Genomic DNA, 57671 nt, shown 5'->3' with positions numbered 1-57671 from the left:
AGCAGGTCATTCACGCTCACCGGGCCGCCGGTTTTTGGCCGGGCCTCGGCGATCTGGAAGATCTGCCGCTCAGCTTCGTCGAGAATCTCTTCAGCCGTGCGGCCTTCCGGGTTGAAAGCACTGTCAGCAATTTCGGTGGCGATGCCGATCAACTGCCGCAACGTCGCCCGTGCACGAACGATTTGCGCATAGGCCTTGATGTTGGCGACGGACGGCGTGTTTTTCGCCAGCTCACCCAGGTAACCGAGGCCACCGACTTGCGAGGTCTGACCTTCCTTGTCCAATTGCTCGGCAAGGGTCACGACGTCGATCGGGGAGTTCTGATCGGCCAGTTTGGCGATCGCACGGAAGATCAAACGGTGGTCATGACGATAGAAATCGCCGTCCGAGACCTGATCGAGCACACGTTCCCAGGCATTGTTGTCCAGCATCAGACCACCGAGCACGGCCTGTTCGGCCTCGATGGAATGCGGCGGCACCTTCAGGGCAGCGGTTTGCAGATCGTATTGCTCGGGAGCGGAGATATCGTTCATGGCCACTTGGAATTGGGAGTTTCAGAAAGACAAAGGGCACGACCTGTAAACAGGATCGTGCCCGATGTTACCGGCAAGCACCCGAGGGTGCCAGCCGACAAGTGCTGCTTAAGCTGCTACCACGACAACGCGTACGGTGGCTTCAACTTCGGCGTGCAGGTGCACGGCTACGTCGAATTCGCCTACGTTGCGGATGGTGCCGTTCGGCAGACGAACTTCGCTTTTTGCAACTTCAACGCCAGAGGCGGTCAGTGCATCAGCGATGTCGTGGGTGCCGATCGAACCGAACAGCTTGCCTTCGTCACCAGCGGTGGCAGTGATAGTCACTTCCAGCTCAGCCAGTTGGGCGGCACGGCTTTCAGCCGAAGTTTTACGGTCTGCTGCGGCTTTTTCCAGCTCAGCGCGACGCTCTTCGAACGCAGCCAGGTTGGCAGCGGTCGCAGCGGTAGCTTTGCCGTAAGGCAGCAGGTAGTTACGACCGTAACCAGCCTTAACGTTCACTTTGTCACCCAGGTTGCCCAGGTTGGTGACTTTTTCCAGAAGGATCAGTTGCATGTGAAAATCCTCTTAACTTTTAACCTTCACCGTTCGCGTTATCGGCATCTTTCGGTGCCGAACGACCGCGAAAATCAATCAGGCTGTCGACGATGGCCAAGACCACCAGCAACGGATAGATCAGCTGCATGAACAGCAACAGCGTGACGTACAACCCCACCAGCCAGAATTTGGCCAGTCGCTTTTGCGCCACCAGCCCGTGAATCAGGGCCAGCCCGGCGAACACCAGCGGTACGCTGCACAACGGTGTCAACATGGCCATCTGCGAGCCTAAGTTAGGCCCCAGAAGCATCAACACCAGCAGCAACATCGCCGGTAAAAGCGGGATTCGGATGGCGCGAAACTCGCGACCAAAACCACCCGGGTTGTACAACAACGCCTGCCAGTAGCGCCCGACAATCAGGCTCAGCACACTGACGATTTGCAACAAGGCCGCAATCAGGCCGGTCAGGACCGGTGCAATCAGGGACGCGAAACGCGCTTGCTCGTCTACCGACAATTGCTGGTAGACATCACCGAGTAGCGACGGCATGACTTTTATCAAAGCCTGCGCCAGCATCTCGATCTGGGGCGCAAAAGCCGCCCCCAGCACCACTGAAAACACCAATCCCATCGCTATGCTGACCAGCAGCACGCGGTTCCAGGACTCGCTTGCGCGCAAAACCAACGCAAGGCTCGAAGACCCCAGCAGCACCAGAAGTGCCCGTGGGTCGTCGGAGTAAAGCCACCAGATCAACGCCGGTAGCAGTCCCAGAGCAAGAACGCCCAAGGCGTCCCTCAATCCGCGCCGCAGGAGCACAAGGCACCCAGCGGCAGCACCCAACCAATACAACAACGGCAATGTTGCGCATCCGGCCACTACCAGAGTGGCCTGCATACGGCCGCGCATGATGAACTCAGCTAAGGCGCGCATGCATTCAATCCTTTGCTACGTGTCGACTGCCCGGTCTCAGCGGCCGTGGCTGTCGGTGTAGGCCAGCAGGGCCAGGAAGCGGGCGCGCTTGATAGCGGTGGCCAGCTGACGCTGATAACGAGCTTTGGTACCGGTGATGCGGCTTGGAACGATTTTGCCGGTCTCGGATACGTAAGCTTTCAGAGTGTTGAGATCTTTGTAATCGATCTCTTTCACGTCTTCAGCGGTGAAGCGGCAGAATTTACGACGACGGAAGAAACGTGCCATGTAATAGGCTCCTCAAAAGGTCCGTGGATTACTCGTCAGCGTTATCGCTGGCGTCGCTGTCATCACCATCAACGCTATCAGCGTCGGAGTGCTCAGGACGGTCGCGACGCTCACGGCGCTCACTGCGGTTTTCTTCAGCCTTGAGCATCTCGGATTGGCCGGTAACGGCTTCTTCGCGACGGATGACCAGGTTACGGATCACTGCATCGTTGTAGCGGAAGTTGTCTTCCAGCTCGGCCAGGGCCTTGCCAGTGCACTCAACGTTCAGCATCACGTAGTGAGCCTTGTGAACATTGTTGATTGCGTAGGCCAGTTGACGACGGCCCCAATCTTCCAGACGGTGGATTTTGCCGCCGTCTTCTTCGATCAGCTTGGTGTAACGCTCAACCATGCCGCCGACTTGCTCGCTTTGATCCGGGTGGACCAAAAAGATGATTTCGTAATGACGCATGAATGCTCCTTACGGGTTGTAGCCTGCCGCTCAAAAGCGGTCAGACAAGGAGTGAATGACACTAATGGACTTGCTTGCGATAGACACATGCGTGCCTGCCGTCACAGCAAGGGGCGCAATTGTAGAGAAGGGACAGAAGAGGCGCAAGGCAATTGGTGATTATTTGAACAACCCCAATCTTCGCCCAGACACAAAGCCACTGTGGGAGCGAGCCTGCTCGCGATGGGGTGCACCATTCAACATTTATGCTGAATGTAACTCCGCTATCGCGAGCAGGCTCGCTCCCACAGGGATTACAACCGGATCAGGACTTCTTGGCGGTCCCGGCAGCTTTGACACCGCGCTGGCGCAAGGCCTCGAACAGGCAAACGCCTGTCGCTACCGAAACGTTGAGACTGCTGACACTGCCCGCCATTGGCAGACGCACCAGGTAGTCGCAAAGATCGCGAGTCAGGCGGCGCATTCCGCTGCCTTCCGCGCCCATGATCAGGATGGTCGGGCCGGTCAGGTCTTGCTGATACAGCTCCTGTTCAGCCTCGCCCGCCGTACCGACGACCCACAAGCCACGCTGCTTGAGTTTTTCCAGGGTGCGCGCCAGGTTGGTCACCGCCACCAACGGAATCACTTCCGCCGCGCCGCAGGCGACTTTACGCACCGTCGGGGTCAGGGTGGCTGACTTGTCCTTTGGCACGATCACCGCCAGCGCACCGGCCGCATCGGCCGAACGCAGGCAAGCGCCGAGGTTGTGCGGATCGGTCACGCCGTCGAGCACCAGCAACAGCGGCGCGCCTTCGGTACGATCGAGCAATTCGTCGAGCATCGCTTCGCCCCAGACCTGACTCGGACTAACGTCCGCGACCACGCCCTGGTGCACACCTTCTACCCACGCATCCAGCTCACGACGCTCAGCCTGACCGACCGCTACGCGATTTTCGGCAGCGAGTGCGATCAGCGTCTGCACCCGCGGATCACTGCGGCCTTCAGCCAGCCAGATCTGCTTGACGCGTTTTGGGTGGTGACGCAGCAACGCTTCTACAGCGTGCACGCCATAGATCTTTTCCAACTGACTCATGACTTGGCCTTAGGTTTACGCGCCCCGCCGCTTCTGGCGGCTGGAGCGGAACCCGCTTTTGGCGGGCCTTTACGGTGCTTGCTCGGTTTTGCTGGCTTGCCGCCGGAGGCCTTCTCAGGCGCCGACCGCCCGGTCTTTCCCCCAGACGCCGCTTTACCGCCGCTTTTCGCTTCAGACAGCAACGCCTGTTTCAGTTCACGACTTTTGCGCAACTCGGCATTTTTTGCCGCGGCATCGCTCGGGCGATAGGCTTCGACAGCCTTTTCCTTGGCAGGACGACGGCCGGTTTTCGCCGGCGCCGGTTCTGCGACGGATTTGGCAGCAGGCGCAGTAGTTTCAGCCCCACGCTTCTTGCGGCCGATCGGCGCGCTGATGGTTTTTTCAGCCATCTCAAAGTCGATCTTGCGCTCGTCGAGGTCGACGCGCATGACGCGCACTTCAACCGTGTCGCCAAGGCGGAAGCTGCGACCGGTACGCTCACCGGCGAGGCGGTGGTGTACAGGATCGAAGTGGTAGTAATCACCCGGCAGCGCGGTGACGTGCACCAGGCCTTCGACGTAAATGTCGGTCAGTTCGACGAACAGCCCGAAACCGGTCACGGCGGTGATCACACCCGGGAACGATTCGCCCACGCGGTCTTTCATGAACTCGCACTTGAGCCAGTTCACTACGTCGCGGGTCGCTTCGTCGGCACGGCGCTCGCTCATCGAGCACTGCTCGCCGAGCTGCTCCAGGATCGCTTCGTCGTACGGATAGATGCGCGCTTTCGGAATGATCATCGCGCCGGCACGGCGAACGTGCGGGGTGTCCATTTTCGAATGGATGACGCTGCGAATCGCCCGGTGCGTGAGCAAGTCCGGGTAGCGGCGAATCGGCGAAGTGAAGTGGGTATAGGCTTCGTAATTCAGGCCGAAGTGGCCCTGGTTATCAGCGCTGTACACCGCTTGGCTCAACGAACGCAGCATGACGGTCTGGATCAGGTGGAAATCCGGACGGTCCTTGATGCTGGCCAGCAAAGCCTGGTAATCCTTCGGCGACGGACCATCCTTGCCTTTGTGCAGGGACAGGCCGAGCTCGCCAAGGAAGGCGCGCAGTTTTTCCAGACGCTCCGGTGGCGGGCCGTCATGGACACGATACAACGCTGGGATTTCGTGCTTTTTCAGGAATTCGGCAGTGGCCACGTTGGCCGCCAGCATGCATTCCTCGATCAGCTTGTGGGCGTCGTTGCGAACGGTCGGGCGGATTTCGGCAATCTTGCGCTCGGAACCGAAGATGATCCGGGTTTCCTGCGTTTCGAAATCGATCGCGCCGCGCACGTGACGGGCCGCCAGCAGAACCTTGTACAGCGCGTACAGCTGCTTGAGGTGCGGCAGGACGTCGGTGTATTCACCACGAAGCTGACGCGCTTCGGTAGCTTTCGGCGTCTCCAGCATGGCGCTGACCTTGTTATAGGTCAGGCGGGCATGGGAGTGGATCACCGCTTCGTAGAAGCAGTAGTCGGTCATCTCGCCGGATTTGGAGATGGTCATCTCGCAGACCATGGCCAGGCGATCGACGTGCGGGTTCAGCGAGCACAGACCGTTGGACAGCTGCTCAGGCAGCATCGGCACGACGCGCTCGGGGAAGTACACCGAGTTGCCACGAACCTGGGATTCGTTATCCAGTGCCGAACCGATTTTCACGTAGCTGGAAACGTCGGCAATCGCCACGTACAACTTCCAGCCACCGGAGAACAGGCGCAGCTTGCCCGGTTTGGCTTCGCAGTAGACCGCGTCATCGAAGTCGCGCGCATCTTCACCGTCGATGGTCACGAACGGCAGATGGCGCAGGTCGATGCGCTTCTCTTTGTCTTTCTCTTCGACTTCCGGCTTGAGCTTGGCGGCTTCTTTGAGCACCGCTTCAGGCCAGACATGAGGAATATCGTAGGTGCGCAGGGCGACATCGATTTCCATGCCCGGCGCCATGTAGTTACCCACGACTTCGACCACGTCGCCTTGCGGCTGGAAGCGTGGCGTCGGCCAGTGGGTGATCTTCACTTCGACGAACTGACCGATCTGGGCGTTGGCGTTGCGGCCCGGCGTCACCAGCACTTCTTGCTGGATCTTCGGATTGTCCGCGACGACAAAACCGATACCGCCCTCTTCGAAGTAACGACCGACGATAGTCTCGTGGGCACGGGACACCACTTCAACGATCATGCCTTCGCGGCGACCGCGACGGTCGAGGCCGGAAACACGGGCCAGGGCACGGTCGCCATCGAACACCAGGCGCATTTGCCCCGGGCTCATGAACAGGTCGTCACTGCCGTCGTCCGGGACCAGGAAGCCGAAGCCGTCACGGTGACCGCTGATGCGGCCCAGGATCAGGTCGAGCTTGTCCACCGGCGCATAAGTGCCGCGACGGGTATAGATGAGTTGAGCGTCGCGCTCCATGGCGCGCAGGCGGCGACGCAGGGCTTCGATCTGGTCTTCTGTGGTCAGACCAAACTCTTCGACCAGCTGCTCGCGGTTAGCAGGCGAACCTCGATCAGCAAGGTGCTGAAGGATCAGTTCGCGGCTAGGAATAGGGTTTTCATATTTTTCCGCTTCACGAGCGGCCTCGGGATCGAGGGACTGCCAATCGGCCATTAGAGAGTTTTCACCTTGTCTATATGCGGGTTAGTTTGGCATAGGCGTAATGAAACGGGAAATTTCAGGCTATGACAGCCCATCTAAAGCCCTTTATCGACATCGCAAAGCTGATTTGAATACCACTGGAGAAATTTTCCAGGTTTTTTCTATTCCGGGGGTTTACAGTTAAAAAGACGCTCCGTATAGTGCGCGCCATCGACGACGCACACGCGCTGCCGATACTGCCCAGATGGTGAAATTGGTAGACACGCCAGCTTCAGGTGCTGGTGACCGCAAGGTCGTGGAAGTTCGAGTCTTCTTCTGGGCACCAATTTCGAGCTTGAGATTAGAACAATTTCAAGGCTCACACAAAAACCCGCGAAAGCGGGTTTTTGCATTTTAAGCTTCCGGTTTATTAAAACTAAATCAGGGGTTTACAGATCAAAATGCTCTCCGTATAGTGCGCCACATCAACAGCGGCAACGCTGAAGATTATGCCCAGATGGTGAAATTGGTAGACACGCCAGCTTCAGGTGCTGGTGACCGCAAGGTCGTGGAAGTTCGAGTCTTCTTCTGGGCACCAATTCAAATTCAAGGTCACGATCTTGAATTTCACAGAAACCCGCGAAAGCGGGTTTTTGCGTTTCTGGCTTTCGAAAACCCCCACGAACATGTCAGTACGGCCTCTGTAGGAGCTGCCGAAGGCTGCGATCTTTTGATCTTCAGCGATTCAGCTGCGCCAACAATCAAGATCAAAAGATCGCAGCCTTCGGCAGCTCCTACGGGAGATCATTAAGCCTGCCCACCCCCTCTAGCAAACACTCCTCAGACCCGCAAGACGCACATGAGAAACAATATCGTTTATCATTGTTACAAGTTTTTGCAATGCGACAGTGAGGAACCCTGCGAATGATGTTTCGAAATACCCTGCGCCGCGGCCTGACCATTACCCTGCTCGGCCTGACACTCGCCACTCCCCTCACCCAAGCCGCCGATCCGGTTTCCCTGACACTCTACAACGGCCAACACAAGGAAGTCGGCGACGCCGTCGCCAAAGCCTTCGAAGCCAAGACCGGGACTCACGTCAATGTGCGCAAGGGCAGCAGCAACCAGCTCGCCAGCCAGATCGCCGAAGAAGGCGATCGCTCCCCCGCCGACGTGATCTACACCGAAGAATCCCCACCACTGAACAAACTCGGCGAACAAGGCCTGCTGGCGAAAACCGACGCTACTACCCTCGCCGTTCTGCCCAAGGACTACGTTGCCGGCAACGGCACCTGGATCGGTATCACTGCGCGAGTCCGCGTGGTTGCGTTCAATCCCAAGTTGATCGATGAAAAAGACCTGCCCAAGTCAGTAATGGAGTTCTCTGATCCGAAATGGCAAGGCAAGGTCGGCTTCGTGCCCACCAGCGGCGCATTCCAGGAACAGGCTGTAGCAATCATCAAAGTGCACGGCATGGATGCGGCCGAAGAATGGCTGACCGGCCTGCGCGCTTTCGGCAAGACCTACAGCAACAACATGGTCGCGCTGAAGGCTGTGGAAAACGGCGAAGTCGCCACCGTACTGGTGAACAATTACTACTGGTTCGCCTTGCAGCGTGAAAAAGGCCAGCTCGATTCGAAACTGCATTACTTCACCGGCGGCGACGTCGGCGGGTTGATCACCGTTTCCAGCGCTGCGGTACTGAAATCCAGCAAACATCCAAAAGAGGCCCAGCAATTCCTCGCCTACATGGCCAGCGAAGAAGGTCAGCGCGTGATCACCCAGACCACCGCCGAATACCCGCTGCACAAAGGCATGGAATCGGATCGTGGCCTCAAGCCGTTCAACGAACTGCAAGCGCCGAAAGTCACGCCAGCCGATCTCGGCAACGCCGAAGAAGCCCTGGACCTGGAACGTGACGTTGGCTTGAACTGATGAGCGCATCGTTATCTGCCCCCGCCTTGCGCGGGGGCTACGTGCCACGGCGCAAGCGGCCGTCGATCTGGTTGTTGTTGCCGGTTTTGCTGTTGGTGGTGCTCAGTCTATTGCCACTGGCTTATGTCGGCCTCAAGACGTGGCAAGCCGGCTGGGCCGAGGCGCTGCATCTGTTGTGGCGGCCCTACGTGTTTGGCCTGCTGCGCAATACGCTGGCGCTGATGATCGGCGTCACGCTGGCCTGCGGCGTGATTGGCTTGTCGCTCGCCTGGTTGTTGGAACGCAGTAATCTGCCGGGGCGACGGCTGTGGGGCGTGATCCTGTGTCTGCCGTTCGCGGTGCCAGCGTTTGTCAGCAGCTTCACCTGGGTCTCCCTGAGCGCTCACTTCGAAGGGCTAGGCGGCGCGATCCTGGTGATGACCCTGTCCAAATACCCGCTGATTTTTCTGCCAGTGGCGGCAACCCTGCGCAATCTCGATCCGTCCCTGGAGGAGTCCGCACGAACCCTGGGGCAGAATCGCTGGGGCGTGTTCTTTAAAATCACCCTGCCTTTGCTCTGGCCGTCACTGCTGGCCGGTTCGCTGCTGATTGCGCTGCACATGCTGGTGGAGTTCGGCGCGCTATCGATCATCGGCCTGCAGACATTCACGACAGCGATCTACCAACAGTTCGAGCTGGAGTTCAGCAACGCTAACGCAGCGATGCTTTCGGCGGTGCTGCTGGTGCTGTGTCTGGTGCTGCTATGGCTGGAGCTACGCGTGCGCGGCAAGGGCCGACATGTGCGCACCGGTCAGGGCGCGGCGCGACATGCGCAGCAGGTTCACCTAGGACATTGGTCTGGTGCCGGACAACTTTATTGCCTGGCACTGGCAATCATCGGCAGCGGTATTCCGTTGGGGATGCTTGCGTATTGGCTGGCGGTTGGCTCATCGGCAGCATTCCCGGTGGCGGCTATCAGCGAGGCGCTGTTGTCTTCCTTGGCGCTGTCGCTTGGTGGCGCGGCGCTGTGCCTGGTGCTGGCGGTGCCGGTGGGGCTGCTGGTAGTGCGTCATAAAGGCCGACTGGCAATCTGGGCCGAGCGCCTGCCGTATCTGCTGCATGCACTGCCGGGATTGGTGATTGCGCTGACCCTGGTGTATTTCGCCCTGCATTATGTGCCGGTGCTGTACCAGACCTCGGCGCTGCTGCTGATTGCTTATGCGCTGTTGTTTCTGCCGCTGGCTCAAGCGCCGATTCGCACCGCGCTGAACAAGGCAGCGCCGCAACTGGAAGAGGCCGCACGCACGCTGGGAGCGTCGTCCTTCAGCGCGTTTTGTCGGGTGACGTTGCCGATAATCTTCCCTGCCTTGGGGGCAGCGTTTGCATTGGTGTTTCTGGATGCGATGAAGGAACTGACGGCAACGCTGCTGCTGAGTCCGACCGGGCTCAATACGCTGGCGACGGAAGTCTGGGCGCATACCGCAAATGTGGAGTTTGCGGCGGCGGCGCCTTATGCGGCATTGTTGATTGTGGTGTCGGGGCTGCCGGTCTATCTCCTAACGACTCGGATGTATTTGAGCCGCTGAGATCGCTATCGCGGGCAAGCCCGCTCCCACAGTGTCTTCTGTTACACACAAAATTGTGAGCTCACAGAAGTACCTGTGGGAGCGGGCTTGCCCGCGATGGCGTCCGCACAAACAATACAAAACTTAAGCCCTGAACTGCCCCAGACTCGCCTTCAACTGCGCCGCCAAGCCATCCAGCACCTTGCCACTCGCCGTGGTCTCCACCACCGCCTGAGCAGCCTTCTCAGCCTGCACATGAATGGTCTCAACCCGCCCCCGCACTGCCTGCGCACCTTGCGCTTGATGCGCCGCGGCCTGGGTCGCCAGACCGATCGCCGCATGCACCTGCTCGACCGACGCCTGCACCGACTGCTGCAACCGCGCACTGTCGCGCAACACCAGCAAACCTTCGCTGGCCTGACGTCCGGCCTGACCAATCGCTGCAACAGCCTCGCGCGCACCCTGCTGCAACGCAACGATGTGAGCCTGAATGTCGCCAGTTGAGCTCTGAGTCTTGCTCGCCAGTGCCCGTACCTCATCCGCCACGACAGCAAACCCGCGACCGGTCTCGCCGGCACGTGCCGCCTCAATGGCCGCGTTCAATGCCAGCAAGTTGGTTTGCTCGGCGATCCCGTGAATCACCGTCAGCACCACTTCAATCTGCTCACTCTGCTGCGCCAGACGCTCGATGACTTTCGCGCCGGTGTCGACTTGTCCGGCCAACGCTTCGATCAGGCTGCCGACTTTCGCCGAGGTCCGAGTGTTTTCATCCGTGGCCTGACGAATGTCCACCACTTGCTTCAAAGCGGCCTGCATGGCGTGGCTTTCAGACTGAGCTTCGTCAGCCATTTGCGACAACGCGCGCAAGCTTTCGGCCACTTCATCGCGCTGCATGCCCGCCGCGGCATCGGCACCCGCATTGCGCAAAGTCATGGCACCAATTTCCACGCCGGTACGCTGAGCCACATCGCCCGCCTCCCGCACGATCGGCTGCAACTTATCCACAAAGCGATTGACCGCCGAGGCCATGTCGCCGATCTCATCCTGGCTGTTGATCTGCACACGCTTGGTCAGATCGCCCTCACCTGCCGCCAGGTCATCCATGGCGGCGATCAGCAGCTTCAAGCGGTTGACCACGCGACGACCGAGCACCACCGCCAGCAACAGCAGCACACCAAAACCCACTAGCGACAAGCCCATGCCAATGCGCCAGCGCAAAGTCCCCGCAGCTTCCTGCACGGCAGTGGTGGTATTGGCTTTCATTTCAGTGGCGGTGGACTGCGCCGATTGCAGACGCCCGCGCATCGCCGTTGCGCTGTCAGCCGCTGCGCCTTTGAGGCTGTCGCCCACCAATTGATCGCTGCTGGCGATCAGCGCCGAGAAGCGCTTGTCCAGTGCCGCCAGATCGGTTTCCACGGAGGCGGTCGAGACGCCCATCAAAACTTTGCCGATCTCCACCCCATTGGGGTTGATCGAGGCTTCAAGGTAGTAGACCGACGGATCGTTCTTCGCCGCATCCAGGACCTTGTCCAACGCCCGCTCGCCCTGGCCTTTTTCCAGAAGCGCCTTGTTGATCGGGTTCTCCCGGTTGAGGTAGCGCGTCAGGTGCTGGCCCGTGGCGTCGTCGTAGACCACGAACAACACATTGGGATTACGCTGGGCACGGCGAGCGAATTCGGAGAGGGTGGGAATGTCGCTGTCCCACATGGCGCGGGGTGCGACCGAGGCCAGAAGCTGCGCCATATCGTTGGCCGAATCCTTCAGGTCCTTCTCCAGCGTCGTACGCAACTGCGCCTGCTCGTCCTTCAGACGCGAAGACAGCCCGGAGGTCAAGCGCTGACGAGTACTGGTCGACAGGCTATCCAGGCTCGACGTGACTTCACGTCCTGCCTGCTCAAGCTCACCAGAGAGCTTTTGGCTGTCGGCGTCCAGCCGCATACCCAAATCAGCTTCCAGCGCAGTCACTGTGCTCCGGGTCAGAGCGACAGCCACCAGCACCTGCACCAAAAGGGCGATACCAAGGGTAACGAACACGGGCCGCAAGAGACGGCTTTGTAACAGTGAGAGAACGGCCGACACTGAAAATCCCTCTGCTTTGACGCCATCAAATTGATAGCACGTCAGAAACGATGCTTTTTCAATGTTCCCAGCAAAGGTCATGCCGTTCGACAGGCATAAACGACAAAGGCCCCAATTAAGGGGCCTTCGTGTTTTACATCAACGACTTATTAAGCGAACGGGTGACGCAGAACGATGGTTTCGTTGCGGTCCGGGCCCGTCGAAATAATGTCGATCGGCGCACCGATCAGCTCTTCAACGCGCTTGATGTAAGCACGGGCGTTAGCTGGCAGCTCTTCCAGAGTTTTGGCACCCACGGTCGACTCTGTCCAACCCAGCACTTCTTCGTACACCGGCTGCAGACCCATGTAGCTGTCAGCGTCAGTCGGGGCAACGTCCTTACCTTCTGCATCTTTGTAGCCGACGCAGATGTTGATGGTTTCCAGACCGTCGAGTACATCCAGCTTGGTCAGGCAGATGCCCGAGATGCTGTTCACATCGATAGCGCGACGCAGGATAACGGCGTCAAACCAGCCACAACGACGAGCACGGCCGGTAGTCGCGCCGAACTCGTGACCTTGTTTAGCCAGGTGCGCACCGACTTCATCGAACAGCTCAGTCGGGAATGGACCCGAACCTACACGTGTGGTGTAAGCCTTGGTGATACCCAGGATGTAGTCCAGGAACATGGGACCAACGCCCGAACCGGTAGCAACGCCGCCAGCGGTGGTGTTAGAGCTGGTCACGTACGGGTAGGTACCGTGGTCGATGTCCAGCAACGAACCTTGGGCGCCTTCGAACATGATGTCTTTGCCAGCACGACGCAGGTCGTGCAGCTCGGCAGTCACGTCCAGCATCAGCGGCTTGAGCAGTTCAGCGTATTCTTTGCACTCGGCCAGGGTCTTGTCGAAGTCAATGGCTGGTTCTTTGTAGAAACCGACCAACATGAAGTTGTGGTATTCCACCAGTTCACGCAGCTTGGCTTCAAAGCGCGGCATGTTGAGCAGATCACCTACGCGCAGACCGCGACGGGCAACCTTGTCTTCGTAAGCCGGGCCGATGCCGCGACCGGTAGTACCGATCTTCAGCTCGCCACGAGCCTTTTCACGGGCCTGGTCCAGCGCTACGTGGTAGGACAGGATCAGCGGGCAGGACGGGCTGATACGCAGGCGCTCGCGCACCGGTACGCCTTTCTCTTCCAGCTTGATGATTTCCCGCAGCAGAGCGTCGGGTGCAACCACCACGCCGTTACCGATCAGGCACTGCACGCCTTCGCGCAGCACGCCCGAGGGGATCAGGTGCAAGACGGTTTTTTCGCCGTCGATCACCAGGGTGTGGCCAGCGTTGTGGCCACCTTGGTAGCGCACTACGGCGGCAGCATGTTCGGTCAGCAGATCAACGATCTTGCCTTTGCCCTCATCACCCCATTGGGTGCCCAGGACTACGACATTCTTACCCATAACACTTGTCCTCATTCGCGCAAACTTGGTGCCGGCGGCGGCCGGCAGGAAAACTCAAGAAGCCAGCGGCAATACTTGCCAAAGCCCGTTCTGCTGAATCAATTGCCGGTCGCAGTCCGCTTCACGGGCGGCGGCCAAAAATTGCCCAGGCAATGCCTGAACGACACGCTGACCCTCACTGCGCAACTGGCAAACCTGCTGCCAGAGAGCTGCATCCGTACTGTCAGGCATCCAGATACCGCCAGACGGTAGCTCGATTTCAGCACGCCCCAGGGTCACCAGGGTTTTCAAATCGGTAGAGAAACCAGTTGCCGGACGGGCACGACCGAAGTCGGCACCGATGTCGTCGTAACGACCGCCCTGGGCAATGGACTGGCCAACACCCGGTACGAACACGGCGAACACTACACCGGTGTGGTAGTGGTAACCGCGCAACTCGCCCAGGTCGAAATACAGCGGTAATTCCGGGAAACGCGTGGACAGACGCTCGGCAATCGCCAGCAAATCGTCCAGGGCCGCCAGCACGGGTGCCGGCGCATTGGCCAGACGCTCACGCGCTGCGCTCAACACTTCACGACCACCACACAGGTCGACCAGCGCTCGCAGCATGCCCGACAGATCGGCAGGCAGGCCTTCGGTCAAGGTAATGACCTCGTCGATGGCTTTACGTTGCAACGCATCGAACAACTGTTGCTCGACTTCGCCGGACAAACCGGCGGCGCGGGCCAGGCCGCGATAGATGCCGACATGGCCGAGGTCCATGTGCACATCCGGCACATCGGCCAGTTGCAGCATGGCCAGCATCAGGCTGATGACTTCCACGTCGCTGCTCGGGCTGGCATCGCCGTACAACTCGGCACCCAGTTGAATCGGGCTGCGCGAGGACGACAAGGCACGCGGCTGAGCATGCAGCACACTACCGGCATAGCACAGACGACTTGGACCTTCGCGACGCAGGGTGTGCGCATCGATGCGCGCCACTTGCGGCGTGATGTCGGCACGGAAACCCATCTGCCGGCCCGACTGCGGGTCGATGACCTTGAAGGTACGCAGATCAAGATCCGAACCCGCGCCGGTCAGCAGGGATTCCAGGTACTCGATATGGGGAGTCACGACAAACTCGTAACCCCAGCTCTGGAACAGATCCAACACCTGGCGACGCGCTACTTCGATGCGCGCAGCTTCTGGTGGCAGTACTTCTTCGATGCCATCTGGCAGCAGCCAGCGGTCTACCGTTGCCATTACGCCATTCCCCTATGATCCGGGCGACAAGCCTTTGGGCGAGCCTTGAGTGAAGCAGAAAATGATCGGCTCATGTGCAAACCACGCGCATGAACAACGGGGCGAAAAGCCTGAAATCGGCTTCGCCAACCATTTTCCTCGAAAAACCTGTCGAGTCATTCAACTCGGGCGCCTGCATAAAAACAGCAATCAAACGTGCAGACGCAAAAAAGCCGGGAATTTCCCGGCTGCCGCATCATACACACGTTTTCCCAAAGGATCACCCCGCCCGAGGCTTTAGCCGCCAGGCGGGGGATGATTCAGGTCAACGCCGCATCAAGGCTTGGCTTTTTCCAGGTAACGGAAGAAGTCGCTGCCCGGGTCCAGGACCATGACGTCGGATTTGTTCGCGAAGCTTTCACGGTAGGCACGCAGGCTACGGTAGAACGCGTAGAACTCCTGATCCTGGCCGTATGCCTTGGAGTAGATCGCAGCAGCCTGGGCGTCGCCGTCACCGCGAACCTCTTCGGACTCACGATAGGCTTCAGCCAGCAGCACGCGGCGCTGACGGTCGGCGTCGGCACGGATGCCTTCAGCCAGCTCGTTACCCTTGGCGCGGTGCTCGCGAGCTTCACGCTCACGCTCGGTGCTCATACGTTCGAACACGCTGCGGTTCACTTCCTTCGGCAGGTCGATGGTTTTGACCCGGACATCGACAACTTCAATGCCCAGCTCTTTTTCCGCCATCTTGTTCAGCGAATTGGTGATGTCAGCCATCAGCGCATCACGCTCACCGGACACCACTTCGTGCAGGGTGCGCTTACCGAACTGGTCACGCAGGCCCGACTCCAGACGACGGGAAAGACGCTCGTCGGCAATCTGCTTGAGGCCGGAAGTCGCGGTGTAGAAGCGCTCGGCATCTTTCACGCGCCACTTGGCGTAGGCATCGACCATTACTGCTTTCTTTTCCAGCGTCAGAAAGCGCTGTGTCGGTGCATCCAGTGTCATCAGGCGCGCGTCGAATTTGCGCACCTTGTTCACGTAAGGCACTTTCACATGCAGGCCCGGCTGAACATCGGCCTGGACCACGCGACCGAACTGCAGCATCACCGCGCGCTCGGTCTGAGCCACGATGTAGAAGCAGTTCCAGGCAACGATCGCCACGACGACGCCGATAATAAGGGCGATCAGCGATTTATTGCTCATCAGCGACTCTCCCTGGTACGTGCTTGCTGTTGCTGCAGATCAGCTGCCGCACGCGCATTCACTTCATTGCTGCTGGCTGCTGCGCCGGTCACCGGAGCACCGGGGCTGCGGCCACTGTCGATCATCTTGTCCAGCGGCAAGTACAGCAGATTGTTCTGGCCATCCTTGTTGCCGGTCACGAGAACCTTGCTGGTGTTGCTGAAGATTTCCTGCATGGTGTCCAGGTACAGACGCTGGCGGGTGACTTCAGGGGCCTTGCGATACTCGGCTACCAGCTTGGTGAAGCGATCGGCCTCACCCTTGGCGCGGGAGACAGTCTCGTCGCGGTAACCGTTGGCATCCTCGAGGATGCGCTGGGCCTGACCACGGGCTTCCGGCACAACACCGTTGGCGTAGGTTTCAGCCTGGTTGCGCGAACGCTGCTCGTCTTCACGGGCGCGGATCACGTCATCGAAGGCTTCCTGAACTTCACGCGGTGCAGCTGCGCTCTGTACGTTGACCTGGGTGACGGTGATACCGGTGCGATAGGTATCGAGGAAGCGTTGCAGACGCTCCTTGATTTCGCTGGCCATCAATTCACGACCTTCGGTCAGCACCTGATCCATGGCGGTAGAACCCACCACGTGACGCAAGGCACTGTCGGTCGCATGTTGCAGGCTGATTTCCGGCTGATCGACGTTCAGCACGAAGTCCTGCAGGTTGCTGATCTTGTACTGCACGGTCAGCGGCACTTCGACGATGTTTTCGTCTTCAGTCAGCATTTGACCCTGCTTGGTATAGGCACGCTCACGCGTGACGTTTTCCATGTACTTTCGATCGATCGGCGGGAAATAGATGTTCAGGCCCGGGCCGACGGTTTCATAGTATTTGCCGAAGCGCAGCACTACGGCTTGCTCCTGCTCGTCGACCACGTAGACAGCGCTGTACAGCCACACAGCCGCCAGCACGACCAGGCCGATGCCGAGCAGGCCGCCGAAGCCGCCACTCTTGCCCGAACCACCGCCCTCGTCACCGCGTTTTTTACCACCACCGAACAACCCGTTCAGGCTTTCCTGCAGCTTTCGGAAGGCCTCGTCGAGATCCGGTGGTCCCTTGCGGTCGCCGTTATTGCGGCGCTTGCCACCCCAAGGATCCTGATTATTCGAGTTGCCACCCGGCTCATTCCAAGCCATAGCGCTCTCCATCTGATAAAGCAAAGACGCACCCACGGCGCGCCGACCAATGCTACAGAATGCCTGTCACCACGGCACAACCGCTTTCTCAGGCTTTTATTGCAAAGTGTGTTGCTCGATGAATTCCATCGGTTGCAGACCTTCGCGGCTCACGAGTCGATTCAGTTCGATCCGTGGCAAGCGAACGGCCAGCAAGCTGATGCCTTCTTCGTCGTGTTCTTCTTTTTGCACCGCACCGAGTTCGAAAAACTGCGCACGCAGTCGAGCAAAACGTTGCGGCAAGCGCAAGGTGCCAACAAACAAATCACTGCCTAACAGTTCGGCCACAGCCTGCTTGAGCAGGTCCAGGCCGCTACCGTCCTTGGCCGACAACCAGACCCGCTGCGGTTTGCCATCGGCATCGCGCTGGATCTGCGGCTCAACACCCTCGAGCAAATCGAGTTTGTTGTATACCTCAAGGATCGGCAAGTCTTGTGCCCCGATCTCCCCGAGCACCACCATGACCTGTTCGATCTGGGCCATACGCTCAGGCTCATGCGCATCGATCACGTGCAGCAGCAGGTCGGAGTTGCTCGACTCTTCGAGAGTAGCCCGAAATGCCTCGACCAGTTTGTGCGGCAAATGGCGAATGAAGCCCACGGTGTCGGCCAGCACGATCGGCCCGAGGTCGTCGAGTTCGAGTCGGCGCAAGGTCGGGTCGAGGGTAGCGAATAACTGGTCGGCGGCGAAGACGTCGGAATCGGTGACCGAGTTGAACAGCGTCGATTTGCCGGCGTTGGTATAACCCACCAGTGAAACCGTCGGGATGTCAGCACGTTTGCGCCCGCGACGAGACTGCTCGCGCTGGCTGCGGACCTTTTCCAGGCGCCCCTTGATCTGCCGCAGGCGAACCCGCAACAGGCGCCGGTCGGTTTCCAGCTGGGTTTCACCCGGGCCGCGCAGACCGATACCGCCCTTCTGCCGCTCAAGGTGAGTCCAGCCACGAACCAGCCGCGTACTCATGTGTTCAAGCTGGGCCAGTTCAACCTGGAGCTTGCCTTCATGGGTGCGGGCGCGTTGGGCGAAGATATCGAGAATCAAACCCGTGCGGTCAATCACGCGACACTCGAAAATACGTTCGAGGTTACGTTCCTGACTGGGCGTGAGGATGTGATTGAAAATCACCAGATCGACCTGTTCGGTGCTGACCAGGTCGCGTAATTCTTCGACCTTGCCACTGCTGATCAGGGTTTTGGCGGTTGGCCGATGACGCGGCACGTTAAAAAACGCGACGGTCTCGGCGCCAGCCGAAATTGCCAACTCCTGAAACTCCTGCGGATCTTCGCGCGCCTCAGGGTCCTGACCATCCAAGTGAACGAGAATTGCCCGTTCACCACCACCGTGGCGCTCAAAGAACAAAGGAGACTCCTATCAGGCGTTACCTGGCTCAGCGTCACCTGCTTCGGATTCGGTTGCGCTAGGCAGACGAATTGGACGAACCGGCACCACTGTAGAGATAGCGTGTTTGTAAACCATTTGGCTAACGGTGTTTTTCAGCAGGATAACGAACTGGTCGAAAGACTCGATCGTGCCTTGCAGTTTGATCCCGTTGACCAGGTAGATGGAAACCCCCACTTTCTCTTTACGTAAAGTATTCAAGTAAGGGTCTTGTAGCGAATGCCCTTTTGACATGTGCCGCACTCCTTTAAGGATTCAATATAAAAAATAGGTAAACAGATGGCTTGGGGCCGTCACACCCCCAAGGATAGACGGCAATTGCAAGGACTCAGCTCAATATGGAGATGGTCCCGAGGTATTTCAAGGCGCGCGGCAGATTGTCGCAATCGAGGCTGTCCAACCAGTGTAAATCAGCCCAACTGCGCAGCCAGGTGAACTGGCGCTTTGCCAATTGGCGCGTGGCAATGATTCCACGCTCCTGCATCTCGGCTTGCGTCAGCTTGCCATCCAGGTAATCCCAGACTTGTCGATAGCCTACAGCACGTATAGACGGCATCCCCGAATGCAGGTCACCTCTATCTCGCAGGGCTACGACCTCGTCGATGAATCCCTGTTCCAACATATTTGTGAATCTTTGTTTAATGCGCTCGTGCAGTACCTGGCGATTTGCCGGAGCGATGGCCAAGTTCGCGACAGTATAGGGCAATTGTTGCAGTCCCGAAGCGGCTGCTTCAGTACTTTGCGCAGATTGTCGCAAGCGTAGCTCAGTCATGCTCTGACCACTGACGCGAAAAACTTCCAGTGCACGACTGAGACGCTGTGGATCGTTCGGATGAATTCGCGCTGCGGATTGCGGATCGATGACTGCCAATTGATCGTGCAGGGCTTGCCAGCCAAGGCGTGCAGCCTCTTCTTCGATTTGCGCGCGCACGTCCGGATCAGCCGCCGGCATGTCGGCCAGACCTTCGAGCAAAGCCTTGTAGTAGAGCATTGTGCCGCCTACCAGCAGCGGAATTTTGCCCCGCGCGGTGATCTCGGCCATGGCCTCAAGCGCATCGCGACGAAAATCCGCAGCGGAATAACTCTCGGCCGGGTCGAGAATATCGATCAAGCGATGCGGGAATTCGGCCAGAATTTCTTTGGAAGGCTTGGCGGTGCCAATGTCCATGCCACGGTAAACCAGTGCCGAATCGACGCTGATCAGCTCGCAGGGCAGAACCTTGGTGAGTTCGATGGCCAGGTCGGTCTTGCCGGCAGCCGTCGGCCCCATCAGGAAAATCGCAGGAGGGAGCTGGCTCATCAACGACCGCGCAAAAACAGTTTGTCCAGATCGTCCAGGCCCAATTGGGTCCAGGTCGGTCGGCCATGGTTGCATTGACCGCTGCGTTCGGTGTTTTCCATGTCCCGCAGCAGACCGTTCATTTCCGGCAAGGCCAGACGTCGATTCGCGCGAATCGCGCCGTGGCAGGCCATGGTGCCGAGCAGTTCGTTCAGGTGCGCCTGAATCCGGTCGCTGGTGCCGTATTCCATCAAATCCGCCAGAACGTCGCTGACCAATCGGTTGGCTTCAGCCTGTTTCAGCAGCGCGGGGATTTGCCGGATCGCCAGCGACTCCGGGCCAAGACGCTGCAACTCAAAGCCCAGCCGCTGGAACCACGCGACATGTTCTTCGGCGCAATCGGCTTCGCGCTGACTGACCGCCAGGGACTCCGGCACCAACAGCGGCTGACCACTCAGGCCTTCGCTGGCCATCGCGACTTTCAGGCGCTCATACATGATCCGCTCATGGGCGGCATGCATGTCCACCAGCACCAGGCCTTGGGCGTTTTCCGAAAGAATATAGATGCCCTTGAGCTGCGCCAATGCGTAACCCAGCGGCGGAATGTCGTCCTGGCCGGCCGGGAGCGCTACCGCATTGGCTTCGGGCAACGGCGCGAAGAACTCACGGTAGGCCGCCTGTGCTTCGGCAACGGGTACGCCGGACTGAGGTCGCGGCGTGTACTGATACTGATAACCGGCACCAGCGCCGGAGCCCGCCGTCGTATTAAAGGAAGGTTGGGCCTGAGGCTGTTCCAGAAGCGCATTGGCCGCCAGACGCATTTCGCCCTGCGGACCGAACTCACCGGCGTCGAGGCCGGTGGGCCGGACAATGGCCGTCGCGACAGGCGCGGCCAGATGATCTTCCGGCCGCACATCGCCGAGAGCGCGGTGCAAGGTGCCATAGAGGAAATCGTGAACCATGCGCCCGTCACGGAAGCGCACTTCGTGCTTGGTCGGGTGCACGTTGACGTCGACACCCGCCGGATCGACTTCGAAAAACAGCACGAACGTCGGGTGCCGACCGTTGAACAGCACATCGCGATAAGCCTGGCGCACTGCGTGGGCCACCAGCTTGTCGCGCACCGCACGGCCATTCACAAAGAAATATTGCAAGTCTGCCTGGCTGCGGTTGAAGGTCGGCAACCCGACCCAACCCCACAAGTGCAGGCCGTTGCGCTCGATTTCGATCGGCAGCGCCTGCTCCAGAAAGCCCGCCCCGCAGATCGCCGCCACACGCCGGGCGCGGGCCGCGTCATCGTGGGCTTCGTGCAGGCTGAGGATGGTTTTGCCGTTGTGGCGCAGATGGAACGCCACATCGAACCGCGCCAGCGCCAGACGCTTGATCACTTCTTGCAGGTGATCGAATTCGGTTTTTTCGGTCTTGAGGAATTTGCGGCGCGCCGGGGTGTTGAAGAACAAATCGCGCACTTCCACCGAAGTCCCCACCGGATGGGCCGCTGGTTGCACGCGAGGCGCCATGTCCCGACCTTCGGTTTCCACCTGCCAGGCCTGATCGGCATCGCGAGTGCGGGACGTCAGGGTCAGACGCGCCACGGAGCTGATGGAGGCCAGCGCCTCACCGCGAAAGCCCAGGCTCATGACCTGTTCGAGATCTTCCAGATTGCGAATCTTGCTGGTGGCGTGACGAGCCAGGGCCAGGGGCAGGTCATCGGCAGAAATGCCGCTGCCATCGTCGCGTACCCGCAGCAGCTTGACGCCGCCCTGCTCCACATCGACATCGATGCGTTTGGCGCCGGAGTCGAGGCTGTTTTCCAGCAACTCCTTGATCACCGAGGCCGGGCGCTCAACCACTTCACCGGCGGCAATCTGGTTCGCCAGCCGCGGGCTGAGCAGCTCGATGCGCGCAGTGTTGGTCAGCACCTGGTTCATTCTTTGGCCGCCAGTTCTGTGCCGGGAATGGTCAATGTCTGACCAATCTTCAGCTCGTCGCTCTTGAGGTTGTTGGCGTTGCGCAAGGTGGCCGGAGACACTTGGTAACGCACGGCGATCATCGCCAACGTCTCACCCGGGCTCACCCGATGGTCACGTGGACCTTGAGCGATTTTGCCGGAATCGCGCAGCCAGGCAATGTAGGTGCCCGGCGGTGGATTCTGCTGGAAGAACTGCCGCACACCGCTGCTGATAGAACGCGCCAGCGCCTGCTGGTGGTTCGCTGCGGCAAGCTTGGAAGCTTCGTTGGCGTTGGAGATAAAACCGGTTTCCACCAGAATCGACGGGATGTCAGGCGACTTCAGCACCATGAACCCGGCTTGCTCCACGCGCTGCTTGTGCAGCGGCGTGACGCGACCGATGTTGCTCAAGACTTTCTGGCCAACGTTCAGGCTGGATGTCAGGGAAGCGGTCATCGATAAATCGAGCAGCACGCCGGCCAGCATGCGGTCCTTGTCATCGAGGCTGACGTTGCCGGCACCACCGATCAGGTCGGAACGGTTTTCGCTGTCGGCCAGCCAACGGGCGGTCTCCGACGTAGCGCCACGGTCAGACAAAGCGAACACCGACGCACCGAACGCGGCAGCCGATGGTGCAGCGTCGGCGTGGATCGAAACGAATAGATCAGCGCCCTTCTTGCGGGCGATTTCGGTACGGCCGCGCAACGGAATGAAGTAGTCGCCGGTACGCGTCAGTTCGGCGCGGAAGCCTTTCATACCGTTGACCTGACGCTGCAGCTCACGGGCGATCGCCAGCACCACGTCTTTTTCACGCTGACCGCGAGAGCCCGAGGCACCCGGGTCTTCGCCACCGTGGCCGGCATCGATCACCACAATGATGTCGCGCTTGCCGGCCGGCGCGGGCGGCAGCTTGACCGGCGGATCTACCGGAGTGACCGGCACCGGAGCCACGGTCACGACGTTAGTTGGTACAGGAATTGGTGCGGCATCGGCGGCGTTATCGAACAGGTCGACCACCAAGCGGTTACCGTATTGGGCGTTGGGCGCCAAGGTAAAACTTTTCGGCGTGACGGCCTTTTTCAGGTCGATGACCACTCGCAGGTCGGTCGGCGTACGTTGAGCCGAGCGCATTGCGGTGATCGGAGTATTCGAGGTATTGACGTTCAGCGGCGACCCCAAAGATGCGCCATTGATGTCGATCACCAGCCGGTCCGGGGAGGACAGGGTAAAGACACTGTGCTGGACGGGCCCTGTCAGGTCGAACACCAGTCGCGTGTTGTCCGGCGCCCGCCACAGGCGAACACTGTTGACCTTCGTCTCGGCCATAGCGTCGACGGTCACCGCCAAAAACAACAATCCTACGGCAGCAACCAACGCGCGAAAGCGCATACCTAACCCCATCATTTAATTGGATTCCAATGCCAAAGCGGCACACCACAACTCGCCACGCGAGCCCTGGGGCAAAATTTTCAGCGAACGCCCGCTGTCTTGCGGGCTAATGGTAATGGTCAGGTCGGGCTTTGGCAAAAAGCCTGCACCGTTCCGGGGCCATTCAATCAGGCACAGTGCATCGTCTTCGAAATAGTCGCGGATGCCGAGGTACTCCAGCTCCTCCGGATCGACCAGTCGATACAGGTCGAAATGGAAGGCGCGGACCTCCCCAATCTCGTAAGGCTCGACCAGGGTGAAGGTCGGACTTTTTACCGCGCCTGTATGCCCCAAGCCCCGGATGATGCCCCGGGACAGCGTGGTTTTCCCCGCTCCCAGATCTCCCTCGAGAAAAATCAGACCGTGCCCTTCAGTGGTTTGTGCGATGCGCGCACCAAACGCGGTCATCGCCTCTTCATCAGCCAGGTACAGGGTTACTTCAGACACGGTGCTTGCTCCTCCAACAACTGACGAATGGCTGGAATCAGATCACTGGCCGCCAGCCCACGGCCGAATTCACCTTGTTGCGCGCCGGCATTGGCGTGCAGCCAGACCGCCAGGCACGCCGCGTCGTACGCGTCCATGCCCTGGGCGAGCAAGGCACCGACCAGACCGGCCAGCACATCGCCCAAACCGGCAGATGCCATGGCCGGATGGCCCTGATGACACAACGCCAGACGCCCGTCGGGGCTGGCGATCAAACTGCCAGCGCCCTTGAGGATCACCACCGCTGTATATTTTTTGCTCAATGCATGGGCAGCGGCTGGACGATCGGCCTGAACTTCGGCCGTTGATACCCCCAGTAATCGCGCCGCCTCGCCAGGGTGCGGCGTGATAACACAACCTGCGGGCAAACTCACGCCACCTTCGGCCAACAGGTTCAACGCATCGGCGTCCCAGACTTGCGGCAGCGGCGCATTGGCCGCGGCCGACAACAGACTGCGCCCCCAGGCGGCCTTCCCCAGCCCCGGGCCGACGACCAGCACCGTGACCTTCTCAAGCAGCCCCATCAATTGATTGGCCGACGAAGTGCCGAGCACCATCGCTTCTGGCAAACGGGCCAAGGCGGCTGGAACATGTTCGTTTCGGGTAGCCACAGACACCATGCCGGCGCCGCTGCGCAAAGCACTTTGTGCACCGAGCAGGATGGCGCCGCCAAAACCGCGATCACCGCCGATCAGCAATACGTGGCCAAATTTGCCTTTGTGGGACGTTGGAGCGCGACCGGTCAGACGCGGCACATTACCGGCCGTCAGGCGACGAGCGCTGACCGTGGCCCCGATAAACGTCTCAGGGGCGGCTAGCAGATCATTGAATACCAAATCGCCAACCACATCCGCAGCGTCACCGGTGAACAGACCCAGCTTCAAACCGATGAACGTCACCGTCAGGTCGGCTCGAACCGCAACGCCAAGTATGCGGCCCGTATCGGCGCACAGCCCCGAAGGGATATCCACCGCTGCAACCGGTAGCCCACTGGCGTTGATCGCGGCAATGACACTGGCGTATGGCTCGCGCACTTCACCGGTCAGGCCGGTGCCGAGCAAGGCATCCAGCACAATGCCGCGTAATTCGCAGTGCGCGCTCCAGTCTTGAATGGCGACGCCTTCGGCTACTGCCTCGGCATGGGCCGATGCGGCATCGCCCTGCAAACGCCCGGGATCACCGGCGGCCAGCACCCGCACGTGCCAGCCGGCACGTCGGGCCAGCACGGCCACCAGGTAACCGTCGCCTGCGTTATTGCCGTGGCCGGCTACCACGCTCAATTCGTGCGCCTTCGGCCAATGACGGACCAGCGCGCGCCAGGTCGCCCGCGCCGCACGCTGCATCAATTCGAAGCCCGGTGTACCGGCCGCAATCAGGCTCGCATCGAGCCCTCGGACTTGCGCGGCGCTATACAGCGCGTCGGGTAATTCATCTTTAGTGTGCGGCATGCGTCTTCAGGCTCCGATGTCTGGCAGAATTATACGCACCTCAGCTCCGGTTTCTCTCGCCTCATGCCCGCTATTACTACAGACCTGCCCGCCCTCGCCCAATCCATCAAGGACTGGGGCCGCGAGCTGGGCTTTCAGCAAGTCGGCATCAGCGGCCTCGACCTGGCCGAGCATGAGCAGCACCTGGAGCGCTGGCTCGAAGCCGGCTACCACGGCGAAATGGAATACATGGGCGCCCATGGCAGCAAACGTTCGCACCCGGAAGAGCTGGTGCCCGGCACGCTTCGCGTCGTTTCCCTGCGCATGGACTACCTGCCGGGCGACACCGAAATGGCCAAACGCCTGGCCGAACCGGAAAAAGCCTACGTCTCGCGTTATGCCTTGGGCCGCGATTACCACAAATTGATCCGTAAACGCGTGCAACAACTGGCGGAAAAAATTCAGGCAGTGATCGGTCCGTTCGGCTACCGCGCCTTTGTCGACAGCGCCCCGGTGCTGGAAAAAGCCATCGCGGAACAGGCTGGCCTTGGCTGGATCGGCAAAAACACCCTGGTCTTGAATCGCAAGGCCGGCAGCTACTTCTTCCTCAGCGAACTGTTCGTCGACCTGCCACTGCCGGTCGACCCGCCCCACGCCACCGAACACTGCGGTCGCTGCACCGCCTGTCTGGACATCTGCCCGACCAACGCCTTCGTCGGTCCGTATGTACTCGACGCCCGACGCTGCATTTCGTACCTGACCATCGAACTGAAAAGTGCGATTCCTGAAGATTTGCGGCCATTGATCGGTAACCGGGTGTTCGGTTGCGATGACTGCCAGATCGTCTGCCCGTGGAACCGCTTCGCCCGGCCTTCCGGCGAAAGCGATTTCAAACCCCGGCATAACCTGGACAACGCCGAACTGGCCGAACTGTTCATGTGGGACGAAGAGAAGTTCCTCAGCAGTACCGAAGGCTCACCGCTCAGACGCGCGGGTTACGAGCGTTGGTTGCGCAATCTGGCAGTGGGCTTGGGCAATGCACCGTCGAGCATTCCGGTGCTGGAAGCGCTGAAGGCACGGCGGGACTATCCGTCGGAGCTGGTGCGCGAGCATGTCGAGTGGGCCTTGAAACAACACGGCCTCCTGTAGCAGCTGCCGAAGGCTGCGTTCGGCTGCGCAGCAGTCGTCATTCCGCAAAGCGAGTCCTGCGGCCTCGAACGCAGCCTTCGGCAGCTGCTACAGGGACCGTGTCAAGCTTCGTCGTTATAAACGAACTTGGGCATTTCCCAGTGAAAACGGATCGCCAGCAGGCGCAGCAGGAAACCGCCAAACAGGGTGATCAGGATCGCCTGTTCACCGGGTAATTGCAGGTAGATGCAAAGCAGATAACACCACGCTGCGGCAAACGAGACGCTGGCGTAGAGCTCGCGGCGGAAGATCAGCGGAATGTCGTTGCAGAAGATGTCCCGCAAAATACCGCCAAACACGCCGGTGATCACGCCGCTGACCGAGGCCACCAGCATGCCATGGCCCATTTCCAGGGCAGTCATGCAGCCGATCAGGGTGAACGCCACCAAGCCCACGGCATCAAGCACCAAAAACAGCGAACGCAGGTGGCGCATCCAGCGAGCGATGAAGATCGTCAGCATCGCCGCGACGGAGGTCAGCACCAGGTATTCCGGGTGTTTGACCCAGGTCAGCGGGTAGTGGCCCAGCAGCACGTCACGCACCGAACCGCCGCCCAGCGCGGTGACGCACGCAATCAGCACCACGCCAAACCAGTCCATGCCGCGACGGCCCGCAGACAGGGCGCCAGTCATGGCTTCGGCAGTAATGGCGATCAGGTAGAGCATCAGCAACATGGTGGCGGTCCTTACAAGAAGGCGCGCAGTCTACTCACTTCACCGAAGCACCAAAAGAGGGCGCCGAAGCATTCGCGCAGATCTGTGGCGAGGGGGCTTGCCCCCGTTGGGTCGCGTAGCGGCCCCAAAACCAGACACCATGTTTTGTCAGGCATACCGCGACCGACCGGTTTGCGACTGCTGCGCAGCCGAACGGGGCGGTGCGGCGTTCCGACAAGCCCCCTCGCCACAATGGCCCGCGACCACCCAATCAGAACTTGATGAAATTCTTGCGGTAGTGCTGCAGCTCGGCGATCGATTCGCGGATGTCGTCCAGGGCCAGGTGGGTGCTGCCCTTTTTGAAGCTGTCGCGTACATCCGGTGCCCAGCGCGCGGCCAGCTCTTTAAGGGTCGACACGTCGAGGTTGCGGTAGTGGAAGTAGCTTTCCAGCGACTTCATGTGGGTATAAAGGAAGCGACGGTCCTGGCAGATGCTATTGCCACAGATCGGCGACTTGCCCTTTGGCACCCATTTTTCCAGGAAGGCGATGGTCTCGGCTTCTGCTTCGGCCATGCTGATACGGCTGTCGCGAACCCGTTGGGTCAGCCCGGAGCCGCCGTGCTGACGGGTATTCCACTCGTCCATGCCAGCGAGGATCTCGTCGCTGTGGTGGATGGCGATCACCGGACCTTCGGCCAAGGTGTTCAAATTACTGTCGGTGACGATAGTGGCCATCTCGATGATGACGTCGGTATCAGGGTTCAGACCGGTCATTTCCAGGTCGATCCAGATCAGGTTCAGCGGGTTTTGCATGAGTCGGCTCCTCGGCGTAGGTGCGCAGTTTAGCCTAGGGAGGCCACCGGGCGTGCTAAACTCGCGGCCGTTTTACCTAATCGCTGCATTCTCGATACGGAACACCCATGGCCAAACGCCAACTCAATCGTCGTCAAAACTGGCGCATCGAAAAGATTCAGGGCGAGCGCGCTGCCCGCGCCGCCAAACGCGAGTCCTCGGCTGTCGAGGCACTCGAAGGCGGCGACCTGGGTCCGGAACAGACGGGCCTGGTGATCGCGCACTTCGGTGTGCAGGTCGAAGTCGAGGCGCTCGATGGCGAATTGGCCGGCCAGGTGTTCCGCTGCCATTTGCGCGCCAACCTGCCAGCGCTGGTAACCGGCGATCAGGTTGTGTGGCGTGCCGGCAACCAGGGCATCGGCGTGATCGTGGCGCAACTGCCACGCAAGACCGAGCTCTGCCGTCCCGACAGCCGGGGCCAGCTCAAGCCGGTGGCGGCTAACGTCGACCTGATCGTTATCGTCTTCGCGCCGCTGCCCGAGCCTCACGCCAACCTCATCGACCGTTATCTGGTCGCTGCGGAACATGCCGGTATTCGGCCGTTGCTGCTGCTGAACAAATTCGACCTGATCGACGAGCAGAACGCCCCGGCGCTGAATGCCTTGCTGGCGGTTTACCGCACGCTGGGTTACCCGGTGCTGGAAGTGTCGGCCCACCACGGCAATGGCATGGAGCAGTTGCAGAAGCAGCTGGACGGGCACATCAGCGTATTCGTCGGTCAGTCCGGTGTCGGCAAGTCGTCGCTGGTCAACAGCCTGCTGCCGGAAGTCGACACCCGCGTCGGCCCGCTGTCCGAGCTGTCGGGCCAGGGCACCCATACCACCACCACTGCGCGGTTGTTCCACTTCCCCGGTGGCGGTGAGCTGATCGACTCCCCGGGTATTCGGGAATTCGGCCTGGGTCACGTCAGCCGTGCCGACGTCGAAGCCGGCTTCATCGAGTTCAACGACCTGATCGGCACCTGTCGCTTCCGCGATTGCAAGCACGACCGCGAGCCGGGTTGCGCCCTGCTCAAGGCCCTGGAAGAGGGTCGCGTGCAACAGCAACGGATGAACAGCTACCGCTCGATCATCGCCAGTTTGCCTGAAAGCAGCTATTAAACAGACGTGCCAACCGCCCCTGACTATTACGGGGCGGTAGGTCGTTCGTGGTGTCCTACAAAAACTCCCTCAATTAAACGTCAGACCTCTCTGTAAGGCTTCTTCGCGCCTGCCTGAAGGACGCGTCTCTTTAACCGCCAAAGCCTTGTTGCGGCCACTCAAGTGCATACATTCGAGCCCTCATCGCATTTCAGGCGATACCGAGGGACAGCCATGCAAACCTATCATTTGTTCATCAGTCACTCGTGGAACTACTCAGACGCCCACGACAATCTGGTTCGCCTGCTCAACGCGAAGCCCGACTTCACGTTCAAGAATTTTTCGGTGCCACCGGACAATCCGATCATCGGCGCGAAAACCGACAAACAACTTGAAGAAGCCATCGAAAACAAGATTCGGCTCTGCTCGGCAGTGCTGATCATGGCGGGGATGTATTCGACCTACAGCAAGTGGATCAACAAGGAAATCGAGATCGCCAAACGCATGAACAAGGTGATTATCGCGGTCAAGCCGTTTGGTGCGGAGCGGATTTCCACGGTGGTACGCCGGGCGGCGCACGCGGAGTGTGCGTGGAACACCAACAGCATCATCAGTGCCATTCGCACTCACGCGGCGGGCTGAAGCATGCGCAAGGGACTGTTCATCGGCATTAATAACTACAGCCATGTTTCGCAATTGAGTGGTTGCAACAACGACGCGATGGCCATGGCTTCGGTGCTGAAAACCGACGCCAATGGCGATCCGAACTTCAAGAACCTGGTCCTGACCTCCGCCGAAGATTATCTGAACCGCGAAAAGCTCGAAGGGCATATCCAGGAATTGTTTTCAGGCGATTGCAGCGTTGCACTGCTGTACTTCGCCGGTCACGGCAACTTCGACGTTGATACGGACGAAGGCATGCTGATACCCCAGGACTACAAATCCGCCAAGGATGGAATTCGCATCAGCGACATCCTGAATTGGGCGACCAAAGCCGTAAAAATCAAAAACAAAGTAATTATTCTCGACTGCTGCCAGGCGGGCTCGGCGGGCGAAGTGCGGGCGCTACGCAGCGAAAGCAGCATGGTGTGCGAAGGCATGACCATCCTCACCGCGTGCAAAAAGGAAGAGCCTGCGATGGAAGGCGCCAACCACGGCGTCTTCACGGGGCTGTTGCTGCAAGCCCTGCACGGCGGCACCGCAAACATATTGGGAAAGATTACCCCCGGCAGCCTCTATTCATTCGTCGACAACGCTCTCGACGCGTGGGAACAGCGCCCGGTGTTCAAGACCAATGTGTCGCAGTTCATTTCATTGCGAGAAGTCTCGCCACTGATCCCCAAAGAGATTCTGCGCAAACTGCCCGACTGGTTCGAAGAGGCGGAATCAATGTTCGCCCTCGACCCCAGCTACGAACCTACCGAAGCCACGTTCGACCCGGAGCACGGCGAAGTCTTCGCCCAACTGCAAAAGTGCAATCGCCATAGCCTGATCGAACCGGTGGACGCCGAACACATGTACTACGCCGCCCTCCATTCCACCGGTTGCCGCCTCACCGCCCTCGGCGCCTATTACCGCGAACTCGCGATCAAGGGACATTTCTGATGCCTGTGTTTATCAGCTACCGCCATAGCGATCGGCCCCACGCCATCGCCATCAACTCCCGTCTTATTCAGGCCAACATCAAGACGTACTTCGACGTGCTGGATCCGGAATCACAGACCACTGACGACATCACCGGGGTCATCACCCGCAACATCACCGCGTGCACGCACTTGCTCGCCGTGATTTCGGAGAACACCGCACAATCCTGGTGGGTGCCGTTCGAAATCGGAGAAGCAACCATCAGCAATCGCCGCATCTGCTCGTACCAGATTGGCCCCAGCGCTTTACCGTTGTACCTCGACAAATGGCCGAAACTGAGCGGCGATACAGACATCAATTTTTTCATTGATGCTTATCGTGAGGAGGTGATAACCAAACGCTCGATAGGACTGGAATCGATCAGTGAGTCGGTTCGCGGCATCTACAAAGGAAATGCAGACCTGTTCCACGACCAACTCAAGAACCGCATCCGACGCGGTTTCTGACAGACGCAAAAAAGCCGCGATGATCGCGGCTTTTTCATAGATCACTGCTTGGGCGGATCACCCGGTTTCGGCGCAGGAGCATCAAACAGATTCAAACGCTCCCGAAGTTCATGAGCCGGCAGCGGTTCCTTATCCGCCGGCAATGCGTTCGGATCGGCTGGCGGTGCGGGCACTTCGCCCGGGCCACCCTGCCCTTGCGTCGGCGCTGGCGCCGGTTCGGCCCCTTGCGAACCTTCAATGGCCTTTTGGGCTTTTTTGGTCAGCACCACGATGTCGATGCGGCGGTTGACCGGGTTGAACGGGTTCTCCCGATCGAACAATGCCGACGAAGCGTAACCGACGACCCGCGCAACCTGAGCGTCCGGATAACTGCCGGCGACCAGTGCACGGCGAGCCGCGTTGGCGCGGTTGGCCGAAAGTTCCCAGTTGCCGAAGTCGCCGGTGCCCGAGTACGGCTTGGCATCGGTGTGGCCGCTGATACTGATCTTGTTCGGCACCGCCTTGATGGTGTCGGCCATGGCCAGCAGGATGTCTTCGAAATACGGCTTCAGACGCGCACTGCCGGAGTCGAACATCGGGCGGTTCTCGGCGTCCACGATCTGGATGCGCAAACCGTCCTGAGTGATCTCGAAGAGAATCTGGTCCTTGAACTTCTGCAACTGCGGGTTTTCTTCGACCTTGTTCTGCAACTCTTGCAGCAGCAATTCCAGGCGTTCCTTCTCGACCTGCTCGGCCATGCCTTCGACCTGTTCGGAGTCGATAGTCACCTTGTCTGGCTGAGGCTGGGATTTCACCTCGGGGTTGAGGGTGTTCTCCGGTGCCAGGGTCGGCGAGCCGCCCAGATCGATGATGTACGGCGTACCGCTTTCGGAAAAACCGACCGGGTCCTTGAAGTAACCGGCAATGGCGATCTTCTGTTCTGGCGTTGCCGTGGACAACAGCCAGAGCACCAGGAAGAACGCCATCATCGCCGTTGCAAAGTCCGCGAAGGCGATTTTCCAGGAGCCCCCGTGATGCCCGCCCGCGTACTTTTTGACGCGCTTGATGATTATCGGCTGGTTATTTTCCATGACTTAGCGACCGCGAACCGCTTGTTCCAGCTCAGCGAAGCTAGGACGGTGCGCCGGGTACAGAACCTTGCGACCGAATTCCACTGCCAGCGATGGCGGCATGCCAGAAGCCGAAGCCACCAGCGAGGCCTTGATGGCTTCGTACACGTTCAGTTCTTCCTTGGCGTCGTGGGCCAGGGCATGGGCCAGCGGACCAAAGAAGCCGTAGGCGGCGAGAATACCGAAGAAGGTACCTACCAGTGCGGCACCTACGTGCAAGCCAATCATTTTCTGGTCGCTTTCACCCAGGGAAGCCATGGTCACCACGATACCCAATACCGCCGCAACGATACCGAAACCCGGCATGGCATCGGCGATGCCGTTGACTGCGTGGGAGGGGTGGTCCAGGTCTTCCTTGAGGCTGGTCAGTTCCATGTCGAACAAGCCTTCGAGCTCATGGGGAGCCATGTTGCCGGAGGACATGATGCGCAGGTAATCGCAGATGTACGCAGTCATGCGGTCATCTTTCAGGACTGCCGGATACTTGGCGAAGATCGGGCTCGCAGCGGCATCTTCGATGTCGCCTTCGATCGCCATCATGCCTTCTCGGCGGCTCTTGTTAAGAATCTCGTAAATCAGCCCCAGCACTTCCAGGTAGAAGGTGTGGTTGAAACGCGAACTGAACATGCCCAAGGACTTCTTGAGCACGTGCATCGTCATATGACCGGGGTTGGCCTGCAGGAATGCACCAAGGGCCGCGCCACCGATAATCATCACCTCGAAAGGCTGGATGAGGGCGGCAATCTTGCCGTGGGAAAGCACGTATCCGCCGAGCACGCTCGCGAATACGACGATGATGCCGATAATTTTAGCCATAGGTAGGAGAGCACTTACTGAGTCGGGTTCAAGGTCATATTCGGAAGTTAAAAAATCTCTTCTTCTCCTTATCGGCAAAACTGCGCCAGACTATAGCCAGTTCAATCGAAAAGCTAAATTAGCCCGCTCCGGGCACAGGTAATGCAGACAATGATCGCGTCCAGCCATGGCTAACGAAACGAACGTCCCAACACCAAAACCAACCACGCTCGAAGGCTGGGTCAAGCTTCTGGATGGCGTACGCCTGCCGGTTCCGCAAGCCAGTCATGACCAAGTCTGTAAAGCCATCCGCGATAACCGCAGCTCGCTGCGAGACATCGCCGAACTGATGCAGGACAGCCCGGCTCTTGCCTTGAGCGTAATTCGCGAAGCTAATCGCCATACCCATGGCAGCATGAGTACGCCGGCTGAAAACCTTGAGGTGGCGATCAATCGCCTTGGTTTGAAACGCACTGAAGAATTGCTCGATCGTTTGCCTGCCGAACCTCAATCGCAGATTCCTGTTGCCCTGCGCCAGCTTCAGTTGATCAGCCAGCACGCCACCCAACAGGCCAATGGTTTTTTTGCCGGTCGCCTGGCGCGGTTGTGGCAGGACATCCACTGGGGCAGCCTGCTGTTTCTTTCGCCACTGTGGCCCATGGCGTTGACCCATCCGCAGTTGCTAGAAGAATGGGAGCTGCGGGTCATCCATAAAGGTGAGTCGGCGCGCAAAGTAGAAAAGCAATTATTCGGCGTGCGCTTGCTGGAAATCTGTCTGGCGTTGGTGGATGTCTGGCGTTTGCCAATCTGGGTGCAGCAGGGTTATCGGCTGCTGCGGAGCGAACAACGCGAGCTGGTGAAAGTCCTGCGCATCGCGCGTGACAGCGATCACCCGCTACGCCAACAGAACCGTCTCGATGACGATCCGACGCTACGGCGTTGGCTCAATCAGCCCGCCAATACCGTGCTGCTGGCCAATGGTCTGGCGTTGTCGGCACAACAGGCCTGGGACAGTCCGCACTGTGAACGCTGGCAGTACCTGGCCAGCCTTTACTTGCAAATGCCGATGGATGAGGTGCAACAACAATTGCACCAACAGGCCGTTAACAGTGCCCGCCACCACGCCATGCCAGACCTCTGGCACCCGGCTGAAGCGCTGATCTGGCCGTCGGGCATGAACCGTGTTCACGGTGGTTTGCTGCCGGCCCCGGCGCCGACCGCAGAAGACCTGGCGAAGTGGCGCAAGCAATGCGCCGAATTGCTGGTGGAGCCGAGCCGTTTTACCAATGCCATGCACTTGACCACATCGGCCCGAGACGCCCTGGTGGCGTGTGGCATGCGGCGGGTGATGATTCTGATGGCCGACCGTACTCACGCTAATCTGCGCGTGCACCAAACTGCCGGGTTGCCCAAAGAAGTGGCCGGCCTGAACCTGGTGGTCAGCCAAAGCACCGTGCTGCAGCGCCTGCTCGCGCAACAGGCTCAGGTGCGTCTGACGCCAGCCAACAACGCACAATTCTCGGCCCTGCTGCCGGCCAGCCTGCGTAAACAGTTCAGTGGTGAACACCTGCTGTTGCGTTCCCTGGTCAACAACGGTCGGGTGATCATGATCGTGGTGGTGGATCAGGGCGGCGGGCCGTTCTCGGAAATTACCGTGCAAGCATTCGGCAAAACCGCGCAATGCATCGAAAAGGCCCTGCACAGCTTTAGCCACCGCTAGGGGCTGATGCCGGTGTAGCAGCTGTCGAGCCCCAGCGAGGCTGCGTTCGGCTGCGAAGCAGTCGTGAATCTGGCTGACGCGATCTGCCTGATGCACCGCACGCTCTGATTTGACGACTGCTTCGCAGCCGAACGCAGCCTCGCTGGGGCTCGACAGCTGCTACAGCCGAACGCGGCAGCTGCTACAGATCGCATTACGGCTTAACTGTTTTCAGTTATTTCCTGTGCCGAAATAACTGATAACAGGCCCTCATGACGCTGCGCTACAATCCTCCCCTTTGTGCTCTGGAGACCTCACATGTCTGACTTCTCTGGCTTGGCGCTGGTGATCGAGCCGAGCGACCTGCTCCCGCGTCTCGACTCCCGCGAACTGATTCTGGTGGACCTGACCAGCAGCGCCCGCTATGCCGCAGGGCATATCCCCGGGGCACGCTTTGTCGATCCAAAACGTACTCAATTGGGTCAGGCGCCTGCGCCAGGCCTGCTGCCGACCCAGGCCGCGCTTGAAGCATTGTTCGGCGAACTGGGCCACAACCCCGATGCGGTCTACGTCGTCTATGACGACGAAGGCGGCGGTTGGGCCGGTCGCTTTATCTGGCTGCTGGATGTCATCGGCCACAGCAAGTATCACTATATCGATGGCGGCCTGCCGGCCTGGCTGGCAGAAGGTTTGCCAATGTCGATCCAGATCCCGCCAGCGATCGGTGGCCCGGTCGCCCTGACCCTGCACGACGAACCCATCGCCACCCGCGAATACCTGCAAAGCCGTCTCGGTGCCGCCGATCTGGCGATCTGGGACGCGCGCGGGCCGCTGGAATACTCCGGCGAGAAAGTGCTGGCAGCCAAGGGCGGGCACATTCCCGGCGCGGTCAATTTCGAGTGGACAGCCGGCATGGATCAGGCGCGCAACCTGCGCATCCGCACCGACATGCCGAAAATCCTGGAACAACTCGGTATCACCAAAGACAAAGAAGTCATTACCCACTGCCAGACTCACCATCGTTCTGGCTTCACGTATCTAGTAGCCAAGTCGCTCGGTTATCCGCGAGTCAAAGGTTACGCCGGCTCCTGGGGCGAATGGGGCAACCATCCCGACACGCCCGTAGAGATTTAAGGTTTTTTAAGGACAGTTAATGAATAAGCGTTTGTTTATCCTCAGCCAATACCTGCTGCCCCACCACTTGCTCTCGCGACTGGCCGGCTGCATTGCCGAATGCCGCGTGCGCTGGTTCAAGAACGCCTTAACCGCCTGGTTCGCCAAGCGTTATCAAGTGGACATGTCCCAGGCGCTGGTCGAAGACCTGACGGCTTACGAGCACTTCAATGCGTTCTTCACTCGAGCCTTGAAAGACGGTGCTCGCCCGCTGGACCAAACCCCAGGCGCGATCCTCAGCCCGGCCGACGGTGCCGTCAGCCAGCTCGGCCCGATCGAACACGGTCGCGTTTTCCAGGCCAAGGGCCACAGCTTCAGCGTGCTGGAACTGCTCGGTGGTGACGCAGCCAACGCAGCGCCATTCATGGGCGGTGATTTCGCCACTATTTACCTCTCGCCCAAGGATTACCACCGCGTGCACATGCCGCTGGCCGGCACCCTGCGCGAGATGGTCTACATCCCCGGCCGCATCTTCTCGGTCAACCAGACCACCGCTGAAAACGTACCGGAACTGTTCGCTCGCAACGAGCGTGTGGCGTGCATTTTCGATACCGAACGTGGCCCGATGGCCGTAGTGCTGGTGGGCGCGATGATTGTGGCGTCGATCGAAACTGTCTGGGCCGGGCTGATCACGCCGCCAAAACGCGAACTGAAAACCTTCCGCTACGACGAAGCCGCCCGTGCGCCGATCCATCTGAAGAAAGGCGCGGAATTGGGTCGCTTCAAGCTCGGCTCCACGGCGGTCGTGCTGTTCGGGCCGGATCAAGTGAAATGGGCTGAAGGGCTGGGCGCCCTTTCGCCAGTGGAGATGGGCCAGGGCATCGGCTTGCCAACCGCCTGATCCCGGACCCGCCGCCCGAATTTCTTTTGGGCGGCGCATCCCCCTGGAGCTGCCGAAGGCAAGCGTGACGTAAATATCGCGACATCCCCTCCAGCGTTCATAGCTGCTACAGTCAAGTCATTCACTGCCCATTTCCCGGTCGGAGTTTGTCTACGGCATGAATGAGACCAATCCTGTCCTGCTGCTACGCGCACCGATCCCGACGCTGTCGCGTCTGTCTTTCTGCGAAGCCACACCTCGCGACCTCAAGCGCTGGATCGCCAACCTGCCCAAAGCCAACATCGGCGAAACCGCTCGCCAGTTGTATCAAGGCTTGAGCGAACTCAACCAACTGCTCACACCCAGCGACAATCGCCTGCAATTGCTCGAACTGCTGCGGCCCGAGGTGTATTACGTCTGCAAGCACCTGGAGCGGCATTTCCTGCATCAGGCCATTGTGCTCGACGAGCGCTCGCGCAAGATCGCCAACCTTTGTCAGGCGTTGCAGAGCCACTTGGCGATTGGCTACAAGCAAATCGTCATCCGCAACGCACCGCACTTCAGCAAGGACCGAGCACCGCTGCTGACCCAGGCATTGCAGCGGGCAATCCATTGCCTGAACGGCGCGTTGATCCGCGCCACTGAACTCTATTGCCCGGTGCCCGAAAATCTGTGGCTTGAGTTACATCAGCTGTACCGGATTGGCTGTCAGTTCCAGCTGCAAAATTTGAGCATGCGTGATGAAATGGCCAGTCAGACGCAAAGCCTGAGCATCGAGCAAACCTACGTCGTCGCCCTCCTGCTGGGTGCTTCACGCTGCAATCAACTGCGCCAGAACCAGATCGCCCGGCTCGCCGAGGTGCTCGAACCCTGGAGCCAGTGGATCAAGCTGCAACCGGCCAAACCGGACAACGGGCTGTTTGCCATCGCCCCGGATCTCGACATCGGGCCGCGTTACCGCTCCAAATTCCTCGCCGAACAACAGGAGAGCTTGCTGGGGATCGACCCGCAACCTCTGGTCGCGGCCATCGAAACCCATCTACAACAGTCGGCCGATAAGGCATCGCCATTGCCCGTTCCGGCGGGACTGAATCTGGATACGCTGCAACACCTGCATGCCGCCTGGGGCCAGGCCGCCGAGCGCAGCTTTCATCGCACCGTCGGCCACGGCACGTTGACCCTGTGCGTGGGCATGAGCGCATTGCACTTTTATCTCGGCGGGCAACGCTCGTTCAACGACATCCTGAAGAAACCCAGTGTCCGCCCCGCGCAGTTCTCGGCGACCGACCCGACAGGTCGCGCCAAAGACCAATGGCGCCACGCCTTCGACGCCGCCCCCCATGGCACCGCGGATACGCTGCTGCCCTACGAAGAGATCGAATACCCGCACCTTCAAAACGATGAGAGCCATGAGGCATCCGACCGCCAGCAGCATTTCCCGACCTATGCGCTGCCGGTGATCAATCACAGCCCTGGCGGCTATTGCCTGGCCTGGCCCGGCGCGGTGCCCGCCGAGCTACAGGCTGGCGAAATGGTCGGTATCGAGGATGCTGCCGGTCAAGGCTGGAGCATTGCAGTGGTGCGCTGGATCCGCCAGGTGCGGGGCGGCGGCACGCAGATGGGTATCGAGCAGGTCGCGCCTTGCGCCGAACCCTGCGGCCTGCAACTGATACGCTCCCACGACGAGCACAGCCAGTACTTGCGCGGGCTGTTACTGCCCGCCATCAGCGCCATCGACCTGCCGGCCACCCTGCTCACGCCGCGCCTGCCGTTCCAGGAAGGCAACAAGGTGTTGATCAACACCAACGGCGAGGAACGCCCGGCCGGGCTGGAGCGGCGAGTGGCGAGCACCAACAGCTTCAATCAGTTTGCCTACCGTTCGCTTGAGACAGCCAGAAACGAAAACGCCGCGGGGAGCGGCGTGGTCGGGGTAGTGGAAGAGTTTGATTCGTTGTGGAAGTCGCTTTGAGCGTGAATCCACGAAGCCGCGGCGCGCCCAATCGCGGGCAAGCCCGCTCCCACAGGGTCTCCGCTATCCTTGTGGGAGCGGGCTTGCCCGCGAAGAGGCCCGCCCAGACAACCTGAAACTCAGAGCTGCCCGTCGCGATCCCGGAAGCCCAGCAGATACAGCACGCCATCCAGCCCAAGGGTGGAAATCGCCTGCTTCGCCGATTGCTTGACCAGCGGCTTGGCACGGAACGCCACGCCCAGCCCGGCAATCGCCAGCATCGGCAGGTCGTTGGCACCGTCACCGACGGCAATCGTCTGCTCCAGACGCAAGCCTTCCTTATGCGCCAGCTCACGCAGCAGATCCGCCTTGCGTTGCGCATCGACAATCGGCTCGACCGCCACGCCAGTAACTTTGCCATCGACCACAGCCAGTTCGTTGGCGAACACGTAGTCGATGCCCAGCTTGGCCTGCAGTTGCTTGGCGAAGTAGGTGAAACCGCCCGACAGAATCGCTGTCTTGTAGCCCAGACGCTTGAGTTCGGCGAACAGGGTTTCGGCGCCTTCGGTCAGGCGCAGCGAGGCGCCGATGGAGTCCAACACGCTGACGTCCAGACCTTGCAGCAAGGCCAGGCGCTCCTTGAAGCTGGCGCGGAAGTCCAGCTCGCCGGCCATCGCCCGCTCGGTAATTGCAGAAACCTGGTCGCCCACACCAGCAGCCTTGGCCAGTTCGTCGATGACTTCGGCTTCGATCAGTGTCGAGTCCATGTCGAACACCGCCAAACGGCGGTTACGGCGGAACAGCGAATCTTCCTGGAAGGCGATGTCGACGTTCAATTCTTGAGCGACGCTGAGGAATTCGGCCCGCAGCGCTTGCGGATCCGCCGCCTCGCCGCGCACGGAAAACTCGATGCAGCCCTTGCCCTTGTCAGCCGGGGTGTCCAGAGGCATGCGCCCGGACAGGCGATCGATATGGTCGATATTCAAACCATATTTGGCGGTGATCGAACTCACACGCTGCAATTGCTCGGCGGTTACTTTGCGGGTCAGCAGGGTGACGATGTGGCGTTTCTTGCCCTGATTGCCGACCCACAGCTGGTAATCCTCTTCGGACACCGGCGTGAAACGCACCTGTTGCTCAAGCTCATAGCCTTTGAACAGGATGTCCTTGAGCACCGAGTTACCTTGTTCGGTATCGGGAATTTCAACCAGGATGCCAAACGACAGGGTGTCGTGGATCACAGCCTGACCGATGTCGAGAATGTTCACACCACCCTGGGCCAGAACGCCGGTAATGGCCGCAGTCAGACCCGGACGGTCGACTCCCGTGATGTTTATCAGGACGATTTCGCGCAAGGCGCACCCCCGCAGGTGGAAAAAAACCGCATTCTACCCATTTTCAGTGACCATCGGGCACCGCGAGCGCTTTGACGGCCTAGGGCCTGTCGCTATACTGCGCGTCAACTTCACGGACAAAGAGCCGAGCTCAAGTGAACCGGCCCACGCCAGTAAAAACCGATAACTTCTTTCTGCTGATCTTCCGGGCACTGCGTCATCGCCGTGTACCGATCGCATTGCGCATTGCCAGCCATAACGTGATCCTGGTCGCTCTGGCCCTGGTGATCTATGCCTGCGTGATGGGTTTGCAGTTCAAGCAGGCCATGCACGAGCAGGCGGATGCCCTGGGCGAAAGCCTGACCACCCAGACCGCGACCTCGGCCACGGAACTGTTGGTGTCCAATGACATCCTCAGCCTGAACGTGCTGCTCAACAACCTGACCAAGAACAAACTGGTGGCTCACGCCGCCATTTATAGCGTGGATAACCGCATCCTCGCCGAAGCCGGTCAGCGCCCCAAGCATAGCCTCTTGGGCGAAGCCGAGGGCATGTACCAGAGCAAGATCACTTTTCAGGACGTGACCGCCGGGCAACTGCGCATCAGCCTGGACATGGATCAGTTCCAGCAACCGATGACCATCAGCCTGCAAAGCATGGGCATTCTGAGTGCGATTCTGCTGGCGCTGTCCCTGGCCTTGAGCCTGCGCCTGGGACGCAATATCTCCACACCGCTGATGCAATTGCGGGTGTGGCTGCGCAATATCGACGAATACACCCCGGCCACCGAGCGCCAGGATGAGGTCGGCGACCTCGCCCGTCAGCTGCACGCCAATTTCGCACCGGAGCCGGCCGAGCCGGAACCCGCGCCGGAGCCTGAATACGACGACAGCGATTACGAAGAGGCCGACGATAACGAGCCGAGCTTCGAAGTGCGTAACCTGCGCGATCCGAGTTTTGACGAAACCAAGCCTGTCGCCGGCCTCAAGCCTGCGCCGCGGCGCACTGTCAGCACCGTCGAAGACGATGAGGACGACGAAGATCCGTTTGCCGATCTGCGTGATGATTCGGCAGATAGCGCGCCGAAACCAGTCGTAAAGCCGAAGGTATCGAACCTGCCGCAGCACAGCGCGGTACTGGCCGTGCAACTGGGTGCGCAAGATCAATTGCGCCGCCTGCCCCGCGCACGTCTGGAAGAGCTGCTGAAACGCTACCGCGATTGCCTCGATCAGGCCGCGTCGCTTTACCAGAGCGAACTGCACACCCTGAACGATGGCAGCACGCTGATGCTGTTCCACAACGAAGACAGTGGCGACGACTACCTGACCAACGCCATCTGCTGCGGTGAGTTGCTGCGTGCCCTGGGTCATCAGTTGCAGATCGAAGTCGCCGACAGCGGCATCACCCTGCAACTGCAACTGGGTCTGACGCTGGGTGACGAACTGTTCGGCTTGAGCCAGATTGATCTGCTGCTGACTGAAACAGCTCAGGATGCACTGGCCCTGTCGCAACACAGCCGCAACCTGCTGCTGGTTGAGCGCAAGATCAGTGACGACGCGCTGATTCGCCAGCGTGCCCGGATCCGGCCGATCGCAAGCCCTGAAGGTGCGTGCTGCGTAGAGCGCTTGATGGAGCCCTATCCGTCGATGCTGGAGCGGCAACTGGCGCGGATGCACGAACGCCGGGCGTAAACGCTAGCCCCCGCTGTAAAGAAGCCCGCAGATGAGTGATCGCCTGCGGGCTTTTTGGTGACCGTCTGAAAAGATCGCAGCCTTCGGCAGCTCCTACAAAGTTCGCATGCACCTGCAAGGCCGCGGCCTACACGGTCCTTGTAGGAGCTGCCGAAGGCTGCGATCTTTTGATCTGGGCTTTTTGTTGCCTGTCCCGGCCCCATCGCGGGCAAGCCCGCTCCCACATTGACCTCTGCGAATACAAAACCTGTGTACGACAGAAATCCCTGTGGGAGCGGGCTTGCCCGCGATGAGGCCGGCAGCAGCACCGCAGATCTCCAACCTGCAGAAACAACAAGGCCCGCATCTACGCGGGCCTCGTTTCGAATCCATCCAGGCTTAGAACCTGAACACTTCCATATCCGTGCGAATCGGCGAAGCCATCGGGATTTTCGGTTGCTTCTCCGGCTCTGCTGCCGGTGCCACAGGCTTGGCAGCCTGCTTGCGTGGCGCTTCAGCGATCGGCGGCTGGTTGGCCAGCGGCTTGAGCGCCGTCGACAGCTGCTCGGCCAGACGCTGCAGCAACACACCCTGAGCCTGAACCTGAGCCGCAGTCCCGCCAGCGTGCTGCTCCTGCAGATGAATGATGCGGTTATCGCGCACCTGACCACGACGGTCGATCAGGCGCCATTGCGCATCAAGGATCGCCGGTTGCGACGCACCCGAGTCCAGACGCGTGATCGTCAGCAGAACCTGAACATCCGGCGTGAAGCCCAGTGTTGCCGGTGCCAGGACAACGCGCTGGCTGTCCAGATGACCGGCAACCTGACGCAGCAACAACTGATCGATGTCGGACGACAGGCTACCCGCCCAACGACCATCAACCGAAGCTTGCAGGCTGCCATCGGGCTGACGCTGCAACAAGGTTTCGCGTTGCAGGTAGTCGGCAACCGTTACCGGGCCAAGCAATACCGCCATGCCCGCGCTTTGCGCAGGCTGAGCCGGACTTCCGCTGTCCAGCTGATACAGCGACACCGGTTGGTGAACGCTGCAACCCGCCAGGCCAAGAACGCCGGCGAGCATCAAAATAAAAGGAAGGCGCAGAGCAGTCATCGTCCCATCCAGGTGGCTGCCACAAGGCTAACCACAGTGAAAATACTCAAAAAATATGAAGAACGCTCGGCTACGCCGGCGCTTGAAAGGCCATATCATCCGTGAATATGCGTTCCGACTCCAGCGGCAAAGCGTCGATCTACGCGTTAAATCGTAGATCGAGCGCTCTAGGACGCTTAATTGAGGTTTTCGACGAACAGCGCATCAACCCTCTGAAAGCCACGTGGCAGTTTGTTACCGCGACGCCCACGCTCACCTTTGTAGTGTTCGAGGTCGTCCGCCTTCAGCGACAAGGTACGTTTTCCGGCCTGTAGCACCAAAGTGGCACCCTCCGGCAAAACAGCAATGTCCGTGACATATTCTTCGCGACTGGCAACACGTTCACCGGAAATCCCGATGATCTTATTACCTTTACCTTTACCTAATTGTGGCAGATCGCTGATTTTGAAAATTAATAAGCGACCTTCGGTGGTCACCGAGGCCAGCCAGTTATGCTCACGATCGGCTACCGGACGCGGCAGAATCACTTTGGCGTTGTTCGGCAGACTCAACAGAGCCTTGCCCGCCTTGTTCTTGGCTTGCAGGTCTTCACCCTTGACCACGAAACCATAACCAGCGTCGGAGGCGATCACGTACAGCGAATCGTCTTCAGGCATCAGCACGCATTCGAAACTCGCCCCTGGCGGCGGCGTCAGGCGGCCGGTCAGCGGTTCGCCCTGGCCTCGGGCCGAGGGCAGCGTGTGTGCAGCCACCGAATAGCTGCGACCAGTGGAGTCGATAAACACTGCAAACTGGTTGGAGCGACCGGGCGCCAAGGCCTTGAAACCATCCCCGGCCTTGTAGGAAAGCCCGGTGGCGTCGATTTCGTGCCCCTTGGCAGAGCGAACCCAGCCTTTTTCCGACAGAACTACGGTCACTTTCTCGTTCGGCAGCAGATCATGCTCGGTCAAGGCCTTGGCTTCTGCACGCTCGACGATTGGCGAACGACGGTCGTCGCCATACGTTTCGGCGTCCTTGATCAGCTCGGTGCGCACCAGCTTTTTCAGCTTGGCTTCGCTGCCCAGCAGGGCTTGCAGCTTGGCTTGTTCTTTGAGCAGTTCATCCTGCTCGGCGCGCAGCTTCATTTCTTCCAGTCGCGCCAACTGACGCAAACGGGTGTCGAGGATGTAATCGGCCTGGATTTCGCTCAGGGCGAAACGCTCGATCAGTGCGGCTTTCGGATGTTCCTCGGTGCGGATGATGTGAATCACTTCATCCAGATTGAGGTAAGCAATCAACAAACCGTCCAACAGGTGCAGGCGACGCTCAACCTTGTCCAGGCGGAATTGCAGACGACGACGCACGGTCTGCACCCGGAACTCCAGCCACTCGACCAGCAAGGCCCGCAGGTTTTTCAACTGCGGCTTGCCATCCAGACCGATGATGTTGATGTTGACCCGGTAGCTCGACTCCAGCTCTGTGCTAGCGAACAAGTGTTGCATCAGCGCGTCGTGGTCAAAGTTTTTGCGTGCACCCGGAATAATCACGATCCGGCACGGGTTTTCGTGGTCGGACTCGTCTCGCAGGTCAGCGATCTGCGGGGCTTTCGACGGTTTGGCCTGCATCATGGCCGCTATCTGTTCCAGCACCTTGGCACCGGACACCTGGTGCGGCAGCGCGGTGACGATGATGTCACCGTCTTCAATGTGGTACACGGCGCGCATGCGCACCGAGCCCTTGCCGGTTTCGTAGATTTTCAGCAGGTCGGCGCGCGGCGTGATGATTTCCGCTTCGGTCGGGTAATCCGGGCCCTGGATGTGTTCGCAGAGCTGTTCGACCGTGGCTTTCGGCTCGTCCAGCAAGCGCACGCAAGCGGTCGCGACTTCGCGCAGGTTATGCGGCGGTACGTCGGTGGCCATGCCCACGGCGATACCGGTGGTGCCGTTGAGCAGAATGTTCGGCAAACGGGCCGGCAATACCAAAGGCTCTTCCAGCGTGCCGTCGAAGTTCGGGCCCCAGTCCGCGGTGCCCTGACCCAGTTCGCTGAGCAGCACTTCGGAATAACGCGACAGCCGCGCTTCGGTGTAACGCATGGCGGCGAAGGACTTCGGATCGTCCGGCGCACCCCAGTTACCCTGGCCGTCGACCAGCGTGTAGCGGTAGCTGAACGGCTGGGCCATCAGAACCATGGCTTCGTAGCACGCCGAGTCGCCGTGCGGGTGGAACTTACCGAGCACGTCACCGACGGTACGCGCCGATTTCTTGTGCTTGGAATCGGCGTCCAGCCCCAACTCGCTCATCGCATAGATGATGCGCCGCTGTACCGGTTTCAGGCCGTCGCCGATATGCGGCAAGGCACGGTCCATGATCACGTACATGGAGTAGTTGAGGTAGGCATTTTCGGTGAAGTCAGCCAGTGACCGGCGTTCTACACCGTCCAGGCTGAGATCAAGGGAGTCGCTCATGCGGGCCTCATCAGTTCGTTGTCTGGCGCAGCAGCATGGTGCCACCGCGCTGGGTAAATTCAAGTTTGTTCAGTGCGCTCATACCGAGCAGCACCTGATTGCCGTGCAAACCGGGCGCCACCAGCGCGCGAACGTCACGCAGCACGATGTCGCCCAATTGCAGACGGTCGAGGCGGGTTCGATAGCCCTCGCTCAAGCCATTGGCCGTGCTCAGGGTCACCCCAAAGCCTTTTTCCAGTTTCAGCCGCTCGGCCACTTCGGCCGGGATCGCCACGTCGGTCGCACCGGTATCGAGCATGAACTCCACCGGCTGGCCGTTGATCTGGCCAGTGGCGATAAAATGCCCCTGGCTGTTGCTGATCAGCTTCACTTCGATAAAACCTTCGCCCTGCTCGGAGCTGACGACGGCGTTGGGATTTTGCTGACGCGCCTCCCACTGGCCGAAAAACCGCGTTGCCAGAAACAGCGCGGCGCACCAGGCCAACACCATCAACACCCGACCGGCGCGTTTGCCCGGCGGTTGTCGACTCATGGCTTGGCACTCCAGCCACCTTCAGGCGCGGCAAAGCGCCAGACAATCGGGCGTTTCTCGCCGTCGACGCGCGCACCATTATTGTTGTCGATACCGATCCAGGCACCGTCGGCGTCCACGATCAACGCTTCCGCCAGCCCAAAGGGCTGTGAATAACGACGGTTTTCCTGCAAGGCCTCGGCGGCAAACGACCAGCAGCGCTCGACCTTGGCCGTCACCGCATCGCGGCGGCAAACCCGAAAGGCGTTGCGCTCAAGGGTAAACAATTTGCCGTCAAACAATGACAGATCGGCAAAATCCCGGGAGCGCGCTCTGGCCTTGGGAAATTGTGCTGGCTGCATTTCCACCCCTGCCTCACTCAGCAGCACACAACCACCCTTGCAGTCCCAGACCGTTTGCTGGCGCTTGATCAGCAGCAAACCGCGGCGCTCACGTTCGGCGGCCAGCCACAGCGTGTCACCGGCCGGATTGATCGCCAGGCCTTCGAACAACGAATTGAAGTGCAGCAACATACCGCTGGCCCGTGCTTCGCGTACCAGCATCGGCGAGATTTTCAGCCAGGACGCAGGCCCGATTGGCGGAACTTGCAGCACCGCGGCGTGCGCTTCGCTGACGATGTAACGATTGCCGGCGCTGTCGCAGGTAATACCTTCGAAATCCAGGTTCCCACCCCGCACGAACGACGCCGCCCAGGTCCGCGAACGCAAGCCCCAGGGCAAACCGCTGTCGGGCACCAGGGGTACGTCAATGCGCACGGTTTCGGCTTGCCAGGTGTTGTTGCGAGTGTCGAGGCGATAGATTTGATCATCGTCACGATCCGAAACGGTCCACAGATCCCTGCCGCACTGGGCCAGCCCCGACAGATTGCCGCCGCGCATGCCGTCGACGGCATGCTCGGATAACAGGCGCAGCTCGGGTGCAGGCTCCGCCGAAACCGTTACCGAGGTCAGCAGCAACGCACACGCCAGGGCCCAGCCAAATCGCATCAGCCCAGAACCTCGGCCAGGTTGCCCTTGGACTCCAGCCAGGACTTGCGATCGCCAGCGCGTTTTTTCGCCAGCAGCATGTCCATCATTTCCGAGGTCGCGTCGAAATCTTCCAGCGTCAACTGCACCAGACGCCGTGTGTTCGGGTCCATGGTGGTTTCGCGCAGCTGTGGCGGGTTCATTTCACCCAGGCCTTTGAATCGGGTGACCTGTGGTTTGCCGCGTTTCTTCTCGGCTACCAGACGATCGAGAATGCCATCGCGCTCAGCCTCGTCCAGGGCATAGTAAATTTCTTTGCCCAGGTCGATACGGTACAGCGGCGGCATGGCGACGTAGACGTGACCGGCATCCACCAGCGGGCGGAAATGCTGGACGAACAAGGCGCACAGCAATGTGGCGATGTGCAGACCGTCGGAGTCGGCGTCGGCGAGGATGCAGATCTTGCCGTAACGCAGCTGGGCGATGTCCGCCGAGCCCGGATCGACACCGATGGCCACGGCGATGTTGTGCACTTCCTGGCTGGCCAGCACTTCGCTGCCGTCGACTTCCCAGGTGTTCAGAATCTTGCCGCGCAATGGCAGGATCGCCTGAAACTCTTTGTCCCGCGCCTGCTTGGCCGAACCGCCGGCGGAATCACCTTCCACCAGGAACAGCTCGGAACGCATCGGGTCCTGCCCGGCGCAGTCGGCGAGTTTGCCCGGCAACGCCGGCCCTTGGGTAATGCGCTTACGCTCAACCTTCTTGCTGGCCTTCAGACGACGGCCGGCGTTGTTGATCGCCAGTTCCGCCAGCAGCATGCCGGTTTCCGGGTGAGCGTTGAGCCACAGGCTGAAAGCGTCCTTGACCACACCGGAAACGAAAGCGGCCGCTTCACGGGATGACAGGCGTTCCTTGGTCTGACCGGAGAATTGCGGTTCCTGCATTTTCATCGACAGGACGAACGCAATGCGTTCCCAGACGTCTTCCGGCGCCAGCTTCACGCCACGCGGCAACAGGCTGCGGAACTCGCAGAACTCGCGCATCGCATCGAGCAAGCCCTGACGCAAACCGTTGACGTGAGTACCGCCCTGGGCCGTCGGGATCAGGTTGACGTAGCTTTCCTGAACGCTGTCGCCGCCCTCGGGCAACCACAGCAACGCCCAATCGACCGCTTCTTTATTACCGGCCAGGCTGCCGCAGAACGGTTCGTCCGGCAGGCGTTCGAACTCGCTGACCGCGTCCACCAGGTAGGAGCGCAGGCCGTCTTCGTAATGCCATTCGACTTTCTCGCCGGTGGCCTTGTCTTCAAAACTGACCAGCAGCCCCGGGCACAGAACGGCCTTGGCCTTGAGCACGTGCTTGAGGCGGCTGATGGAGAATTTCGGCGAATCGAAGTACTTCGGGTCCGGCGCGAAGAACACGCTGGTGCCGGTGTTGCGCTTGCCAACGGTGCCAATCACTTCCAGCTCGGTCTTTTTGTAACCGTCAGCGAAAGTCATCTGGTATTCGTTGCCGTCGCGCTTTACACGCACCCGGACTTCGGTCGACAAGGCGTTGACCACGGAAATACCCACCCCGTGCAAACCGCCGGAGAACTGGTAGTTCTTGTTGGAAAACTTGCCGCCCGCATGAAGCTTGGTGAGGATCAGCTCGACGCCCGACACACCCTCTTCCGGGTGAATGTCCACCGGCATGCCACGGCCGTCATCGCTGACTTCCAAAGAGTGATCGGCGTGCAGGATGACCTGCACCGATGTCGCATGCCCGGCCAAGGCTTCGTCGACGCTGTTGTCGATGACTTCCTGGGCGAGGTGGTTCGGCCGACTGGTGTCGGTGTACATGCCGGGGCGTTTGCGCACCGGGTCGAGGCCCGAGAGGACTTCGATGGCGTCTGCGTTATAAGAGCTAGCGCTGGGAGTGGCCATGGGGTCTCGTCGTCCGCCTGTAAAAAGTGTTCTGTGAAAAAGAGGCGACAAATCACAGTGCAGTGAAATCAATCGCCTGATACAAATCTGCGCCGATGCCGGCAAAACTCAGCATTGCCGGCAGTTGCTCGGCAAAACCCTGGAAACTATGGTCGCCGCCCGCCTGGATACGCAAGGCACACGCCCGGTAATACTGCTGGGCGAGGCGATAATCCAGCGTTTCATCGCCGGTCTGCAACCACACTTGAAACCGCTGCGGATCCTGGGGTGCCGGCACTTCCAGCTCGGCCAGGGCCGTTACGTGGTCGTGGGTCAATTCCCAAGTCTCATCGGTGTACAGGTTTTTCTGCGTCCCCAAGAACCCGTCGAACATCCGGTGTGGGCTGACAGCAGGGTTGATCAACAGGGCTTTCAAGCCATGGCGCTCGGCCAAGTGAGTCGCATAGTAGCCGCCGAGGGAGCTGCCGACCAGCAGTGGCCGCCCCAGCTCGGCAATCGCCAGCTCCAGCTGACCGATGGCCTCGCGAGGATGGTGATGCAAGGCCGGCACACGCAATTGATCGATCAAGCCCAGCCGTTCCATCACATTGATCAACTGGCAGGCCTTTTTCGACGCCGGCGCGCTGTTGAAACCGTGGATATAAAGGATCGAACCAGACATTTGAGCCCCCTGTGCGTCGGGTAAAGAGGCGCAGTTTACAGGGTGTCGGGAAAATCGGGGATATGCGTGGAAATCAGGTTGCCTTGGCGGACGCCATCGCGGGCAAGTCCGCTCCCACAAGGATCTTAGGCGCTCACAAATCCCTGTGGGAGCGGGCTTGCCCGCGATGACCGCGCCTCGGTCTTTGGAAATGACAAATAAATCAGTAGCCGTTGGAGCCGTAATCAATCTGGAAATCGAAACCGGTGATGCGCTCAACACCTGTTTCCAGCCGACCATCCGGCAAAAGCCGCAACCATCGATACCCCGGCGCCTGCTCGTTCACCTTGAAATCATCACTGCCCGGTTCGAACTGAATACAGGTCGAGGGCGATGCGATCAGGCGTACACCATTGCGCTCCTGGTCAATTTCCTGATGCACATGCCCCCACAACACCGCACGCATCTGTGGAAACCGATCCAGCACCGCGAACAACGCTTCTGGATTGCGCAATCCAATGGGCTCCATCCACGCACACCCGATCGACACCGGATGATGATGGAAACACACCAAATGATGCCGCTGCGGTGCCTCACTCAATGAGCGGGCCAGCAATTGCAACTGCTCATCCTGCAAATACCCCGGCACCGACCCCGGCACCGCCGAATCGAGCAACGTAACCCGCCAGTTGCCGATGTCCACCACCGGTTCCAGCAGGGCACTCTGCACTGCCGCCTCGGCCATAATCTGCGGCTCGTCGTGATTACCGGGAATCCAGCGTGCCGGCGCATCAATCTGTCGGGTCAGGTCACGAAACAGCTGATACGACTCCAGCGTCCCGTCCTGTGAAAGATCGCCACTGGCAATGATCAAGTCGATCTGCGGCTGCTGAAGCTTTACCAGCTCAATGACCTTTTGCAGGCTGTCGCGGGTATTCATGCCCAGCAACGTCCCGTCCGCCTCGGCAAACAGATGGCTGTCGGAGAGTTGCACCAGCAACGCCGGATCGGCGGTGGTCAATGTGGATACGCTCGGCAAGGCGTTCTCCCAGGGCGTGATCACGGGATGGGTAAGTGCCGCAATTATGCTGGGGGACGATCAAAAGAGGAAATCTGTGAACCGGACGCAGTTCACAACTACACAGGGCTCTTAGCGCACAACGGCGTACTCGTGCCCGCAAGCCAGGCAATGACTCAGCCATTCCCCCAGGAACAGATTGAGCTGAGCCTTTTCGTCCGGCTGATGCATCGCGGCGTTCGGGTAAGGATAGATGCCCCGGAAGCGTCGTGCATGTTCGGCGCTGACCACTTCGGCCATGCACGCGTCGTGATAGACCTGAACTTCCAGTTGAGGAACCGGCAGCCACGGCAGGCTGTGTTCCTGGCGTACTTGCAGCGTCGTGGTGTACGGACAGACTTGCAACACTTCCAGGGCCAGCACGCCAAGCATCTGGTCGCCGTGTGTCACGGCAATGCGCCGCGCCTGCGGCTCGCTACGCATATCCGGCAACAGTCGCATCAGGCGCGCGTAGTTGGCCTCGCAGGAGGCTTGTAGCCCGACGAGGTCGATCCGATAGCGATCGCGCAGCTTGTTTACGACCATAACCCCCTCACTTCAACGCGATTCAAAGCCAGCCATTGCAAGGCAATGATGCTTGGCGCGTTGGCAATACGTCCGTCGCGTACGGCTTGCAGGGCATCTTCGAACGCCCAGACCGTGACACGAATATCTTCTGCCTCTTCCTCCAGCCCATGCAGGCCGCCAACCCCGGTACTGTCGCAACGCCCCAGATACAAATGCACAAATTCGTTACTGCCACCCGGCGATGGAAAATATTTGGTTATCGGCCAGAGTGCCCCGAATACAAGCCCAGCTTCCTCCTGCGCTTCGCGGTGAGCAACTTCTTCCGGCACTTCATCCTTGTCGATCAGACCGGCGACCAGTTCGATCAGCCATGGGTTGTCAGTCTTGCCCATGGCGCCAACGCGAAACTGCTCGATCAGCACCACTTCGTCGCGTTGCGGATCGTAAGGCAGCACGCACACCGCATCGTGGCGCACGAACAGTTCACGATTGATCTCGCGACTCATGCCACCCGCGAACAATTCGTGGCGCAAGTGCACGCGGTCGAGCGTATAGAAACCCTCGTAGCACTTTTCGCGCCGAACGATATCAACGGCGGTCGGAATGGCGTTGGCAAAATCAGTCATGACAATCCTCGTTTACTGCAAATCCGTTATGAGGTTCCTTTTTTTTACTTGCAACTCGTTACTTGCAACCTCGACTTCGCGCCATCCTAACGCGCCCGCGATGTTTGATGCAGCCCCTTTCCAGTCAGCGGGATAGACGGTGAGGGCGAAACCAACTCTAATTAGCTTAGTGGCGAACTGACTGCTTCGTTAAGAGTCGAAGCGGGTAACTTTTCGCCTTTCCCTGTTTTATGAAGGACGCCCATGTCGCTTTTTAAAATCGCCTCCGTGGCCGCAATCGCCCTGACCCTGGGCGCCTGCCAGAGTTTGTTCCAGCCCAACTATCGAGCGCCGCTGGAAACTACCCGCGACGCATCGGAACAGTTGAAACCAGGCTGCACGACCCCTGACTGCCCGTTGGTGAACATCGATACGCTGCGTTTCCCGGATGAGCCTGCGCTTGACGCCATCATCGAAAAACGCCTGTTGCAAATGACCCGCACCTCACCCGAAGCCCCCGTAGCGCCGACGCTGGCGGCATATCGCGAGCAGTTTTTGAGCAGTGCCGGCCCGCGCTACAGCAGCTACCTGCAAGCCAAGGTACGTGAGCAGCATGACGGCTTGGTGATCGTTGAATTATCCAGCTACCTGGACACCGGCGGTGCCCATGGCACGCCGGGCCGCGGCTTCATCAACTATTCACGTCAGCAGCATAAAGTACTGACCCTCTCGGACATGTTGATCCCGGGGCAGGAAGAGGCGTTCTGGAAAGCGGCCCAAGTGGCGCACAACAGCTGGCTGATCAGCACCAAACTCGATCAGGAACCGGAGTTCGTGAAGAGCTGGCCCTTCGTGAAAACCCAGAACGTGGCGCTGACCTACGGCGGGGTGATCCTCAAGTACGAAGTGAGCACCATCGCGCCTTACGCATTGGGCCACGTCGAACTGAAGATCCCCTACCCGCGCCTGAACGGTATTTTCAAACCTGAGCTGTTTCCCGGCCGTAGCTGAAGGCTCGACCGAGCAGCAGTTGCAGCAGCCCTGCCAGTACCAGCGACGGCAGGGTTGCGCCGATGTCCGGATAGAGATTGGCCAGCAAATGATAGGTGCTCACCCCGCCCAACCAGGCGAGCAATGCCGGCCAGCGCAATGCGGCTGACGCTACGTGAGCGCTGCGCTTGCGCAGGATGAAGTGATCCACCAGCACCACGCCGAACAGCGGCGCAAACACCGAGCCAATCAACAGCAGGAAGTTCTGATACTGGGCCAATGGCGCCAGGCAGGCGATCAGCGTGCAGATCACGCCGATGGCCAAGGCCAGATGCTCGACTTTCAAGCGCAACAGAATCCCGCTGGATACCGCCGCCGAGTGAATATCGGCAAAGGCATTTTCCGACTCGTCCAACAGAATCAGCAGCAATGGAATCCCCAAACCTGCACCGGCCAACGCCAGCAGCAAGGCATTCACTTCACCGCTCGGCGCGAATGCCAGGGTGTAGGCCACGCCCAGACTCATCAGCCAGAAGTTACCGATAAAGAAGCCCAGCGCCGTACCGCCGAAAACATTCTTCGCGCGCTTGCCGAACCGCGAGTAGTCGGCAATCAGCGGCAGCCAGGACAACGGCATGGCAATCGCGATGTCGAAGCCCACGGCAAACGGCATCGAACCATCACCGGCCTGCGCCCACAACGCCGCCAGATCGGCTTTGGCGAACAGGTTCCAGGTCAGCCAGATGCACGCGGCCAGCAGCAGCCAGATGCCCCACTTGCGCAGGATTTTGCGCACAAAGGTCAATGGGCCGCTGACGGCGAGCAGAGTTGCCAATGCACCGAAGAACAGCGTCCACAGCAGAGGACTCGACCACAGGCTACCTTCGCTGAAGGCACGGGCGCCGAGCAGGCTGGCGGCGTCGCGCATCACGATGATTTCGAACGAGCCCCAACCGATCAGTTGCAGCAGGTTCAACACCGCCGGAAGGCTGGCGCCATGACGGCCCAAGCTGAGTTTGAGCGCGGCCATCGACGACAGACCGGTGTCGCTGCCGATCACGCCGACGGCGGCCAGCAACAGAACGCCGACCAGCGTGCCAAGAAAAATCGCCAGCAACGAGCCGGACAGGCCCAGACCTGGTGCGAGCAGCGCGCCGGTCTGCAGAACCATCAGGCCGATGCCGAGGGAGAACCACAGGGAACACAGATCACGGCCGCCGAAGACACGCTTGTCGATCGGCACCGCGCAATCCGGGGAATAAGTGCTGGGTTGAATGCTCAAGGGGTGTTATCTCAGAGGGACATTTGTTGTTGCGTTGACCAGCCCAATCCCTTGTGGCGAGGGGGCTTGCCCCCGTTGGGCTGCGCAGCAGCCCCAAAACAGACAACCGAGTTCTATCTGTCAGAACTCATCGCCGGATTTACGACCGCTTCGCGGCCGAACGGGGGCAAGCCCCCTCGCCACAGGGTTATCAGTGCTGAATCAAACCTTCTTGTACAACTGACTACCTTCCTGCTTGAACCGCTCAGCCTGTTCTGCCAGACCTTGCGCAACTTCCGCATCGACAGTTTCAATCCGCTGGTTGGCCGCGTATTCACGGACTTCCTGGGTGATCTTCATCGAGCAGAATTTCGGCCCGCACATGGAGCAGAAATGCGCGACCTTGGCCGAATCCTTAGGCAAGGTTTCGTCGTGGTACGAGCGCGCGGTGTCCGGGTCCAGGCCCAGGTTGAACTGGTCTTCCCAACGGAATTCGAAACGCGCCTTGCTCAAGGCATTATCACGAATTTGCGCGCCCGGATGCCCCTTCGCAAGATCGGCAGCGTGAGCGGCGATCTTGTAGGTGATGATCCCGGTCTTCACGTCATCCTTGTTCGGCAGGCCCAAGTGTTCCTTCGGCGTCACGTAGCAAAGCATCGCGCAACCGAACCAGCCGATCATCGCCGCACCGATACCGGAGGTGATGTGGTCGTAACCTGGGGCGATGTCGGTGGTCAGCGGGCCGAGGGTGTAGAACGGCGCCTCGTCGCAGCACTCGAGCTGCTTGTCCATGTTCTCTTTGATCAACTGCATCGGCACGTGGCCCGGGCCTTCGATCATGCACTGCACGTCGTGCTTCCAGGCGATCTTGGTCAGCTCGCCGAGGGTTTCCAGCTCACCGAATTGTGCGGCGTCGTTGGCGTCGGCAATCGAGCCCGGACGCAGGCCATCGCCCAGCGAGAAGCTGACGTCGTAGGCCTTCATGATTTCGCAGATGTCTTCGAAATGCGTGTAGAGGAAGTTTTCCTTGTGATGCGCCAGGCACCACTTGGCCATGATCGAACCGCCACGGGAAACAATACCGGTCACGCGTTTGGCGGTCAGTGGCACGTAGCGCAGCAGCACGCCGGCGTGGATGGTGAAGTAGTCGACGCCCTGCTCGGCCTGCTCGATCAGCGTGTCGCGGAACAGCTCCCAGGTCAGGTCTTCAGCGGCGCCGCCGACTTTTTCCAGGGCCTGGTAGATCGGCACGGTACCAATCGGCACCGGCGAGTTACGTATGATCCATTCGCGGGTTTCGTGAATGTGCTTGCCGGTGGACAAGTCCATGACCGTGTCCGACCCCCAGCGAATGCCCCAGGTCAGTTTCGCCACTTCTTCTTCGATGGACGAACCCAAGGCGCTGTTGCCGATGTTGCCGTTGATCTTCACCAGGAAGTTACGGCCGATGATCATCGGTTCCAGTTCGGTGTGGTTGATGTTCGCCGGAATGATCGCGCGACCGCGGGCGATCTCTTCACGGACAAATTCCGGCGTGATGATTTTCGGCACGCTGGCGCCGAAGCTGTAGCCGGCGTGCTGCTGGTCCAGCAAGCCCGCGGCACGGGCCACTTCGAGCTTCATGTTTTCGCGGATGGCGACGTATTCCATCTCGGCGGTGATGATGCCTTTGCGCGCATAGTGCATCTGGCTGACGTTGGCCCCGGCCTTGGCGCGGCGCGGGTTGTTCACGTGGGCGAAACGCAGCTTGGTCAGCTCGGCATCGGCGAGGCGTTCCTGGCCGAAATTGGAGCTCAGGCCGGGCAGACGCTCGGTGTCGCCACGGGACTCGATCCACGGTGAACGCACATCGGCGAGGCCTTTGCGCACGTCGATGATGACGTTGGGGTCGGTGTACGGGCCCGAGGTGTCATACACCACCACCGGCGCGTTGATTTCGCCGCCGAAGTCGGTCGGGGTCACGTCCAGGCTGATTTCGCGCATCGGCACGAGAATGTCCGGGCGAGTGCCCTGAACATAAATTTTTTGCGAGCGGGTAAACGGCTGAACCGATTGCTGATCGACCTTGGCCGAGTCACTCAGATTGGTTTCGATTTTTGATTTTGTAGTCATCACGGGCTCTCCAGACACACATCCAGGCAGTGGATTTTTGTCGGAGCGAACCTGTAAACGAATGGACGCACGGGCGCTGGGAAAACCAGCTGGTGCTGTGCTCGGTGCTCGAGGGGTGTTCGATTGTCGAACAACATCCCGGACGAAGCACAAGAGGACTCGCCGGGTGACGAGAAATCTTGTTCCCTACGCAGGCGCTAACCTGATCAGGTTCAACGGGATCCGAAATTATTCGATCTCAGCCTCATAGCAAGGCACCCCGACAAGAACCCGGCCAGTCTAGACACAACCGGCAAAGAACGCCAACTCCGCAGCAAACACCATGATGAATGGCGCAATTGCAGGATTGTTGCCGTGCCTGCGTGCAACTACACTCGCTACGCCGTGCCGCGCCTTGACGCTGCAGGGCGCCGCGCCGTAGCCTTGGCGCTCAAATTATCAGCGTAATTTTTTAGGGATGGCCTCATGCTGCGCAAACTCTCACTGGCCCTTGCCGTGTCTTGTGCGTCCAACGGAATGGCTTGGGCAGCTGAAGCGCCCTTATCGACCAAAACTGATCTGGTCAGCGTCTATCAGGAAGCGGTGGACAACAATGCCGACATTGCCGCCGCCCGCGCCCAATATGGCGCCCAGAAAGAGGTCGTGCCCCAGGCTCGCGCCGGGCTGTTGCCCAACCTGTCCGCCGGCGCCGACCTGAACAACACCCGCACCTCGCTCGACCAGCCATCGCTGACCTCGACCCGCAGTGGCACGGTGTATCAGGCGACCCTCGCGCAACCGATTTTCCGCGCCGATCGCTGGTTCCAGTTGCAGGCCGCCAAGGACGTCAACGAACAGGCCGCCTTGCAACTCTCGGCCACCGAACAGAACCTGATTCTGCAAAGCGCCGAAAGCTACTTCAACGTGCTGCGCAGCCAGGACACCCTGGCCTCGACCAAGGCCGAAGAAGCAGCATTCAAGCGTCAACTCGACCAGTCTAACGAGCGCTTCGACGTCGGCCTGTCGGACAAGACAGACGTGTTGCAATCCCAAGCCAGTTACGACACGGCGCGGGCCAACCGGATTCTCGCTCAGCGTCAGGTGGATGACGCGTTCGAAGCGCTGATCACCCTGACCAACCGTCAATACAATTCGATCCAGGGCATCGTCCACACCTTACCGATCCTGCCGCCGGCACCGAACGATGCCAAAGCCTGGGTCGACACCGCCGCCAAGCAGAACCTGAATTTGCTGGCCAGCAACTACGCGGTAAGCGCCGCCGAGGAGACTCTCAAGCAGCGCAAGGCCGGGCATGCGCCCACCCTGGATGCGGTCGCGCAATACCAGAAAGGTGACAACGATGCCCTCGGCTTTACCAACCCGAACCCGAACGGCGTGCGTTACGGCGGCGATGTCGAGCAGCGCACGGTTGGCCTGCAATTGAACATTCCGCTCTACAGTGGCGGCCTGACCAGCTCGCAGGTGCGTGAGTCCTATTCACGGCTGACTCAGTCCGAGCAGCAACGCGAAGCCCTGCGTCGTCAGGTCGTGGAAAACACCCGCAACCTGCACCGTGCCGTGAACACCGACGTCGAGCAGGTGCAGGCCCGCCGGCAGTCGATCATCTCCAACCAGAGCGCGGTGGAAGCGACCGAAATCGGTTATCAGGTGGGGACGCGCAACATCGTTGACGTACTCGATGCCCAGCGCCAGCTGTACACCTCGGTGCGCAACTACAACAACACCCGCTACGACTACATCCTCGACAACCTGCGTTTGAAGCAAGCCGCCGGCACTTTGAACCCGGGGGATTTGCAGGATCTGACGCGTTATCTCAAAGCCGACTACAACCCGGACAAGGATTTCCTGCCACCGGATCTGGCCAAGGCTGCGGCGGAGCAGTTGAGGGCTAATCCGACTCAATAAAAGCAAAAGATCGCAGCCTTCGGCAGCTCCTACATTGGGATTGATGCACACCCTGTAGGAGCTGCCGAAGGCTGCGATCTTTTTTTTGCTCGGCTCGGTCTTAACGCTCGATCAACCGCCCCAACCCATCCAGCAACCGCTGCAACGCGCCCTGATTGGTACGCATCACCTTCAGCCCCGCCTCGGCCATCCGC

Annotated in this window: 50 protein-coding genes, 2 tRNA genes and 1 riboswitch (1 of these 53 running past the window's edge); of the genes, 16 read left to right on the top strand and 36 right to left on the bottom strand. The window is 59.8% G+C overall.

Annotation, left to right across the window (positions count from 1 at the left end; genetic code table 11):
* The 7 genes from dnaB to rnr all read right to left on the bottom strand — a co-directional run.
* Positions 1-533: the start of a replicative DNA helicase gene (gene dnaB, locus KGB18_RS21140; protein WP_007902695.1), read on the bottom strand. Its footprint begins 862 nt before the window's first position; 533 of the gene's 1395 nt are visible here — the first part of the coding sequence; it begins with the start codon at positions 531-533; its stop codon lies beyond the left edge, outside the window.
* A 108-nt stretch (positions 534-641) separates the two neighbouring features.
* Entirely contained in the window at positions 642-1088 is a 447-nt protein-coding gene (rplI, locus tag KGB18_RS21135; RefSeq protein ID WP_003197251.1) for a 50S ribosomal protein L9, read from the bottom strand.
* Positions 1089-1107: 19 nt separating this feature from the next.
* Positions 1108-2001 carry a hypothetical protein gene (locus tag KGB18_RS21130; protein WP_048396145.1) on the bottom strand — a complete coding sequence of 298 codons (894 nt, stop codon included), beginning with the start codon at positions 1999-2001 and terminating at the stop codon, positions 1108-1110.
* Between the two features lie 36 nt (positions 2002-2037).
* On the bottom strand, positions 2038-2268 hold the full coding sequence (rpsR, locus tag KGB18_RS21125) for a 30S ribosomal protein S18 (protein ID WP_002551829.1): 231 nt from the start codon (positions 2266-2268) through the stop codon (positions 2038-2040).
* Positions 2269-2296: 28 nt separating this feature from the next.
* Complete coding sequence (gene rpsF, locus KGB18_RS21120; protein WP_095052890.1) at positions 2297-2719, bottom strand: 30S ribosomal protein S6; 423 nt, start codon at positions 2717-2719, stop codon at positions 2297-2299.
* Between the two features lie 304 nt (positions 2720-3023).
* Positions 3024-3791 (bottom strand): 23S rRNA (guanosine(2251)-2'-O)-methyltransferase RlmB, encoded by a 768-nt coding sequence (rlmB, locus tag KGB18_RS21115; RefSeq protein WP_123358679.1) that lies wholly within the window; start codon positions 3789-3791, stop codon positions 3024-3026.
* Entirely contained in the window at positions 3788-6418 is a 2631-nt protein-coding gene (gene rnr / locus KGB18_RS21110; protein WP_123721491.1) for a ribonuclease R, read from the bottom strand. Before rnr ends, rlmB begins: the two co-directional genes overlap by 4 nt.
* A gap of 226 nt (positions 6419-6644) precedes the next feature.
* Between rnr and KGB18_RS21105 the strand changes: the two genes are divergently transcribed.
* The 4 genes from KGB18_RS21105 (at position 6645) to KGB18_RS21090 (ending at position 9885) form a co-directional block, all read left to right on the top strand.
* A tRNA-Leu gene (locus KGB18_RS21105) sits at positions 6645-6731 on the top strand.
* A gap of 165 nt (positions 6732-6896) precedes the next feature.
* Positions 6897-6983 (top strand) — tRNA-Leu (locus tag KGB18_RS21100).
* A 326-nt stretch (positions 6984-7309) separates the two neighbouring features.
* Complete coding sequence (locus KGB18_RS21095) at positions 7310-8320, top strand: extracellular solute-binding protein (protein WP_223570419.1); 1011 nt, start codon at positions 7310-7312, stop codon at positions 8318-8320.
* Positions 8320-9885, top strand: a complete 1566-nt coding sequence (locus KGB18_RS21090; protein WP_123721492.1) for an ABC transporter permease — start codon at positions 8320-8322, stop codon at positions 9883-9885. Before KGB18_RS21095 ends, KGB18_RS21090 begins: the two co-directional genes overlap by 1 nt.
* 123 nt (positions 9886-10008) lie before the next feature.
* On the opposite strand, the gene KGB18_RS21085 is transcribed toward KGB18_RS21090, so the two are convergent.
* The 12 genes from KGB18_RS21085 to KGB18_RS21030 all read right to left on the bottom strand — a co-directional run bounded on the left by KGB18_RS21085 (position 10009) and on the right by KGB18_RS21030 (position 25010).
* Positions 10009-11943, bottom strand: a complete 1935-nt coding sequence (locus KGB18_RS21085; protein ID WP_123721727.1) for a methyl-accepting chemotaxis protein — start codon at positions 11941-11943, stop codon at positions 10009-10011.
* A 149-nt stretch (positions 11944-12092) separates the two neighbouring features.
* Positions 12093-13382 carry an adenylosuccinate synthase gene (locus tag KGB18_RS21080; RefSeq protein WP_007902666.1) on the bottom strand — a complete coding sequence of 430 codons (1290 nt, stop codon included), beginning with the start codon at positions 13380-13382 and terminating at the stop codon, positions 12093-12095.
* A 54-nt stretch (positions 13383-13436) separates the two neighbouring features.
* Entirely contained in the window at positions 13437-14624 is a 1188-nt protein-coding gene (locus tag KGB18_RS21075) for an ATP phosphoribosyltransferase regulatory subunit (protein WP_223570418.1), read from the bottom strand.
* A gap of 315 nt (positions 14625-14939) precedes the next feature.
* The gene (hflC, locus tag KGB18_RS21070) at positions 14940-15809 is read right to left on the bottom strand and encodes a protease modulator HflC (protein ID WP_038978712.1); all 870 of its coding nucleotides are present in this window, start codon (positions 15807-15809) and stop codon (positions 14940-14942) included.
* Positions 15809-16981, bottom strand: coding sequence for an FtsH protease activity modulator HflK (gene hflK, locus KGB18_RS21065; protein WP_038978711.1), 1173 nt, complete (start codon positions 16979-16981; stop codon positions 15809-15811). Before hflK ends, hflC begins: the two co-directional genes overlap by 1 nt.
* A gap of 96 nt (positions 16982-17077) precedes the next feature.
* A complete protein-coding gene (hflX, locus tag KGB18_RS21060) occupies positions 17078-18379 on the bottom strand; it encodes a ribosome rescue GTPase HflX (protein WP_123721493.1) in 1302 nt (433 codons plus the stop codon).
* 12 nt (positions 18380-18391) lie between these two features.
* Positions 18392-18652: an RNA chaperone Hfq gene (gene hfq, locus KGB18_RS21055; RefSeq protein ID WP_007902656.1), complete on the bottom strand. Its 261-nt coding sequence runs from the start codon at positions 18650-18652 to the stop codon at positions 18392-18394.
* A gap of 94 nt (positions 18653-18746) precedes the next feature.
* Entirely contained in the window at positions 18747-19718 is a 972-nt protein-coding gene (gene miaA / locus KGB18_RS21050; RefSeq protein ID WP_123721494.1) for a tRNA (adenosine(37)-N6)-dimethylallyltransferase MiaA, read from the bottom strand.
* The gene (mutL, locus tag KGB18_RS21045; protein WP_123721495.1) at positions 19718-21628 is read right to left on the bottom strand and encodes a DNA mismatch repair endonuclease MutL; all 1911 of its coding nucleotides are present in this window, start codon (positions 21626-21628) and stop codon (positions 19718-19720) included. The genes miaA and mutL overlap by 1 nt, the downstream gene beginning before the upstream one ends.
* A complete protein-coding gene (locus tag KGB18_RS21040) occupies positions 21625-23052 on the bottom strand; it encodes an N-acetylmuramoyl-L-alanine amidase (RefSeq protein WP_317850981.1) in 1428 nt (475 codons plus the stop codon). The genes mutL and KGB18_RS21040 overlap by 4 nt, the downstream gene beginning before the upstream one ends.
* Positions 23053-23523 (bottom strand): tRNA (adenosine(37)-N6)-threonylcarbamoyltransferase complex ATPase subunit type 1 TsaE, encoded by a 471-nt coding sequence (gene tsaE, locus KGB18_RS21035; RefSeq protein WP_038978707.1) that lies wholly within the window; start codon positions 23521-23523, stop codon positions 23053-23055.
* Positions 23511-25010: an NAD(P)H-hydrate dehydratase gene (locus tag KGB18_RS21030; RefSeq protein WP_223570417.1), complete on the bottom strand. Its 1500-nt coding sequence runs from the start codon at positions 25008-25010 to the stop codon at positions 23511-23513. Before KGB18_RS21030 ends, tsaE begins: the two co-directional genes overlap by 13 nt.
* 63 nt (positions 25011-25073) lie before the next feature.
* On the opposite strand from KGB18_RS21030, the gene queG reads away from it, so the two are divergent.
* Complete coding sequence (gene queG, locus KGB18_RS21025) at positions 25074-26138, top strand: tRNA epoxyqueuosine(34) reductase QueG (RefSeq protein ID WP_223570416.1); 1065 nt, start codon at positions 25074-25076, stop codon at positions 26136-26138.
* Between the two features lie 101 nt (positions 26139-26239).
* Here the strand turns inward: queG and KGB18_RS21020 are convergent, their stop codons facing one another.
* Complete coding sequence (locus KGB18_RS21020) at positions 26240-26851, bottom strand: trimeric intracellular cation channel family protein (RefSeq protein WP_030128339.1); 612 nt, start codon at positions 26849-26851, stop codon at positions 26240-26242.
* 250 nt (positions 26852-27101) lie between these two features.
* Positions 27102-27644, bottom strand: coding sequence for an oligoribonuclease (orn, locus tag KGB18_RS21015; RefSeq protein ID WP_008068863.1), 543 nt, complete (start codon positions 27642-27644; stop codon positions 27102-27104).
* 107 nt (positions 27645-27751) lie between these two features.
* Here orn and rsgA point away from each other — a divergent pair, with 107 nt between their 5' ends.
* From rsgA to KGB18_RS20995, 4 genes are all read left to right on the top strand, one after another.
* Positions 27752-28783, top strand: coding sequence for a small ribosomal subunit biogenesis GTPase RsgA (rsgA, locus tag KGB18_RS21010; RefSeq protein WP_007902636.1), 1032 nt, complete (start codon positions 27752-27754; stop codon positions 28781-28783).
* A 213-nt stretch (positions 28784-28996) separates the two neighbouring features.
* The gene (locus tag KGB18_RS21005; protein ID WP_123721499.1) at positions 28997-29404 is read left to right on the top strand and encodes a TIR domain-containing protein; all 408 of its coding nucleotides are present in this window, start codon (positions 28997-28999) and stop codon (positions 29402-29404) included.
* A 3-nt stretch (positions 29405-29407) separates the two neighbouring features.
* Positions 29408-30367, top strand: coding sequence for a caspase domain-containing protein (locus tag KGB18_RS21000; RefSeq protein ID WP_223570415.1), 960 nt, complete (start codon positions 29408-29410; stop codon positions 30365-30367).
* Entirely contained in the window at positions 30367-30852 is a 486-nt protein-coding gene (locus KGB18_RS20995) for a toll/interleukin-1 receptor domain-containing protein (RefSeq protein WP_201062705.1), read from the top strand. Before KGB18_RS21000 ends, KGB18_RS20995 begins: the two co-directional genes overlap by 1 nt.
* Before the next feature lie 41 nt (positions 30853-30893).
* Here the strand turns inward: KGB18_RS20995 and motB are convergent, their stop codons facing one another.
* Positions 30894-31922, bottom strand: coding sequence for a flagellar motor protein MotB (gene motB, locus KGB18_RS20990; protein WP_223570414.1), 1029 nt, complete (start codon positions 31920-31922; stop codon positions 30894-30896).
* 3 nt (positions 31923-31925) lie between these two features.
* Complete coding sequence (motA, locus tag KGB18_RS20985) at positions 31926-32777, bottom strand: flagellar motor stator protein MotA (protein WP_052965961.1); 852 nt, start codon at positions 32775-32777, stop codon at positions 31926-31928.
* Between the two features lie 166 nt (positions 32778-32943).
* Here motA and KGB18_RS20980 point away from each other — a divergent pair, with 166 nt between their 5' ends.
* From KGB18_RS20980 to KGB18_RS20965, 4 genes are all read left to right on the top strand, one after another.
* A complete protein-coding gene (locus KGB18_RS20980; RefSeq protein ID WP_123721503.1) occupies positions 32944-34476 on the top strand; it encodes an HDOD domain-containing protein in 1533 nt (510 codons plus the stop codon).
* Between the two features lie 297 nt (positions 34477-34773).
* On the top strand, positions 34774-35589 hold the full coding sequence (locus KGB18_RS20975) for a rhodanese-like domain-containing protein (protein ID WP_123721504.1): 816 nt from the start codon (positions 34774-34776) through the stop codon (positions 35587-35589).
* A 19-nt stretch (positions 35590-35608) separates the two neighbouring features.
* Positions 35609-36469, top strand: a complete 861-nt coding sequence (asd, locus tag KGB18_RS20970) for an archaetidylserine decarboxylase (RefSeq protein WP_223570413.1) — start codon at positions 35609-35611, stop codon at positions 36467-36469.
* Positions 36470-36626: 157 nt separating this feature from the next.
* A complete protein-coding gene (locus KGB18_RS20965) occupies positions 36627-38417 on the top strand; it encodes a molecular chaperone (RefSeq protein ID WP_123721506.1) in 1791 nt (596 codons plus the stop codon).
* Positions 38418-38536: 119 nt separating this feature from the next.
* Here KGB18_RS20965 and serB read toward each other — a convergent pair whose 3' ends face one another.
* Positions 38537-39751, bottom strand: coding sequence for a phosphoserine phosphatase SerB (serB, locus tag KGB18_RS20960; protein WP_052965968.1), 1215 nt, complete (start codon positions 39749-39751; stop codon positions 38537-38539).
* A 134-nt stretch (positions 39752-39885) separates the two neighbouring features.
* On the opposite strand from serB, the gene KGB18_RS20955 reads away from it, so the two are divergent.
* On the top strand, positions 39886-41421 hold the full coding sequence (locus KGB18_RS20955; protein WP_052965970.1) for an AhpA/YtjB family protein: 1536 nt from the start codon (positions 39886-39888) through the stop codon (positions 41419-41421).
* Positions 41422-41799: 378 nt separating this feature from the next.
* Here KGB18_RS20955 and KGB18_RS20950 read toward each other — a convergent pair whose 3' ends face one another.
* From KGB18_RS20950 to KGB18_RS20910, 9 genes are all read right to left on the bottom strand, one after another.
* Positions 41800-42513 (bottom strand): membrane integrity-associated transporter subunit PqiC, encoded by a 714-nt coding sequence (locus KGB18_RS20950; RefSeq protein ID WP_123721507.1) that lies wholly within the window; start codon positions 42511-42513, stop codon positions 41800-41802.
* Between the two features lie 176 nt (positions 42514-42689).
* Positions 42690-44957, bottom strand: a complete 2268-nt coding sequence (gene parC / locus KGB18_RS20945; RefSeq protein ID WP_008074670.1) for a DNA topoisomerase IV subunit A — start codon at positions 44955-44957, stop codon at positions 42690-42692.
* A 10-nt stretch (positions 44958-44967) separates the two neighbouring features.
* Positions 44968-45489, bottom strand: a complete 522-nt coding sequence (locus KGB18_RS20940; RefSeq protein WP_223570412.1) for a TIGR02281 family clan AA aspartic protease — start codon at positions 45487-45489, stop codon at positions 44968-44970.
* Positions 45486-46475, bottom strand: a complete 990-nt coding sequence (locus tag KGB18_RS20935; RefSeq protein WP_123721509.1) for an esterase-like activity of phytase family protein — start codon at positions 46473-46475, stop codon at positions 45486-45488. The genes KGB18_RS20940 and KGB18_RS20935 overlap by 4 nt, the downstream gene beginning before the upstream one ends.
* On the bottom strand, positions 46475-48379 hold the full coding sequence (gene parE / locus KGB18_RS20930; RefSeq protein ID WP_007902595.1) for a DNA topoisomerase IV subunit B: 1905 nt from the start codon (positions 48377-48379) through the stop codon (positions 46475-46477). Before parE ends, KGB18_RS20935 begins: the two co-directional genes overlap by 1 nt.
* 52 nt (positions 48380-48431) lie before the next feature.
* Positions 48432-49040, bottom strand: coding sequence for a YqiA/YcfP family alpha/beta fold hydrolase (locus KGB18_RS20925; RefSeq protein ID WP_201062698.1), 609 nt, complete (start codon positions 49038-49040; stop codon positions 48432-48434).
* A gap of 202 nt (positions 49041-49242) precedes the next feature.
* Positions 49243-50058, bottom strand: coding sequence for a 3',5'-cyclic-AMP phosphodiesterase (gene cpdA / locus KGB18_RS20920; protein ID WP_223570411.1), 816 nt, complete (start codon positions 50056-50058; stop codon positions 49243-49245).
* A gap of 111 nt (positions 50059-50169) precedes the next feature.
* A complete protein-coding gene (locus tag KGB18_RS20915) occupies positions 50170-50622 on the bottom strand; it encodes a DUF1249 domain-containing protein (RefSeq protein ID WP_007902592.1) in 453 nt (150 codons plus the stop codon).
* The gene (locus tag KGB18_RS20910; RefSeq protein WP_123721512.1) at positions 50613-51230 is read right to left on the bottom strand and encodes an NUDIX domain-containing protein; all 618 of its coding nucleotides are present in this window, start codon (positions 51228-51230) and stop codon (positions 50613-50615) included. The genes KGB18_RS20915 and KGB18_RS20910 overlap by 10 nt, the downstream gene beginning before the upstream one ends.
* 243 nt (positions 51231-51473) lie before the next feature.
* On the opposite strand from KGB18_RS20910, the gene KGB18_RS20905 reads away from it, so the two are divergent.
* Positions 51474-52220: an RsiV family protein gene (locus tag KGB18_RS20905; RefSeq protein ID WP_201062694.1), complete on the top strand. Its 747-nt coding sequence runs from the start codon at positions 51474-51476 to the stop codon at positions 52218-52220.
* Here the strand turns inward: KGB18_RS20905 and cytX are convergent.
* Both cytX and thiC read right to left on the bottom strand, forming a co-directional pair.
* Positions 52189-53481: a putative hydroxymethylpyrimidine transporter CytX gene (cytX, locus tag KGB18_RS20900; protein WP_123721514.1), complete on the bottom strand. Its 1293-nt coding sequence runs from the start codon at positions 53479-53481 to the stop codon at positions 52189-52191. The two genes, KGB18_RS20905 and cytX, sit on opposite strands and share 32 nt — an antisense overlap.
* 201 nt (positions 53482-53682) lie before the next feature.
* Positions 53683-55572: a phosphomethylpyrimidine synthase ThiC gene (gene thiC, locus KGB18_RS20895; RefSeq protein WP_123721515.1), complete on the bottom strand. Its 1890-nt coding sequence runs from the start codon at positions 55570-55572 to the stop codon at positions 53683-53685.
* 166 nt (positions 55573-55738) lie between these two features.
* Positions 55739-55844: riboswitch (TPP riboswitch) on the bottom strand.
* A gap of 193 nt (positions 55845-56037) precedes the next feature.
* Between thiC and KGB18_RS20890 the strand changes: the two genes are divergently transcribed.
* Complete coding sequence (locus KGB18_RS20890; RefSeq protein WP_123721516.1) at positions 56038-57477, top strand: TolC family outer membrane protein; 1440 nt, start codon at positions 56038-56040, stop codon at positions 57475-57477.
* Positions 57478-57577: 100 nt separating this feature from the next.
* On the opposite strand, the gene KGB18_RS30135 is transcribed toward KGB18_RS20890, so the two are convergent.
* The coding region (locus KGB18_RS30135; RefSeq protein WP_411736825.1) for a hypothetical protein at positions 57578-57671 on the bottom strand (94 nt) is incomplete at its 5' end.

The organism is Pseudomonas sp. BF-R-26, assembly GCF_019947395.1.
Lineage (GTDB): Bacteria > Pseudomonadota > Gammaproteobacteria > Pseudomonadales > Pseudomonadaceae > Aquipseudomonas > Aquipseudomonas farris.
The sequence above is the reverse complement of the archived record's forward strand: the minus strand, read 5'-3'. Positions and strand labels throughout refer to the sequence as shown.

Excerpts from the sequence above, each read along its gene's own strand:
- rplI (WP_003197251.1), bottom strand. The coding sequence starts at position 1,088 with ATGCAACTGATCCTTCTGGAAAAAGTCACCAACCTGGGCAACCTGGGT.
- KGB18_RS21130 (WP_048396145.1), bottom strand. The coding sequence starts at position 2,001 with ATGCGCGCCTTAGCTGAGTTCATCATGCGCGGCCGTATGCAGGCCACT.
- rpsR (WP_002551829.1), bottom strand. The coding sequence starts at position 2,268 with ATGGCACGTTTCTTCCGTCGTCGTAAATTCTGCCGCTTCACCGCTGAA.
- rpsF (WP_095052890.1), bottom strand. The coding sequence starts at position 2,719 with ATGCGTCATTACGAAATCATCTTTTTGGTCCACCCGGATCAAAGCGAG.
- rlmB (WP_123358679.1), bottom strand. The coding sequence starts at position 3,791 with ATGAGTCAGTTGGAAAAGATCTATGGCGTGCACGCTGTAGAAGCGTTG.
- rnr (WP_123721491.1), bottom strand. The coding sequence starts at position 6,418 with ATGGCCGATTGGCAGTCCCTCGATCCCGAGGCCGCTCGTGAAGCGGAA.
- KGB18_RS21095 (WP_223570419.1), top strand. The coding sequence starts at position 7,310 with ATGATGTTTCGAAATACCCTGCGCCGCGGCCTGACCATTACCCTGCTC.
- KGB18_RS21090 (WP_123721492.1), top strand. The coding sequence starts at position 8,320 with ATGAGCGCATCGTTATCTGCCCCCGCCTTGCGCGGGGGCTACGTGCCA.
- KGB18_RS21080 (WP_007902666.1), bottom strand. The coding sequence starts at position 13,382 with ATGGGTAAGAATGTCGTAGTCCTGGGCACCCAATGGGGTGATGAGGGC.
- KGB18_RS21075 (WP_223570418.1), bottom strand. The coding sequence starts at position 14,624 with ATGGCAACGGTAGACCGCTGGCTGCTGCCAGATGGCATCGAAGAAGTA.
- hflC (WP_038978712.1), bottom strand. The coding sequence starts at position 15,809 with ATGAGCAATAAATCGCTGATCGCCCTTATTATCGGCGTCGTCGTGGCG.
- hflK (WP_038978711.1), bottom strand. The coding sequence starts at position 16,981 with ATGGCTTGGAATGAGCCGGGTGGCAACTCGAATAATCAGGATCCTTGG.
- hfq (WP_007902656.1), bottom strand. The coding sequence starts at position 18,652 with ATGTCAAAAGGGCATTCGCTACAAGACCCTTACTTGAATACTTTACGT.
- miaA (WP_123721494.1), bottom strand. The coding sequence starts at position 19,718 with ATGAGCCAGCTCCCTCCTGCGATTTTCCTGATGGGGCCGACGGCTGCC.
- mutL (WP_123721495.1), bottom strand. The coding sequence starts at position 21,628 with ATGAACCAGGTGCTGACCAACACTGCGCGCATCGAGCTGCTCAGCCCG.
- KGB18_RS21040 (WP_317850981.1), bottom strand. The coding sequence starts at position 23,052 with ATGATGGGGTTAGGTATGCGCTTTCGCGCGTTGGTTGCTGCCGTAGGA.
- KGB18_RS21030 (WP_223570417.1), bottom strand. The coding sequence starts at position 25,010 with ATGCCGCACACTAAAGATGAATTACCCGACGCGCTGTATAGCGCCGCG.
- queG (WP_223570416.1), top strand. The coding sequence starts at position 25,074 with ATGCCCGCTATTACTACAGACCTGCCCGCCCTCGCCCAATCCATCAAG.
- KGB18_RS21020 (WP_030128339.1), bottom strand. The coding sequence starts at position 26,851 with ATGTTGCTGATGCTCTACCTGATCGCCATTACTGCCGAAGCCATGACT.
- orn (WP_008068863.1), bottom strand. The coding sequence starts at position 27,644 with ATGCAAAACCCGCTGAACCTGATCTGGATCGACCTGGAAATGACCGGT.
- rsgA (WP_007902636.1), top strand. The coding sequence starts at position 27,752 with ATGGCCAAACGCCAACTCAATCGTCGTCAAAACTGGCGCATCGAAAAG.
- KGB18_RS21005 (WP_123721499.1), top strand. The coding sequence starts at position 28,997 with ATGCAAACCTATCATTTGTTCATCAGTCACTCGTGGAACTACTCAGAC.
- KGB18_RS21000 (WP_223570415.1), top strand. The coding sequence starts at position 29,408 with ATGCGCAAGGGACTGTTCATCGGCATTAATAACTACAGCCATGTTTCG.
- KGB18_RS20995 (WP_201062705.1), top strand. The coding sequence starts at position 30,367 with ATGCCTGTGTTTATCAGCTACCGCCATAGCGATCGGCCCCACGCCATC.
- motB (WP_223570414.1), bottom strand. The coding sequence starts at position 31,922 with ATGGAAAATAACCAGCCGATAATCATCAAGCGCGTCAAAAAGTACGCG.
- motA (WP_052965961.1), bottom strand. The coding sequence starts at position 32,777 with ATGGCTAAAATTATCGGCATCATCGTCGTATTCGCGAGCGTGCTCGGC.
- KGB18_RS20980 (WP_123721503.1), top strand. The coding sequence starts at position 32,944 with ATGGCTAACGAAACGAACGTCCCAACACCAAAACCAACCACGCTCGAA.
- KGB18_RS20975 (WP_123721504.1), top strand. The coding sequence starts at position 34,774 with ATGTCTGACTTCTCTGGCTTGGCGCTGGTGATCGAGCCGAGCGACCTG.
- asd (WP_223570413.1), top strand. The coding sequence starts at position 35,609 with ATGAATAAGCGTTTGTTTATCCTCAGCCAATACCTGCTGCCCCACCAC.
- KGB18_RS20965 (WP_123721506.1), top strand. The coding sequence starts at position 36,627 with ATGAATGAGACCAATCCTGTCCTGCTGCTACGCGCACCGATCCCGACG.
- KGB18_RS20950 (WP_123721507.1), bottom strand. The coding sequence starts at position 42,513 with ATGACTGCTCTGCGCCTTCCTTTTATTTTGATGCTCGCCGGCGTTCTT.
- parC (WP_008074670.1), bottom strand. The coding sequence starts at position 44,957 with ATGAGCGACTCCCTTGATCTCAGCCTGGACGGTGTAGAACGCCGGTCA.
- KGB18_RS20940 (WP_223570412.1), bottom strand. The coding sequence starts at position 45,489 with ATGAGTCGACAACCGCCGGGCAAACGCGCCGGTCGGGTGTTGATGGTG.
- KGB18_RS20935 (WP_123721509.1), bottom strand. The coding sequence starts at position 46,475 with ATGCGATTTGGCTGGGCCCTGGCGTGTGCGTTGCTGCTGACCTCGGTA.
- parE (WP_007902595.1), bottom strand. The coding sequence starts at position 48,379 with ATGGCCACTCCCAGCGCTAGCTCTTATAACGCAGACGCCATCGAAGTC.
- KGB18_RS20925 (WP_201062698.1), bottom strand. The coding sequence starts at position 49,040 with ATGTCTGGTTCGATCCTTTATATCCACGGTTTCAACAGCGCGCCGGCG.
- KGB18_RS20915 (WP_007902592.1), bottom strand. The coding sequence starts at position 50,622 with ATGGTCGTAAACAAGCTGCGCGATCGCTATCGGATCGACCTCGTCGGG.
- KGB18_RS20910 (WP_123721512.1), bottom strand. The coding sequence starts at position 51,230 with ATGACTGATTTTGCCAACGCCATTCCGACCGCCGTTGATATCGTTCGG.
- KGB18_RS20905 (WP_201062694.1), top strand. The coding sequence starts at position 51,474 with ATGTCGCTTTTTAAAATCGCCTCCGTGGCCGCAATCGCCCTGACCCTG.
- thiC (WP_123721515.1), bottom strand. The coding sequence starts at position 55,572 with ATGACTACAAAATCAAAAATCGAAACCAATCTGAGTGACTCGGCCAAG.
- KGB18_RS20890 (WP_123721516.1), top strand. The coding sequence starts at position 56,038 with ATGCTGCGCAAACTCTCACTGGCCCTTGCCGTGTCTTGTGCGTCCAAC.